Below are 47203 nucleotides of genomic sequence, written 5' to 3' on the forward strand. Positions count from 1 at the left end.
GCGGATCGGGGTCGTCGGCGGGACGGCGGGTCTGCGCGTCGGGGCCGTCCGCGGGACGGCGGGCCGTCGGCGGGCGGGTCCCCGCGGCTCATCGTCGGTGGTACTGGGCGATCACCGAGAAGCGGGTCAGGGCCGCCTCCTCGGCGTAGATGTTCCGGCCGTGGATCTGGGGGCGGCCGCGGTCGTCGTAGGTCGTGGTCTGGGTCGCGAGGCGGGGGGACCCGTCGGCCAGGCCGAGGAGGCGGGCGTCGTCGCCGATGGCGCGCTTGACGGAGACCGCGACCTCGTTGCGGGCCGGCACGAGGCCGTGGCGGGTCGAGAGGTAGGCGTAGAGCGACTGCTCGGAGAAGTCCTGCTCGAGCAGGTCGGCGTAGCGGGCGGCGTCGAACCACTCGCGGGTCAGGTGGTCCACCGAGCCGTCGACCGAGCGGAGCCGGTCCAGCCGGACGACGCGGGCGCGGTCGGGCAGGCCCAGGGCCGCGGCGATGTCGAAGGGCGCGGCGACGACGCCGAGCACGAGCACCCGGCTGCTCACCCGGTGCCCCTCGGCGGTCTTCTGGCGGTGGAACCCGGTCAGGTCGATGCTCTCGGCGAGTCCCGGCAGCGGCTCGCCGCCGGCCACGAAGGTCCCGCGGCCGTGGTGCCGGGCCAGGACCTGCTCGCCGATGAGGTCCTCGACGGCGCGGCGGACGGTGATGCGGCTGACGCGGTGGATCTCGCACAGCTCGGCCTCGGAGGGGACCAGGGTGCCGGCCGGTGCGGTGGAGAACTCCTGGCGCAGGGCCTCGCGGACCCGCTCGTACTTGGGAACGCGGTGGCCGCGGCTCGCGCCGGGATCGACCGGCGGGGTTGTGTCCAGCGCACCCACGAGCGACCTCCTTTGGTCATCTAGTACAACTCATCATAATGAGTCATCCCATGCGTGTCACTACCCCTCGACGGGCAACGGGCGATCGGCCGGCGGGCCGACGGGCCGACGGGCCGACGGCTCAGCCTCGCCGCAGGCACGCCCCGAGGGAGGCCCCCGCGACGAACCCGGCCCAGGCCAGCGCCGCCCAGGGACCGATGATCCCCAGCGCGGCCAGGATCGCCGGCAGCGCGCCGAGCGCTCCCAGCACGAGCCCGCGCGCCAGCGCGAGGATGCTCTTGACCGGCACCAGCCCGCCCGGCGTCGGGAGGTACACGTCCGCACCCCACTCGGGCGGATCGGCGTCGGCGGAGCCACGCCCGCCGCGCCCAGCCCGACGCCCGAAACCACGGCCGCCGCGGCGGCCAGCGGGTGCCCGCTCGCCAGGCCCAGCCCTCCGCCGAGCAGCAGCATCCACCCTCCGGCCAGCCCGGCCGGCACCGCTAGCTGCGCGAGGCGCTCCGCCCGCCGCCCGAGGGGCCACATCGCGTGCCGCTGGGGGCTGCCCTGGGAGTGGGCGACGCCGGCGCTCGCGACCCTGCCGACCACCAGGCACACCCCGACCAGGGCCACCACGAGCAGGGCCGGCGCCAGCCGCAGCGGCGAGACCGCGAGCAGCGCGGCGACCGCCCACGCCAGGACGAGCCCGGGCACGACGCCGCGGCAGCGCCGCCACTGCCTCCACTCGGTCAGGACCATCAGCAGCGCCGGGCGGCCGGCCGCGATGCGCGGGAGGGCGGACGACGTCGTCCGCGCCGCCCTCCGACGAGCGGCGGCCGCGCGGGCCCCGGCCGCCCGACGGCACCCGCCCGGCGACCAGGACCCGCACGAGCGCCCCGGCGTCGAGCGCGAAGAGCGAGTACTCGAGCAGCTGGCCGGCGCCGGCCGCGGCGTCCAGCTCGGGGCGGCGCAGATCCTCGATGCGCGCGCCGCCCAGCACCGGATGCCGGCCGGTGAGCGGGCGCCGGCCGGTGAGCGGACGCCGACGGGCGACCGGCCCGGCGGCCCGTCCCGAGCGCGCGGCCTGGCCCCTCAGGGCGGCGGCGAGCGCGAGGAAGCTGAGCGCCACGGCCAGTGCCACGCACCCTACGGCCCAGACCCAGGGCGAGGTCCAGCCCCAGGTCGAGTCCCAGCCTCCCGCCTGGTTCACCGTCCGCGCCCCCTCGCCTGCCCCCACGACCAGCGGCACGACCGCGAGCGCCCCGCCGAGCAGCCCCCACGCCGCCGACAGACCCCGCAGCACCGCGACCCGCCGCCGCAGGTACGGCCCGCGATCCACCGGCGCCTGGAACAGCCACGTCAGCAGCTCCCGCGAGACCGAGAGGGGGCCGACGGCCCGCAGCGCCCAGTACCAGAGCGCCGGGACCAGCAGCGCGAGGGCGGCCGTCGTCCAGCGCCCGTCGGCCGGCGCGAGGGCCGCGAGCCGCTCCTCGGTCAGCACCGGCAGCGTCCCGGCCCGCCCGCCGCGGCCGCCTGGTGCACGAAGCGCCCCGCGATCGCCGCGGCCGCCGCGAGCACCAGCAGCGCCGCGTAGGCGTCCCCGGGCGCAGCGTCCGGCGGACCCGCCCTTCTCCCGCGCCTTCCGCGCCATGAAGTCCCGGACCTCCGCGGCCGGGACGGACGACCGGCGCGTCCGGCGCCTCGGCGGGGCGCCCTCGCGGGCTCGGACCGCGGGTCATCGGCCTCCCCGCGCAGGAGCTCGAGCCCCTCCGCCGGGGTGCCCGGGCGGGGCGGGCGAGGTCGTCGAGAATCATGCACCGGTCGGCGAGGGCCGCGAGGAAGGCGGCGTCGTGGGTCGCCACCACCAGGGCCAGCCCGTCGGCGACCCGCGCGGCCAGCTCGTGCGCGAGCGCGCGGCGGGTCGCGGCGTCGAGCCGCTGCTCGGGCTCGTCCAGGAGCATCAGCTCCGCCGGGCGCAGCAGGGCCGCGGCCAGGAGGAAGCGGCGCCGCTGGCCCGAGGAGAGCCGTTGCGGGTCCCCGGCGTGGTGGGCCCCCACGCCCCAGCGGTCCAGCGCGGCGCGCGCCCGGGCGTGCGGGTCGTCCAGCCGGTGCGCCAACGCCACGGCCTCCAGGTGCTCGCCCACCGTCAGGTGCGGGAGGAAATACTCGTCGTCCAGGAGCACGCAGGCCCGGCTGCGCCACGCGAGCGACCCCTCGTCCTGCGGCAGCCCGCGGAAGCGCACCTCCCCCTCGACCGGGTGCTCCCGCCCCGTGAGGCCGCGCAGCAGCGTGGACTTCCCCGCGCCGTTGGGACCCACCAGCGCCACGCACTCGCCGGGCCCGACGCCGAGGTCCACCGGCCCGCAGATGGGCTCGCCGGCGTACCCGGCGACCAGCCCGCTGGTCTCGAGGAGGGCGCGCGGCACGGGGGCGTGGGTCGGGGAGGAGGCCATGGGCTCACCGTATCGGGGCCGCGCGACGCAGCGGGAATGTTGCCCGCCCGGCGGCCTCAGCCCCGGCCCGGCGCTCGGCGACCTTATCCCCGGCCCGGCGCCCCGCGGCGTCGCCCGGCCCCGGCCGCGCGGGAGGTCCCGCCAGGTACGCGCGCACCAGGGCGTCGCCCGCGGCCGCCGGCAGCAGGCGCAGCGCCGAGTGGGCCAGCCGCACGCCCCGGCCCACGAAGTAGCGGTCCCGGGGCCGCGGCGAGGTCGCGGCGGCGAGGACGGCCCGGGCGACCCGCTCCGGCGTCGAGGACGCGCTCCCCCGCTCCAGGGCCCGGGCGGCCACCCGGTCCGCGACGCCGGAGTACCCGCCGCCCGCGCTGACCCACCGCACGGCCTCCGCCTCGCGCTCCTGCCAGCCGGTGCTCACCGGCCCCGGCCTGACGTCGACGACCCTGACCCCGTAGGGCCGCGCCTCCTGGCGCAGGCTGTCGGTGAGCGCCCCGAGCGCGGCCTTGCTGGCGCCGTACCAGCCGCCGAGCGGCAGGTGCAGGTCGGCCACCACGGAGGTGACGTTGACGATCCGGCCCCGCCCGCGCTCGCGCATGCCGGGGAGGACCAGCTGGGCCAGCCGGGCGGCCCCCAGCACGTTGACCTCCAGCTGGCGCCGCGCCGCGGCGGCCGGGACGTCCTCGACGGCCCCCTGCTCCCCGTACCCGGCGTTGTTGACCAGCACGTCGATCCGGCTGGCCTCCGCCAGGACGCGGCGGACGGCCACCTCGAGCGAGCGCTCGTCCCCCAGGTCCACCACGATCCCCCGCGCGCCGCGCGAGGTCGCCGCCTCGAGCCGGGCCGCGCTCCGCGCCACGGCGTACACGGTCCACCCGCGCTCAAGCAGGAGGCGGACGACGACGGCGCCGATTCCCGCCGAGGCGCCGGTGACGAGGGCTACGGGGGTCATACCGGGCAGTCTACCGAGCGGCCCCGGCCGGGCCGGACGCGCGGCGTCACGGAGGGCGCGGCTCACTGCACCCGCACGTGCTCCCTCCGCCGGCTCTGCCGCGTCACGGCGACCTCGACGCCGACGTCCGCCAACGGAGCCCCCAGCGCTCGCACCGCGCGGGGCAGCACCCACCCGGTGATCGCCTCCAGGACCTCCTGGGCGTCCCCGCGCTCATGCAGGACGACGCGCAGGGTCAGCTCCGGGGCGCTCCGGCCGCCGCGCAGCACGGCGCGGGCCGAGGTGACGTGCTCCAGCTCCTCGACGTCGCGGGCCACGGCCTCGGAGATCACGGAGGCGTCCATGAGGGTCACCCCCTCCCGGGCGTCGCGGTGGAACTGCAGGGTCGGCGCCTGCCGGCGCCGCGGAACCTGCCGGCCCAGCCACGCCAGCGCCAGGAGCGCCAGCAGGGCGGCCGCGGCGATCAGCACCGCCGGGAGCCACTCCAGGCCCAGCCCGTCCTCGACCCCGCCCAGCGGCGTCGCCCCCGGGTCGAGCCGCGCGTCGAGCGGCGCAAGCACCCCGGCCGCCGCGAGCAGCCAGGCGGCCCCCGCGACCAGGAGCACCAGCCCGATGATGGTCAGCCACGTGCGATTCAACGCACCCGCCAGGATCCTCATGACATCTCCTTCGTCCGGGCCCGCACCCTGATCCGGGGGGCGGGCCGCACTCCGCACTCCTCCATGCGCCGCTCGATCGCGGACCGGGCCTCCTCGACCAGCGAGCCCGTCTCCCGCAGCGGGGTCGTGAGGGCGACGAGGACGGTGCGCGCCGTCGCGGAGCTGCTGACCCCGCTCACGCCGTCGACGCGGGAGGCGGCCGAGGAGGCCAGCGTCGCCAGTCCCCCGGTCGTCACGATCGCCTCGAGGCGCCCGCGCACGACGTCGTCGTCGGGCTCCGGCGTCCGCAGCCGCGCGCCGTTGAATCCGCCGGGCAGCACCGCGCACAGGATCAGGACCAGGCCCGCCAGCGCCACGATCCCGGCCGCCGTGACGGCCACGGGCGCGGACCAGGCGAGGCCCCCCGCGGTCCGGGTCCCCTCCTCGAGCCCCGGCCACCAGCTGCCCTCGCTCAGCCGGACGACGGCGGCCCACAGGACCGCCCCCGCGGCGGCGAGCACGACGACGCTGACCACCACGGCCGGCACCACGCGCGCCGGACGGCGCCTCAATGCACTCATCGCAGTGTCCTCTCCTCCGCCGAGGCCCCCTGGTGCAGGTAGCCGACGCGGATGTCGATCTGGCGCACCTCGACGCCGGTGAGACCGGCGACCCGGTGCCGCAGCTCCTCCCGCAGGCGCTGCGTGGTCTCCTCGATGGACGCGGGATAGCGGACGCCGAGCTCGAGGCTCAGGCTGGCGACCCCGCCGGTCAGCTCCGCCGTCACGCGGGGCCGCGAGCTCGGGTCGCCCTGGCGGCCCAGCCCGAGGAACCCGCGGGATCGGCCGCCGACGTCGGCGATCTCCGAGGCGCACTGCGCCGCGACCTTCTCCACCACGCGCTCGGCTAGGACCAGCCGGCCGCGCGCGGCCGGATCGGCCGACGTCGTGCGTCCGCGGTCGCGCCCGGGGGGCGGGACGGACGTCTCCTCGATCACGGCCCTACCTCCGATCGGAGGCGCGGCCGAACAGCCCCCTGAGATCGAGCCGCCCCTCCAGGGCCAGCCCGACCACGAGGCCCACGGCCCCGAAGAAGGCGGTGATGACGAACGGCACGAAGCCGCCGAAGGCGGCGACGATGCCCAGGACCAGTCCGACGACGAGCCCCCACTTCGATGCACTCATGATGATTCCTTTGCCTCGGTCTCCACGGGACGGGACCGGGGCCGCGACCGGTCGATCGCGGCCCCGGGCTCCGCGCTACTTCAGGTCGCGGTCCTCCCGGCCCTCGTCCTGGTCCTCCTCGTCGGGCAGGTGGACGTCGGTGACGTTGATGTTGACCTCGAGAACCTCGAGGCCGGTCGCCTGCTCGACGGTCTTGATGACGTTGCGGCGGATCCCCTCCGCGACGTCGACGACCGAGCTGCCGTACTCGACGATGATCGTCAGGTCGATGGCGGCCTGCTGGTCGCCCTTCTCCACGGAGACCCCGCCGGAGACGTTGGTCTGGGAGCCGGGGATGCGCTCCGAGATCGAGTCGAACGCGCGGCGGGCGGCGCCGCCCATCGAGTGCACGCCGGGGACCTGGCGCGCGGCGATGCCGGCCAGCTTCTGGACCACGGTGTCGTTAATCGTGGTGTTGCCCTGCGGGGTCTGCAACGGGCCGTTGGACGTGACGACGTCCTGCCTCGTGATGCGACGCTCCTCGGTCGCCCCGCTGACCTGACGGCCGGTGCTCTGCTCTGCCATGGTGATCACTCCTCGTGACTCGTGATGGACGGTGTACCAGTACAGACGCGCCCGTCGGTTCATCCTCACGCGGAATCTGAGATTTTTTTCACGAGGTGCCCCGCGCCGGCCCGGATGCTCCTCCTAGGATGGGATCAGGTCCGGCCAGCCAGTGGCTTGGCCGGGCGACCCGACCCGTCGGCCGGGGCCGAAGGACGAGCGAGGGCGGGTGGGCCGTGGAGGAGACCGAGCTGGTGACGCTGGTGTCCCGCGCGCAGGACGGGGACCTGGCCTGCTTCGAGCGCCTCGTCGAGCGGTTCGAGGACCGGGTGTTCCGCCTCGCGTATCGGATGGTCGGCAACCGGCACGACGCCGAGGACATCGTGCAGGAGACCTTCGTCGGGGCCTGGGAGAAGCTCGAGGGCCTGCGCCACCCCGAGGCCTTCCCGACCTGGCTGTACCGCCTCTCCGCCAACCGCTGCCGGGACGCCCTGCGCCGGCGCTCGGCGTGCGCGGCGGACTCGATGGACGGGGAGCTGATGGACGAGATGATCGCCCTCCCCGCCCCGCCCGGGGCCGATCCCGAGCGCCGGGCGGAGGGCGCGGCGAGCATGGACGCCCTGGCCCGCCTGCTGCAGTCCCTGCCCGCGGAGCAGCGGCTGTGCTGGGTCCTGCGCGAGATGCAGGGACTGGGGTACCGGGACATCGCCGAGGCGGCGGGGACCTCGGAGACCGTGGTGCGCGGGCGCCTCGCCCGGGCCCGCAGGACACTGGCGCAGGGGATGGAGGGATGGCGATGAACGACGACGACCGGCTCGAGTGCGGGCGCACGATCGACTCGGTGTGGTCGAGCCTCGACGCGGAGCCCGACGAGCACCAGCGCGGCTGCGCCTTCTGCCGGGAGGCCCGCGCGCGGCTGCGCCGCCTGCGGGACCTGACCCGCGAGGCCGAGGCCGACGACGCCCGGCTGACGACCCGTCCGGGAGTGCGCCGGCGGATCATGGACTTCGCGCGCACCCACGTGCGCCGCGGGGAGCAGATCCCCGTGCAGGTCTCGCCCGGGTCCAGCGTCGGGATCAGCGAGCGCGCCATCGCGGCCGCGGTGCGCGAGGCCGCCGACGCCCACCCGGGGGTGACGGCCCGCCGCTGCACCGTGTGGGGCGGCGAGCCGTCACCCGACGGCTCGGTGCCGCTCGGCATCCGGGTCGGCCTGGTGCTGCGCGCGACCGCGGACTTCGGGCCCCTGTCCCAGCGTCGCCTCCGGGAGCGGGTGGCGCGCCTGCTGACGAGCCGCCTCGGGGTGGCCGTCGCGACCGTCGATCTCAGAGTGGAGGACGTGACCCATGGCTGATGCGCAGGAGAGGCCCGCGGCCGGGCCGCGGGGGCTCGGGCGGATCCCTCGCGACGCCGCCGGGCAGAGGGGGCTCGGGGAGATCCCGCGCGACGCCACCGGGCCGGCGTCGTCGTGGCGCCCCCGGTTGATGCGGGCCGTGGCCGAGGCGGTCGACGCGGTCCCCGGCGTCGTGCGCCGCGAGTCGAGCGTCGCCGACTTCGTCCGGAGCCTGCGGGTCGCGGGGCGCCGCGGCGCGGCGGAGGCAGTCGCGGCGGAGGGCGTGCGCGTCCGGGCCAGCGGCTCGCCGCGGACGTGACCGTGTGGATCAGCGTGGACGGCAGCCGCCCCGCGCGGATCACGGGCGAGGCGGTGCGCGACGCCGTCGAGCGGGCCGTGGGCGCCGAGGGCTGGTCGCCCGTCCGCGTGGAGGTCGCGATCCTCGACGTCGTCTGAGCCCGCCCCGCCCTGTCCCCGGGCCTCACCGAGGAGTACCCTTGAATCACTTCTGGTGATATGCGTCACAACCTGACGGCGAGGGCAGGGCCATGAGCGAGCGGGACACCGGGGAGCGGGACATCAGCGGATTCGGGCCTCCCACGGGGAGCCAGCCCGCCCTGAAGCGGGCGATCGGCCCCAAGCTGCTCCTGCTGTTCATCGTCGGGGACATCCTCGGCACCGGCGTCTACGCCCTGACCGGCGAGGTCGCCGCGGAGGTGGGCGGCGCCGCCTGGGTCCCGTTCCTCGTCGCCTTCGTCGTGGCCACGCTGACGGCCTTCTCCTACCTGGAGCTGGTCACCAAGTACCCCTATGCGGCGGGCGCGGCGCTCTACACCCACAAGGCCTTCGGCATCCACTTCTTCACGTTCATGGTCACCTTCGTGGTCATGTGCTCCGGGCTGACCTCGGCGGCGACCGCCTCGCGGGCCTTCGCCGCGAACTTCTCCGCCGCCTTCGGCCTCTCCTCCGGGGCGGGGTTCGTCACCACGGTCGCCGTGATCTTCCTGGTCGTGCTGGCCGCGGTGAACCTGCGCGGGGTCGGTGAGAGCGTCAAGCTCAACGTGGTGCTCACGCTCGTGGAGCTCTCCGGCCTGCTCCTGGTGATCGTGCTGGGCTTCTACGCGATCTTCGGCGGCAACGCCTCGCACCTGGACCAGATCGTGATGTTCGAGTCGCCCAGCGGCAAGAACGCGTTCCTCGCCGTCTCGGCGGCGACGGCGCTGGCGTTCTTCGCGATGGTCGGCTTCGAGGACTCGGTCAACATGGCCGAGGAGACCCACGACCCGGTCCGCGTCTTCCCCCGCACGATGCTCACCGGGCTGGGCATCACCGGGCTGATCTACCTCCTCATCTCGCTCTGTGCGGTGGCCCTGGTGCCGGTGGGATCGCTCGCCGGCGGCGACGACCCGCCCCTGGTCCAGGTGGTCGCGGCCGCCGCCCCGGACCTCCCCTTCGACCGGCTGCTGCCCTGGATCTCCATGTTCGCGGTCGCCAACTCGGCCCTGATCAACATGCTCATGGCCAGCCGGCTGCTCTACGGCATGGCGCGGCAGAGCGTGCTGCCGCCCGTCCTGGGGAAGGTGTCCCACCGGCGTCGGGCGCCGTACACCGCGATCCTCTTCACCACGCTGCTGGGCGCGGCGGTGAGCATCGTGGTCGGGACCATCGACTCCAACGCGGTCTCCACGCTGGGCGGCACGACGTCGCTGCTCCTGCTGGCCGTGTTCGCCGTGGTGAACTCCGCGGTGCTGGTTCTGCGCCGGGAGAAGGTCGAGAAGGACCACTTCGTCGCGCCCACGGTCATCCCCGTGCTCGGCGCGGTCACGTGCGCGTGGTTCGTGCTGCCCTTCTCCGGCCGCGGCGCCGAGCAGTACGCGGTCGCGGGGGCGCTGCTCCTGGTCGGCGTCGTGCTGTGGCTGGTCACCTGGCTCGTGAACCGGCGCACGACGCCGCGGCGGCGGACGTTCAGCCGGGTGCGGGACTAGGCGGCCGCGGCGAAGGGGCGGGGATCCGGTGGATCCCCGCCCCTTCCCTCACTTCTGCCGCGCCTTGAGCCGCGGGTTCTTCTTGTTGATGACGAAGACCTTGCCCCGGCGCTTGATGACCTGCGCCCCGGGCTGGTTCTTCAGCGAGCGGATCGATGCCCTGACCTTCACGGCGTCCTCCTGATGTAGATGAGAATCATGTGCATTTAAAGGTACAGTACGGAGTGCCCCGTTGCCGACCGTGAAGGAGGGGGATCCGTGGATCCAGTCGATGTGGTGGCCGTGGTGGGAGCCTGCGCGCCGGAGCGGCGTCGTCATGCCGCCGAGGCCGCTCGCGCCGCCGGGAGGGACCTCTTCCCGGCCGCGCGCCTGAGCATGGCGGCGGACCCGGTCGAGGAGGCGCTCGCCCTCGCCCCCTGGGCCGGCCCGCGCGGCGCGGTGGTCGAGTACCCGCTGCGGGCGCCGGTCGACGAGGTGATCGGCTCGCTGCTGGACCCGGAGGGGCAGTGCCGGCTGACCGACGTCGTGTGCCTGGTCGACGCCGCGCACCTGGTCGCGGACCTGGACGACGACGCCCCCGTGCGGCACGTCGCGACCGCCGGCGGCCGCCGCTTCTGGGACGAGACGCCGCGCGGCCTGCTGGTCGCGGAGCAGGTCGAGCTCGCCTCGACCGTGGTCCTCGCCGACTGGGAGCGCCTGGCCACCGCCGACCTCTCCACCGTCATGGCCCTGGTCAGCCACCTGAACCCCGCAGCCCGCCTGCGCCTGGACCGCCCGGGGCTCGACGCCGCGGCCCCCGGCGGCGACCCCGCCCCCGGGCGGGAGTACGCGGCACGGCAGACGGGCGTTGGCTGGATCGCGCTGCTGAACGGGACGCACTCCCCCGCGATGCGCGACCCGCGGGTCTCCTCCCTGCGGTACGAGCAGGTGCGGCCCTTCCACCCGGGTCGGCTGGCCGCGCTGCTGGACGGCCCCCTCGAGGCGGGCGAGTTCGGGACGGTCCTGCGCTCCTGCGGCTTCTGCCGGCTGGCGACCCGCCCCGGCGTCACGGCCCGGTGGAGCCACGCGGGGCGCGCGATCTCCCTGGAGCCGGTGGCGCGCGACGTCGCCCCGGGGCTCGGCGACGAGGACGCGGAGGTCCTCGCGGTGGGCCAGGAGCTGGGGATCACCGGCCTGGACCTGGACGCGGCGGGGCTGGTCGCGGCGCTCGACGCCGCCGCCCTCACCGACGCCGAGCTCCTCGCCGGCGGCGCGGCGTGGGCGGCGCTGCCCGACCCCTTCCCGGCGTGGGCCGGGGTGGGCGACCGGGCGGACTGACGGGGCGGCATGGCCGGCCGGCGTGGCTCGTCAAAAAGGGGCGGCCTGGCCGGCCGGCGCGAGTCGTCACAGTAGGCAGCCCACCCAGCCAGTGCGACTCGTCAGGCGGCACGGCCGGCACGTCCGCGCGTCACATCCAGACGTTTTCCAGCCGACGGTCAACCGCCCCCGAGCCGGCGGTGAGAGAGTCGAGGGGATGAGCAGAGATCGCCGAGAGGCCGCCCCACGCCCCACCCTCCGCCGCGCGGCCCTGGGCGGGGCGCTGTGCTGCGGCGCGCTGCTCCTCGCCTCCTGCACCTCGCTGGAGGGGACGCCCGAGCGCGAGCCCCGGACCGGCCGCCCCTCGGCGCCCGCGCAGGCGATGCCCCCGTCCCGCGACGCCCCGGGCGCCGAGGCCTCCGACGCGACGGACCTCGACGCCGCGTCCGAGCCCGCCGGCCCCGTCGCCCCGAGCCGCGCCGAGACCCCCATCGCCGACCTCCCGGACCTCGCCTGGGCGGAGCAGGCGGCCGAGTCCACCGGCATCCCGCTGCGGGCCGTCCGTGCGTACGCCGGCGCGGCCCTCGCCGTCGAGGAGAGCCACCCGCAGTGCGGCCTGGGCTGGAACGCCCTGGCCGGGATCGGCCGGATCGAGTCCCGGCACGGGACGCTGGGCGGGAGCGAGGTCGGGGAGGACGGCGTCGTGAGCCCGCGGATCATCGGCGTGCCCCTGGACGGCGGCGAGGGCGTCATGGCCATCCCGGACACGGACGGCGGCGAGCTCGACGGCGACGACGAGTGGGACCGCGCCGTCGGCCCGATGCAGTTCATCCCCGAGACCTGGGCGGCCACGGCCCGCGACGGCGACCGCGACGGCCGGACGGACCCGCACCAGATCGACGACGCCGCCCTCACCGCCGCCGCCTACCTCTGCGAACGCGGCGGCATGGCCGCGGACGACGACGGCTGGGCCGGCATGGTCTTCGGCTACAACCGCTCGAGCGACTACCTGTGGGATGTGACCGAGGCCGCGGAGGACTACGCGGCGCGGACGGAGACCCCCGCGCCCTAGCCCACCGTCACGGCCTCCCGCTCCGCGGCCAGGTTCTCGCCGGTCTCCGGGTCGAAGAAGTGGCAGTGGCCGCGCGGGGCGAGCCACAGCCGGTCGAAGCGGCGGATGGGGCTGCGGCCCTCGATGCGCATGATGACCTGCGCGGGCCGCTCGTTGCTGGTCATCTGCAGCCGCACCGGGGAGTTCTTGGGCAGCGAGGCGTAGACGTAGGCGTCCGCGCCGAGCTCCTCGACCAGCTCCACATGGACCTCCATGCCCTCACCCTCGCCGACCACGGCCAGGTCCTCCGGGCGGATGCCGACGCTGGCCTCGGTCCCGTTCAGCCGGGCGCGGTGGCCCTCGGGCAGCGGCACCACGGCCCCGCCCAGGCGGGCGCCCTCCGCGCCGATCTCGCAGTGGAAGATGTTCATGGACGGCGAGCCGATGAACCCGGCGACGAACTCGTTGGCCGGGCAGTCGTAGAGCCTGCCCGGGGTGTCGACCTGCTGCAGGATCCCGTCCTTGAGGACCGCGACCCGGTCGCCCATGGTCATGGCCTCGGTCTGGTCGTGCGTCACGTAGACCGTGGTGACGCCCAGCTGGCGGGTCAGCTCGGAGATCTGGGTGCGGGTCTGCACGCGCAGCTTCGCGTCCAGGTTGGACAGCGGCTCGTCCATGAGGAAGGCCCGGGGCTGGCGCACGATCGCCCGGCCCATCGCCACGCGCTGCCGCTGGCCGCCGGAGAGCGCCTTGGGCTTGCGGTCAAGGTACTCGGTGAGGTCCAGCAGCTTGGCGGCCTCCTCGATGCGCCGGTTGCGCTTCTCCGCCGGGTACTTGGCGATCTTCAGCGAGAAGCCGATGTTGTCGCGGACCGACATGTGCGGGTAGAGCGCGTAGTTCTGGAAGACCATGGCGATGTCCCGGTCCTTGGGCGCCGTGTGGGTCACGTCCTGGTCGCCGATGCTGATGGAGCCCTCGGTGACCTCCTCGAGGCCGGCGAGCATCCGCAGGGTCGTGGACTTCCCGCAGCCGGAGGGGCCCACGAGGACGAGGAACTCGCCGTCGGCGATCTCCAGGTCCAGGTGATCCACGGAGGCGCGGGTGGCGCCCTCGTAGCGGCAGGTGACGTCGTTGAAGGAGATTCCAGCCACGATCAGGTCCTTTCGATGAGGATCCGCGGCGCCCCGCCGGGCCGTCGTCGTCGAGGCTCGGGGTGTGATCGGCGTCGCTATTTGATTTAGGTTAACAATAAAGGGAGATGGGCCGATTGTGTAGCGCACGTCATACTTCCGCCCGTTCGTGACGGAGGCGGACGCGGCCGTCACGCCCGGGCCCGGGACGGCCGCCACCGCGGACGTCCCGCCCGGCCCGCTACCCCTCCCCGGTCTCGAAGAGCACGTCGATCGCGCGGTTGGTCCGGTCCAGGGTCGAGGCGGGGGCCCGGTTGGCGTAGATGTCCTCCAGGGCCGGGATCGCGAGCGCCCGGACGTCGGCCCCGTGGTCGGTCACGGGGAAGTAGAAGACCTCGTCCTCCTCGACCGGGGCCGTGAACGGCTCCGGGTCCAGGCCCATCTGGGCGAATGCCTCGGCGGCGAGCGGCGTCGAGTCCTGCCGGGACGGGAAGACGACGCCGTCCCGCGCCACCGCCTGCTGGCACTCGGGCGAGGCCATGAAGGCGACCCACTGGGCGGCCGCCTCCGGGTCGTCGGCGTCCCGGGAGATCGAGTCCGCGAGGCCGTTCATCATGCTGGCGGCCTGGCCGTCGGGGCCCGTGGGGTAGCGGGCCGTGCCCAGGTCCAGGTCCGAGCGGGCGTAGCTCCGCAGGCTCCACGAGCCGTCGAAGGCGATCGCCGCCGAGCCCGAGGCGATCTGGGGCGCGACGCCGTCGGCCTGGTTGAACTGCCCGTAGGCCGGCATGTAGCCCTTGTCCACCAGTCCGAAGTACCAGTCCAGCGCTTCCTGGGCCCGGGGGTCGTCGAAGTTGTAGGAGGTGTCCCAGAAGGGCTCGTCGGTCGCGCGCCAGCCGGTGGCCGCCGCGAACCCGGACCACTGCGCCTGGCCGAAGCTGGAGCCGCCGGCCTCGTTCAGGCCCAGCCCGTAGACCTCGACCTTGGACTTGTCGAAGCCCGGCTCGTCCCCGCGCACCCCGTTCTCGTCCACGGTCAGGCGGGCAATGACGTCCTCGAAGCCGCCCCCGTCCCGCGGGTTCCAGTCCCAGGTCGCGAGGTCCTCCTCGGTGAGGCCCGCCTCCCGGACCATGTCCTTGTTGTAGAAGGCCGCCACGGTGTCCCAGTCCTTGGGCATGCCGTACATCCTGCCGCCCTCGCCCGTCCAGAGCTCGCTCAGCCCCTCCTGGAACTCGCCCTCGTCCACCGCGGCGGTGGCCTCCAGCTCGTCGAGCGGCTGCACGGTCTCCAGGCTCACGTACTGCGGGTACTGGGAGACGTGGTTGGTGAAGACGTCGGGGCCCCGCTCGGCGATGAAGCCGGCGGTCAGCAGCTGCCAGTAGTCGTCCCAGCCGTACTGCGTGATGTTGACCGAGAGCCCGGGGTGGGACTCCTCGAACAGGTCGGCGCAGCGCTGGTAGGCGGGCAGCTGGTTGGTGTCCCACAGCCAGTAGTCGATGGTCTTCGAGGAGCTGCTGACCCCCTCCCCGCCTTCGGAGGCGCAGCCGGTGAGCCCCAGGGCGGCGGCGGCGAGCCCGGCGAGGGCCCCGCGCAGGCGGCGGGAGCGTCGGTGCGAAGCGTTCATGACGGGTCCTTACTTGAGTCCGTTGAAGCCGATGGAGTTGACGATGCGCTTGGCGAACAGCGCGAAGAGCACGACCATGGGCAGCGCCGCCACGAGCGTGGCCGCCATGAGCCCCGCCCAGTCCGTGCCGGTCTGGGGCGACTGCGCGCGGAAGACGCCCAGCGCCACGGTCAGCACCCGCGAGTCGTCCGTGTAGGAGACCATGAGCGGCCAGAAGTAGTCGTTCCAGGCGGTCATGTAGGTGAGGATGCCCAGCGTCGCCATCGGCGCCGCGGCCATCGGCAGGACGACCTTGAAGAAGATGCCCACCCGCGAGACCCCGTCGAGCAGCGCGGCCTCCTCGATCTCCCGGGGGATGTTGAGGAAGAACTGGCGCAGGAAGAAGATCGCGAACGGCGTCATGAACATGGTCGGCAGGGCGATGCCCAGGACGTTGTCGATGAGCCCCAGCTCCTTGATGAGCACGAAGTTGGGCAGCAGCGTGAAGATCGTGGGCACCATGAGCCCGGCCAGGAAGATCCCGAAGACGAGGTCCCGGCCGGGCCAGCGCAGCCGCGCGAAGGCGTAGGCGGCCATCGCGCAGAACAGCAGCTGCCCCACGGTGACCAGCGTGGCCACGATCAGGGAGTTGACGATGTAGCGCCAGAAGACCAGGGAGGTCGCGGCGCCGCCCTCGGCCAGCGCCTCCTCCTGGCTCTGCGCCCCGAAGACCCGGGCGAAGCCGCCGGTGGAGAACTCGGGCGGCAGCACCGCGGCCGGGTCCTCGTACAGCGAGGCGTTGGTGGACAGGGCGGTGCGCAGCATCCAGTAGAACGGGAAGAGCGTGACCAGCACGATCAGGGCCATCGCGACCCAGGCGAGGACCTTGCCCGGCGTGGGCCGGGGCCGGCGCGGGCGGGCGGCAGCGGCCGGGGCGGGCGTGGGGGTAGGGGCGGGCGTCGCGGGATCGACGGTGGGAATGGTGCTCACGGTGGTCCCTCCCTCAGTCCAGGTCCGTCTTGTTGGCCCGGGTGAGCTTGAATTGGATGAAGGTGATGATGCCCAGCACGATCAGCAGGGCCACCGACATCGCGGCGGCGTAGCCGAACTGGAACCGGCCGAAGGCCATGTCGTAGATGTAGAGCTGCAGCACGTTGGTGGAGTTGGCGGGACCGCCCGACGTCGTGACCGCGACCGTGTCGAAGACCTGGAAGGACCCGATGATGGTCATGATCAGCACGAGCGCCAGGATGGGGCGCAGCAGCGGCATCGTGATCGAGAAGAAGATCCGCGTCTCCCCCGCGCCGTCGATCCGCGCGGCCTCGTAGACCGTGTCCGGCAGGGTCTGCAGCCCGGCGAAGATCAGCAGCGCCGTGTACCCCATGTGCCGCCACACGTTGATCGCGGCGATCGTGGGGATGGACCAGAACTCGTCGGTCAGGAACCCGATGCTGCCGACCCCCAGCCACTCCAGGACCTGGTTGGCCACGCCGAACTGGGTGTCCAGGATCCACAGCCACACCAGCGCGGCCACCACGTTGGAGACCATGAACGGGGAGAGCACGACGCCGCGCAGGAACGTCGAGCGCGTCAGCTGGTGCATCATCAGCGCGATGATCAGCGCCAGCACGGTCTGCAGCCCGATGTTGAGCACCACGTACCAGACGGTGATGCCCAGCGAGTCCCAGAACAGCGGGTCCTGGACCAGCCGGCGGTAGTTGTCCAGCCCCACGAACTCGGCGGGCGTCAGCAGGTTGAAGCTCGTAAAGCTCAGCCAGATGCCCCGCACCGTGGGCCACAGGTAGAAGACCAGGTACCCCAGCCCCGCGGGAGCCAGGAACGCCAGGGGCAGCAGCAGCCCCCGGCGGCGCGCGGACCGCCGGGTGACCGGCCCGCGCTCCCTCGCCCGACGGTTCCGGGCGGCGTCCGGGTCGAGGACGATCTGGCGCGTCGTCGTGCTCATCGCGGCTCCCCTATCCCTCGAGGACGGTCAGGTGCAGCAGCCGGGAGGACTCCGGGAACTGGCCGGGCAGGTGCAGGCCCGGGTCCATCAGGAGCCGCCCGGGGACCTCGACCGGGCCGTCGGCCGGCCACCACGGGGCCGGGCGGTAGCCGTCGGGAACGGGGCCCGGGGTCACGTCGCGCACCGCGTAGCGGCGCTCGGGGTCCAGGCCGCGCAGGCGGAAGCGGCCGACCGGGTCGACGTCGGAGGAGCCGAGCGAGGTCACCCCGAACAGGGCCTCGCCCCGGTCCGCGGCGACGACGCCGTGCACCGAGACCGTGGGGTCGAAGGCGTCCATGCGGACCAGCTCCCCGCCGTGCAGCAGCTCGCGGTGCCGCCGGTGCAGGGCGATCCACTCCCCGAGCTCGGCGAGCTCGGCCTCGGTGGCCCGCGCCAGGTCCCACTCCACGCCCAGGTGCCCCCACACGGCCGTGGCCGCGCGGAAGTGCAGCGTGTGGATGCGGCCCGTGGTGTGCGAGACCCCGGAGGCCACGTGCGCGCCCATCAGCTCGGCGGGCAGGATCTGCTGGGTCCAGCGGTGCATCTGCTGACGCTCCAGCGGGTCGATGCAGTCCGAGGTCCAGACGCGGTCGGTGCGCTGCAGGACCTCGAGGTCCACGCGCGCCCCGCCCGAGGAGCAGGACTCGATCTCCAGCGCGGGGAACCGCTCCCGCAGCTCGTCCATGAGCCGGTAGGCGGCCAGGGTCTGCTCGTGCACGCCCGGGCGCCCGGTGGGGGCGGTGCCGGCCTCCAGCAGGTCGCGGTTGTGGTCCCACTTCAGGTAGGCGATGCCGGGGTGCTCCTCGAGGATCGCGACCAGCTGGTCCCGCACGTGCGCGTAGGCCTCGGGGATGCCCAGGTTCAGCACCTGCTGGTGCCGGGACTCGTTGGGCAGGCGGCCGGCGGGGGCCATCGTCCACTCGGGGTGGGCGCGGGCGACGTCGGAGTCGGGGTTGACCATCTCGGGCTCGACCCACAGGCCGAACTCCATGCCGAGGGCGGACACGTGGTCGACGAGCGGGGCGAGGCCGTCCGGCCAGGCGTCCGGGGAGACGACCCAGTCGCCGAGGCCCGCGGTGTCGTCACGGCGGGCGCCGAACCAGCCGTCGTCGAGCACGTAGCGCTCGATGCCGAGGTCCGCCGCGCGGTCGGCGAGGTCGGTGAGGCGGGCGAGGTCGTGGTCGAAGTAGACGGCCTCCCAGACGTTCAGGGTCACGGGGCGCTCCCGGCGCGGGTGGCCCGGGCGCGCGCGCAGCCAGCGGTGGATGCGCCGCGCCTGCTCGTCCTGGCCGACCCCCCACGCGGCGTAGGCCCACGCCCCGGCGTAGCTCTCCCCCTCGCCCAGGACGACCTCCCCGGGCAGCAGCAGCTCGGAGCCGCCCAGCACGCGGTGGCCGCTGTAGAGGCGCTCGGCCCAGGTGCGGTGGTTGCCGGAGAAGGCGGTGTGCAGGCCCCAGACCTCGCCCTCGCCGAAGCCGAAGCCGGGGGTGCCCGCGGTCAGCAGGAGGGCGGCGTCGGCCCCGGTGCGGCCCTTGCGGCCCTCCCGCAGGTGCGTCCCGACGCCGAAGGGCCGGCGCTGCGGCACGCGCTCCTTGCCCCAGTGGCCGGCGAGGTCGAACAGCTCGCCGGCCTGGGCGGGGACGGGGAGGACGACGCCGAGCTCGCGCACCTCGTACTCGCCGGGGCCGGCGTTGGTCAGGGTCGCGCGGGCCCGGACCAGGCCGCTTTCCAGCAGCTCGACGGCGAGGCTCACGCGCAGGCCCTCGCGCTCGTCGGCGGCGTGGAAGACGACGGCGGCCGGGCCGGGGGCGAGGAGGCCGCCGGGCTCGGCGGCGGCGTCGGGCGCGGCCGCGTCCCCTCCGGACCCGGCCGCGGCGGCGTCGGGCCCGGCCGCATCCCCGGCGGCGCCCCGCACCTCGAGCCCCGTCAGCAGGAAGCGCGGGGTCCAACCCGAGCCGTCGCGGCGCGAGCCGTCCAGCCCGGGGCGCCCCTGATACCCCTCGTGCTGGCTCCCGAGCATGTCCAGCCGCTGCGGCATGTCCTGGTCGTTGAAGGTGCGGTTGGGCAGCTGGCCCCGGGCCAGCAGGGCGGCGTCCTCCGCGCTCAGGTCCCCGAGGTCGGCGCCCCAGTGCACGACGCCGGGCAGCCGGCCGTCCGCGACGTCGAGCAGGAGCGAGACGCCGCCCGCCCGCAGGTGCAGCCGGGCCGGCGCGTCCTCGGCGGAGATCCGGAGCGGCTCCCGTCCGGCGGCGGTCCCGGCGGGCGCGTCCGCGGCGGTCGTGGGGGTGGGGGCTGAGACCATGGGTGTCCTCCTGGTTCCCGTTCCGCCGGCGTCGGCCGCCGTGCGAAAACTGTTTGTAAATGTTTGTTTGAACAGAGTGTACAGAGTCGGAGCCGGAGAGACAGGGGTCACACCACATTGTGGGAAATGTGTCGCTCGGAACGATCGAACGCGGAAGAATGCGGTACCGCTGGACCCGGACAGCCCGCGCCGCGAACCGTCGTCGAGGATGAATCCGCATGTCGACCGGGTTCATCTGTTCGTTTTTGTGCCATAATCTGTAGCGTGGCGCGGTGGACGCCGCCACGGGCCGTTCGGCAGAAGGGGACCAGACATGCTGGCGCAACAGCGACATTCGCGCATCCTGCACGAGGTGCAGGCCCGGGGCACGGTGCACGTGCACGACCTCGCCGAGCTGCTCGACGTCTCGGCCATGACCGTGCGCCGGGACCTCGCCGAGCTGGACGAGCAGGGGCTGCTCAACCGGGTGCACGGCGGCGCCGAGTCCGCGGCCTCGACCCTGGAGCCCGACTACGCCGAGAAGATGTCGCTGCACGCGGAGGGCAAGGCCGCGATCGCGCGGCGCGCCGCCCGCCTCCTGCACCCCGGGCACTCGGTGGCCTTCTCGGCCGGGACCACCTGCACCCGGATCGCCCAGGAGGTCACCGGGCCGCACCGCGTCGGCGACCTGACCGTGGTGACCAACTCCCTCCCCGTGGCGGACGAGTTCTTCCGCTCCCGGAACCGGCACCGGCACGGCGGGGCCGCGGAGCCGCGCGTGCTGCTCACGGGCGGCGAGCGCACGCCGTCGGACGCCCTGGTGGGGCCCCTGGCCGACGCCGCCCTGGCCGACCTGCACGTGGACCTGCTGTTCATCGGCGCGCACGGGGCGGGCGAGTCGGGGCTGACCACCCCCAACCTCAACGAGGCGCGCACCAACCGGGCGCTGGTGCGCGCGGCGCGGCAGGTCGTGGCGGTCTTCGACCACAGCAAGTGGGGCGTCACCGGGCTCTCCGGCTTCGCCCGCTGGTCCGAGGTGGACACCGTGATCACGGAGCCGGGCCTGCCTCCCGAGGCGCTCGCGCTGCTGCGGGAGTCGGTCGCGGAGGTGATCGTCGCATCATGAGCACCGAGACCCACGCCGCGACCGCGGTCCGCGTGACCCGCGGCCGGCTGGCCGACGGCCGCGAGATCATCTTCTTCGACGACACCGAGCCCTACGTCTCCGGCCGGGCGACCCGGACCATCCGCGACCCCCGGCCGCTCGCGCCGCGGGAGCTGCCGCCGCACGCCTCGGCGAGCATCCGCGTGGACCCGCTGACCGGGGATCCGGTCGCGCTCGCCGCGCACCGGATGAACCGGACCTTCCTGCCCCCGGCCGACGAGGACCCGCTCGCGCCCGCCGGGCAGGGCAGCGTGCCGGGCGAGATCCCGGAGGAGGCCTACGACGTCGTCGTCTTCGAGAACCGCTTCCCCTCGCTGCAGGGCCCGCTGGAGGTCCTGCGGGACCGGCCGCCCTTCGTGGAGACGACGCCGGCGGGCCGCTGCGAGGTCGTCAGCTTCACCTCAGACCGGCGGGGCTCCTTCGCCGGGCTCGGACACCGGCGCGCGCGCACGGTGATCGAGGCGTGGACCCACCGCACCCGCGAGCTCAACGCGCTGGAGGGCGTGGTCCAGGTGGTCCCGTTCGAGAACCGGGGCGAGGAGATCGGGGTGACGCTGCACCACCCGCACGGGCAGATCTACGCCTACCCGTACCTGCCGCCGCAGACGGCCGCCGTGCAGCGGCGGGCGCGCGAGCGGGCCCGGGAGGGCGGGGACCTGCTGGGCGAGGTGCTCGAGGCCGAGCTGACCGAGGGCACGCGCGTCGTCGAGGAGACGCGGCACTGGGTGGCCTACGTGCCGTTCGCGGCCAAGTGGCCCGTGGAGCTCATGGTGATGCCCCGGCGCGCGGCCGCGGACTTCACCGAGCTGACCGAGGCCGAGAAGGACGAGCTCGCGGACCTGTACCTGGATCTGCTCGGGCGGTTGGACCGGTTCTTCGACGGCGTGGACCGGCTGCCCTACATCGCGGTGTGGCACCAGGTGCCCGCCCGCGGGGGCGAGGGGATCTCCCGGATGCGGCTGCACGTGTTCTCGCTGCTGCGCGCGCCCGGGAAGCTGAAGTACCTGGCGGGCTCGGAGTCGGGCGTGGGGGCGTGGGTCAGCGACACCACGCCGGAGCGCATCGCGGCCCGGTTCCGCGAGGTGGCGCCGTGAGGCGCCGGGCCGGGGCGGGTCCGGCGGATGGGACGGTCCCGGCGGAGGCGGCGGTCGGAGCGGCCCCGGTGCGGGCCGCGGACGGAACGACGTCGCGCGCTTCCGGGGAGGGCGTGGCCTGGCGCCCCGCTCCCCCGGCCGGTGAGCAGGCGGAGCGGGCGGCCGGGGCCTTCCGCGCCGCCTACGGGCGCGAGCCCTGGGGGATCTTCTCGGCCCCGGGCCGGGTGAACCTGCTGGGCGAGCACATCGACTACAGCGGCGGCACCGTGCTGCCGCTGGCGCTGCCGCACCGGACCGTCGTGGCCGTCGCGCCGCGCGAGGACGGGCTGGTCCGCGCGGTCTCGGCGCAGGAGGACGGCGGGATCCGCGCCGTGCCGCTCGACGACGTCGCGCCGGGCGCGGTGGAGGGGTGGCTGGCCTACGTGGCCGGCGTGCCGTGGGCGATGGCGCGGGAGGGCCTGGGCGAGTACCCGGGCGCGGACCTCGCCGTGGACTCGGCGGTGCCCCTGGGCGCGGGGCTCTCCTCCTCGGCGGCGCTCGAGTGCGCGGTCGCCCTGGCCTTCGACGCTCTCGCCGCGGAGGGGGCCGCAGCCGGTGCGTCAGACGGTGCCTCGGACCCGGACCCGGACCCCGCCCCTGCCGCGAGGCGCTCGGACCGTTCCCCCTGGTCCGCGACCGACGCCGGCCGGGCCCGCCTGGCCGCCGCATGCATCCTCGCCGAGAACGAGATCGCGGGCGCGAGCACCGGCGGCATGGACCAGTCGATCTCCCTGCGGGCCCGCGAGGGCTCGGTGCTCGCGATCGACTGCCGCGACTTCTCCTCCGCGCCGGTGGACGTCGATCTCGACGCCGCGGGCCTGGCCCTGCTGGTCATCGACACCCGCGCCCCGCACCGTCTCGTGGACGGCCAGTACGCCCGGCGCCGGAAGGGGTGCGACGACGCCGCGCGCGCCCTGGGCCTGGGCACCCTCCGCGATGCCCTGGGGGAGCACCCCGACGCCGGGGCCGCGGACCGGGCGCTCGAGCGCTGGGACGCGCTGGACCCGGCGTCGGCTGCCCCGAAGGCAGAAGTGCCGAACGGGAAGGGGCCGAAGAGGGAGGATCCGAACGGGGACGGACCGGACGGAGAGGGACTGGACGGGAATGGACCGGACCGAGAAGGACGGGACGGGGACGGACCCGACAGGAAGCGGCCCGAGAGCCGGGACGGCGCACCACCGGTGCGCGCGCTCCTCCGGCACGCCTGGACCGAGATGGCCCGGGTGCAGCGCTGCGCGGACCTCTTCCGCGAGTTCCGCGAGCCCGAAGCCCGGCCGGGGCCGTGGGCCGAGCTGGGCGGTCTGCTCGCGGCCTCGCACGCCTCGCTGCGCGACGACTACGCGGTCTCCTGCGCCGAGCTCGACCTCGCCGTCGACGCCGCGCACCGGGCGGGCGCGCTGGGGGCCCGGATGACGGGCGGCGGCTTCGGCGGCTCGGCGATCGCGCTGGTCGGCCGGGACGACGCCGAGCCGGTGGCCCGCGCCGTCGCCCGCGCCTTCGCGCGCGAGGGGTTCGCCCCGCCCGAGTTCATGCTGGCCTCCCCCTCGGCCGCGGCCCGCAGGGAGCGGTGAGCGCGGGCCCCGGTGACCCGTCGGCGCGGGAGCGGTGCGCTGCAAGCGTCTCGGAGCCTCGGTTGAGGTCAGAGCGTCGGTTCAGAAATGACGCGCTGCGGGTTTCCGGTTCCCCTCGGGCCGGGCACGCCGATCAGGCCGGCGCGTCCCGGTCCTCGCTCGCGTCCCCGCCGAGGGACCGGGCGCGCCGCGAGCGGATCCGCCCCACCAGCCACCACGCCACCAGGACCACGACCACCGCGATCACGATCTTCTGGAAGATCCCGACGTATCCCTCGACGACGTGCCAGTTCTCCCCGAGGTAGAACCCGGCCAGGACGAAGATCGTGTTCCAGATGGCGCTGCCCAGGGCCGTGAGGGCCGTGAAGGGCAGCAGCGGCATCTTCTCCACGCCGGCGGGGATCGAGATGAGGCTGCGGAAGATCGGGATCATGCGCCCGAAGAAGATGGCCTTGTACCCGTGGCGGTGGAACCAGGCCATGGTCTTGTCGACGTCCGCGACGTCGACCAGCGGCATCCGCCGCGCGATCCCGCGGATCCGCTCCAGCCCGACGGCCCTCCCCACCCCGTAGAGCGCGAGCGCCCCGACCACGGAGCCGAGGGTCGTGAAGATGAGCGCGGCGGCGAGGCTGAGCTCGCCGCGGCTCGCGGTGAACCCGGCCAGCGGCAGGATCGCCTCGGAGGGCAGCGGCGGGAACAGGTTCTCGAGCGCGATCAGCAGCCCGGCGCCCACCGCCCCGAGGGCCTCCATCACCTGCACGACCCAGCCCGCGATGCCGGTCAGCTCCTGCGGCTCGTGGGCGGGAGCCTGCGCGGAGCCGCCGGCGGTGAGTCGGGCGGGTCCGGATGCCGCCGCGAGGGCGAGGGAAGTCATCTGCATGCTAAGAGCCTAGCCGCACGACCCGCACCAGGGCCCCGTGAAGGCCGACGTCGTCGGGATTCGCCCCGATCCGGGGCGAAACCCAAGGCTACTGGGGGCCTCCACGCAGTGGATCCCAAGGGTACGCCCAGGGTCGGCTCCTACGGTGGGAACTACCTCATAGGTGCGAGTGATTGATGTGAATGACCCCCGCGGGACCGACCGTCCCGGCGGGGGTCATTCGCGTCCGGCGGACGATCGCAGCCCGGGTGCGGGGACTCGCCGCCGGGAACGACTACCGTGAGTCGAGAGACGCCCGCTCCCGCACGCCGGGACCGGGCCACCCACCGCACGGAAGCGAGCCCGCATGTCCACCTACCCCGGCTACGTCGCCACCCCCGAGATCCGCTGGTCCGACCAGGACCTCATGGGCCACGTCAACAACGCCCGCATCCTGACCCTCACCGAGGACGCCCGGATCCAGTGGATGCTGTCGCTGACCGAGCTCGCCGAGTCGATCCGCCCCACGCTGGTGGCCCGCACCGAGATCAACTACCGCGCCCCGGTCCACTACGGCGCGGAGGCGCTGCGGATCGAGCTGGGGATCGGGCGGGTCGGCACGACGTCGTTCACCATCACCTTCCGCGGCGTGCAGGGCGGGGCGGTGGCCTTCGACGGGCAGAACGTCATGGTCCTCATCGACGAGGCGGCCGGCGGCACCCGGCGGCTCACCGCGGCCCAGCGCGAGGTCCTCGAGGGCTTCGGCACCTACGACCCCGAGCGCCCGACGACGCTGACCCCCGCGGACTAGGCGGGCCGCCGGTCCGGGCGCCTCAGCGACCCTCCCCGTCGTCGGGGTCAGGCTCCCAGCCGGTGGCCTCCCGAAGTCGTTGGGAGGCCTCACGCACCGGTCGCAGGGCCTCCGCGCCCTGCCGGACGCGCCGCGCGTCCCGGTCCAGCAGTCGTTGGCGCACCTCGCCTTGGCGGGCCAGCAGGGCGCGGAGGCGCGCGGTGTGCGCGGAGTCGATGAGGTGGTGGGGCCACAGCACGGCGTCCTGGAGGGTCAGCTCGAGGCCGACGTGCCGCGCCACCCTCACCACCGTGCCGAGGGCCACCGTGCCCCTGCCCCGCTCGATGGCTCGGACGGTCCGGTCGCTGACCCCCGCGATCCCGGCCAGCTCCTCCTGGGTCAGGCCGTAGGCCTTCCTCGCGGACCGGACCGCGAATCCGAGCTGCCCCGGGAACGTCAGATGCATGTCAGGTCCCGCGAGCCGAGGGAAAGCGCGGAGCCGACGACGGAGGTAGCGACGTCGGCGCCGGCGGTAGAGGTGGCAGTAGCAGTGGCGACATCGGCGATAGCGGTGGCGGCGGCAGCGGGGGCGGGGGCGACGACAGCGACAGCGCTGGCGAAGACAGCGGCGGCAGCGGAGGCGATGGTGGCCCGCGAGGCGGCCGGGATGCCGACCGCGGTTTTCCCCGCGGGGTCACAGTATGTCGTGCTCTGTGCTCGGCTTTTTCGGAGCTTTCGTTCCGGAGATCGCCGGCCGCGGCGCCTCTGCGTCCGATAGCGGGGAGGCATTCCTCCGCTCCATGTCATGCCCGACTTCGACTCGGCGTCGTCCCCGGCCCCCATGTCGGCCCATGCTCCGGTTTCGGACCGGGTCTCGGATTCGGACTTAGACCTGGCTCCGGTCTCGGTCTCGGTCTCGGTCTCGGTCTCGGTCTCGGTCTCGGTCTCGGTCTCGGTCTCGGTCTTCGGAACGATACCTCCGAAAATCGCTACTACACGGCTCATCATGCTCTCCTCGCGCGGCTGCGTGCGGTGACGGCGGCCCGCTCGGCCACCGCCCGTCGAGGAACCAGCATGACCCGGTCATGTCCCCGCGGGGGCCGTCCGGGACCAGTTGGGGACGCCCGCTCGGCCGTCGTGCTCCGGCCGCTGACTCGTTCGCCGAACCCCCGCACGCCGCATCGCGGGTCCAGCTCCGCGGACCGGCTCACCGGACCCCCGCACGCCGGACAACCCCCGCGCACCGACCCGCCGCGTCGGCCGGTCGCGCACCGCTCCCCGCAGCCCGCGGCGGCCGGCCCGCGCACCGCTCCCCCGCGGCGCGGGCCGGGCGCCTACCGCCGGCGGAGCAGGTCGTAGACCACCGAGTCGTCCTTCAGCCCCAGGCCCTCGCGGCGTCCGCGCAGGTAGAGCTGCTCGGCCGAGGCCGCGAGCGGCACCGGCTGCTCGACCTGACGCGCGGCGTCGGTGACCAGGCCCATGTCCTTGACGAAGATGTTCAGGGCCGAGCGCGCCTCGTCGAACTCCTCGGCGACCATGCGCTGGCCGCGGTCGTTGAACATGAACGACGCCGCCGCGCCGGTGTTCATGACCTCGTGGCACTGCGCGACGTCGAGCCCCATGGAGTCTGCAAGCGCGAGCGCCTCCCCCGCCGCGGCGATGTGCACGCCGCACAGCAGCTGGTTGACGACCTTGAAGCGCTGCCCGTCGCCGGGCCGGCCGCCCACCACGGGGGCGTTGCCGGCCATCGCGTCCAGGAGGGGGCGGGCCGAGGCGACGTCGTCCTCGGTCCCGGAGACCATGACCAGCAGGTCGCCGGTCCGGGCCCGCGCCACGCCGCCCGAGACCGGCGCGTCCACCACGTGCGAGGTGGTCGGCAGCAGGCGGGCGGTCGCCTCGTCCATCGCCCGCGGGCCTACCGTGGACATGACCATCACGGTCGTCTCCGGCGAGAGGACCTCGGCGATCCCGGCCTCGCCGAACAGCACGGCCTCGAGCTGCGGCCCGGTGGCGACCATGATGACGACGACGTCGGCCCCCTCCGCGGCGGCGCGGGCGGACTCGGCGGAGGCGACGTCGGGGGCGACGGCCTCGAGGGCCTGCGGGGACATGTCGTAGGCGGTCACGCGGTGGCCCGCGCGGGCGGTGACGAGGGACATGGGGGTGCCCATGGCGCCCAGGCCGATCCAGCCGACGGAGAGGGTGGTGTTCATGTGTTCATCCTTGGGGTAGTGGGAAAGCGGGGAAACGGTCGGGAGGGAGAATCGGTCGGACGTGGAAGGAGAGGCCGGGGGCGGCAGGATCCGGAGGGACGGACCCCTCAGGCCTCGGCCTCGCGCAGGCGGTCCACGACGTCGGCCAGGGCCTGCTCGCCGCCCACGTTGCCGGGGAAGACCACGTAGGGGCAGCCGAGGGTCTCGGCGGGGGCCTCCTCGGGGCGGAACAGGGAGATCTGGCCGGGGAAGAACTGCCCGGCCACGGTCGCGAGCCGGATGCCGAGGCCGCGGTGGGCGACCTCGTGGGAGGTGATGCCGCCCTTGGCGACCACCCAGGCGGGCAGCGCGCCGCGGACCTCCTCGACCACGCGCACCACGGCGTCGGAGACGCTGCGGGCGATCGCCAGCGACTCGTCGGGATCCTCGGTGCTCACGCGCTCCCGGCTGGTGTAGACGACGCAGTCGTTGCGGCCGAGCTCCGCGCGGATCGCCGCGACGGTCTCCTCGAGGTGGCGCTCCCGCTGGGCCCCGTCGAGGAGGCGGGCGACGTCGAGCTCGAACTCGGTCAGCGTGCCCCGCTCCTGGACCGCGCGCAGCTGGCGGGTGGTCAGGCCGACGTGGGACCCGACGACGACGAGGCCGTGCCGGGCGCGGGACGGGGCGGCTCCGTCCACGCGGGCGGTGACGGACGAGTCGGCAGCTTCGCCGTCCGGGCCGGCGGCGGCGGACGGTTCGACGGCGTCGTCGGACGGCCCAGCGGCGCGCCCGCCCGAGCCGGCCGCGCGGATATCCTCCGCGTCGAGGACCCGGGCGCCCTCCTGGCCCGCGAGGGGGCGGACGAACGAGGGACCACAGCGGGAGACGAACACGCGGCCGCGGGCCTCGAGCTCGGTCACGGCGTCGGCGACGACCTCCATGTCGGAGTACTCGGTCGCGTTGACCACGACCCAGCGGCGCCCCGCGGCCTCGGCGAGGATCTCGACGACGCGCCCGACCCCGCCCTCGCGGATGTCGCCCAGGCCGATGCTCAGGACCTCGGCGGCGGGCACCGCGCCGCCGGACTTCTCCTCGAGGAACTCGCGCAGGTCGGAGTGGGCGTAGCCGAAGGTGGCGTCCTGGGCGAAGTCGGTGTCCTCGACGCGCCGGGCCTCGCCCTGGACCATCGCGTAGTGGACGTCGTCCTCGGTGTAGCGGCCCGCCTCGATCATCGCGGGGCAGAAGAGGAAGGCGTCGACGGGGCGGCCGGCGGCCTCGAGTGCGTCGGCGATGGCGTTCGGCTCGGCGATCACGTGACCGCGCAGCGTCGAGTCCGAGCGGGAGACGACGTGCAGGCCCGCCGGGGCGTCTCCGGGCGCCGCTCCCCCGGCGTCGGACGCGGGCGCGGGCTCGTCGGAGGTGGAGTCGGTGCCATCGGCCGCGGGCGCGGCGCCGGCCGTCGCCAGGACGCCCTCGACGATGCGCCGGTTGGCCGCCACGGCGTCGGCCTCACCGAGCGCGCGGGTGTTGGTCAGGACGAAGCAGGTGCTGCCCGGCTCCGCCAGGGTCTGGCGGATGGGGCCGGGCTCCTCGTCGAACGCCACGGAGACGCCGTGGACGCACTGGGAGCCGGTGGGGTCGTCGTCGAGGACGAGGAGGCGGCGGGGTGAGGTGAGCATGGGGAGACCTTTCGGGGCGCGCCGGAGACGCGGGGAAGCGGAGTGGGCGGTCGTCGAGGAGCTGGCGGATCGGCCTGGCTGCCGAGCGAACGGCCGGACGGACCCTCGGGCGGGCGGACGGGCGGACGGGCGGACGGGCGGACGGCCAGACGGCCAGACGGCCGGACTAGCGCTCGGACGTGCGGACGGCCGGGCTGCCGGACGTGCGGACGGGTGTGCGGACGGCGCCGGTGTCAGGCCACGGCCGCGACCAGCGGCCACAGGGCGCACACGACGCCGAACCCGACCAGCGAGGTGCTGGTCGTGAGGACGGTGTAGGACTTCAGCGCCGTGGCGGTGGAGACCTGGAAGTACCGGCTCCAGACCCAGAACAGGGAGTCGTTGACGTGCGAGAGCGCCATGGAGCCGACGCCGATGGTGATGGTCACCAGCGCGATCTGCAGCGGGGCCAGCTCCAGCTGGGCGGCGAGCGGGGCGATGAGCGGCGAGGCCGTCAGCACCGCGACGGTCGCGGACCCCTGGGCCGCCCGGATCAGCGCGGCCATGAGATAGGCCAGGACCACGATCGGCAGCCCGGACCCGGCCAGAACCTCCGCGACGGCGCCCGCGACGCCGGTCTCCGACAGGACGTGGCCGAAGGTGCCGCCCGCGCCGGTGATCAGGATGACCGCGGCGATCGGCGGGAGCGAGGAGTTGATGATGTCCTCGGCCTGCCCCAGACCCCAGCCGCGGCGGTAGCCCAGCAGGACGATCGCGAGCAGCACGCCGATGAGCAGCGCCATCGGCGAGGCGCCGACGAGGGCGAAGAAGCTGCGCAGGCCGTTGCCCTCCGGGAGCACCAGCGCGGTCACGGTCTGGGCCATGATCAGCACCAGCGGCGTCACGATCATCGCCAGGACCAGGCCCACGCCCGGCGGGTTCGCCACGACCGGCGAGGAGTGGGTCGCGGCGTCGGCCTCCTCGTCGGCGGCGGGGCCCCCGGCGGATCCCGACGCCGTCCCGGCGCCACCGCCCGCGGTTCCCGACGACGCCGGGCTCCCGCCCACCGCCGCCGCCTGCAGCGCCGGCACCGGGGAGGAGACGCGCTTCTGCACGAACCCGCTGGCCACCTGGGAGAAGAACCACATGATGAGGGCGGGGACGAGGCCCAGGAGCAGGACCATCCCGACGTCGGCCCCCATGATCTCCGCGCCGCCCACGATCCCGGGGTGCGGCGGCAGGATCACGTGCACGGTCAGCAGCGCCATGACGGTGGGCAGGGCGTAGGTGAGCATGTTGCCCCCGAGCCGGCGCCCCACGGACAGCACGATCGGGATCAGCACGATCAGCGCGACGTCGACGAAGACGGGGATGCCGAACAGGAAGCTCGCGGCGCCCAGCGCCCACGGCGCCCGCTCGGGCCCGAAGACGGCGAGCATCTTCTTCGCCAGGACGTCGGCGCCGCCGGAGACCTCCACGATCCGCCCCAGCATGGCACCCAGGGTGACGATGAGGGCGACGGAGCCGAGCGTGCCGCCCATCCCGTCGGTGAGCGTCGGGACGACCTCCGCGAGCGGGATCCCCGCGACCAGCGCGAGCGCCACCGAGACGATGAGCAGCGCGAGGAACGGGTGGGCCTTGGCCTTGATGATCAGTGCCAGGATGGCGGCCACGGAGGCCAGGCCGAGCAGCACCAGGGTGGTTGTGGTCATGGAAATCCTCGTTGATTCCGGCCGGGGAGGCGACATCGACGTCGCACCTGTCAGATATCTGATAAGTGTATTGGTAATCTTGGATGTGTCAACGCCCACACACCACGCGCGACGAGGCGCCCTCCCCGAGGAGTACCCCATGACGATGTCAGAGCAGGTCACCCGCCGAATCCTCGAGGACATCGGAAGCGGGCGGTACCGCATCGGCGAGGAGATGCCGGCCGAGGCGGCCCTCGCCCAGGCCTACGACGTCTCTCGCCTGACGATCCGCGAGGCTGTCAAGGACCTCAGCGCCCGCGGCGTCATCGAGGTCCGGCAGGGGCGGCGCAACCGCGTCCGGCCCCCGTCCGGCTGGTCGGCCCTGGACCCGGACGTCATGACCCTGCGCGGGAGCCTGGGCGGCGACGCCGAGGAGCTGACCCGCTCCCTCATGGAGTCCCGCCGGGTGATCGAGGTGGGCACCGCGTCCCTGGCCGCCACCCGGATCCGCTCCGCGGAGCTGCGGCACCTGCGCGAGCTCCTGGAGCAGATGCGCGAGGGCCTCGACGACGCCGACGCCACGCGCTCCGCCGAGGCCGACCTCAACTTCCACCGCGCGATCATCGCCGCCGCCCGCAACGAGTTCCTGGCCGCCGCCTACGAGCCGCTCGAGCAGGTCCTCCGGGCCGTCAGGCTGCGCACCTCCTCGCACCTCAGCGTGCGGGTGGACGCGGTCCGCTGGCACGCCGAGATCCTCTCCGCCCTGGAGCGGCACGACGCCGAGGGGGCGGCCGCCGCCATGGCGGGCCACATGGAGCAGAGCGAGCGCGCCGCGCGCGAGTTCCCCGCCGAGGCGCCGGCCGCCGCGCCCGCGTCGTAGCGGCGTCCCCACCCGTCCACCCACCCACAGCGGGCCATCCACCCCTAGCGTCCATCCACCCATAGGAGGAGCATCCATGAAGATCATCGTCACCGGCGGAGCCGGGTTCCTGGGCAGCCGCGTCGTCGAGCTGCTGCTGCAGCGGCTCGACGCGGGGGACCCGCCCGTCCCCTTCGAGGAGATCGTGTCCCTGGACCTCGCCGAGTGCCCGGTCGCGGACCGCCGGGTGCGCTCCGTGGTGGGCGACGTCGCGTCCCCGGAGCTGCTCGAGGAGGAGGTGACGGACGACGTCGTCGGGATCTACCACCTGGCCGCGGTGCTCTCCGGGGGCTCGGAGGAGAACTTCGACCTCGCGATGCGGGTCAACGTGGACGGCACGCGCGCCCTGCTCGAGGCCGCCCGCCGGACCGGGGCGCGGCCCCGGGTGGTCTTCACCAGCTCGCTCGCGGTCTTCGGCGGGGACCCGCCCGAGGTGGTCCCGGAGGAGTGGGCCGAGCAGCCCGACTCGACCTACGGGGCCCTGAAGGCCGTGGGAGAGCTCCTGGTCAACGAGTACTCGCGGCGCGGGTACGTCGACGGCCGGATCTGCCGCCTGCCCACCATCTCGGTGCGGCCCGGGCGGCCGAACTCCGCGGCGTCGTCCTTCGCCAGCGGGATCGTCCGGGAGCCGCTGAACGGGGAGGCGGCGCCCTGCCCCGTGCCGCACGAGACCCGCATGTGGCTGTCCTCCCCGCGGGCCGCCGTCGCCAACCTGGTGCGTGCGCTGGAGGTCGAGGGCGAGCTGATCGGGGCGTGGCGCGGGATGAACGTGCCCGGCATCAGCGTGACCGTGGGCGAGATGCTCGAGGCGCTGGAGCGGATCGGCGGCGCCGAGGCCCGCGCCCTGGTCCACGACGCCCCGGACCAGGCCGTCATGGACATCGTCTGCTCGTGGCCCGGCGAGTTCGAGGTCCAGCGGATGCTGGAGCTCGGCTTCGTCCGGGACCGCAACGTGGACCGGCTGATCCGGCAGTACGTGGAGGACTTCGCGCCGGGGGCGGGACGCCCTGCGGAGGAGCACGACGACGCCGCCCCGGCCGCGCGCGAGGCCTGACCCTCGCCGCCCCGGCCGCGCGCCGGGGCCCGACGGTCCAGCCCGGCTCGGCCATGCACCGGGGCCCGACGGTCCTGCCCGGCCGCGCGAGGCCCCTCCCGGACCACCCCGGACACGGCGAACGCCCCCGGCGCACCGCGCGGTGCACCGGGGGCGTTCGTGGTGGCGGGCCCTAGACCGCCGCCGTCCGGGAGTCGTCCCGGATCTGGCCGACCAGCTCCTCGAGCATGTCCTCCAGCGTCACCAGGCCCACGGTCTCGCCCGAGGCGGCGTCGCGGACCAGCGCCAGGTGGGCGCCGTCCTTCTGCATCCGCCGCAGGGCGGGGCCCACCGACTCGTCGGGGGCGAAGGACGGCAGCTCGCGGACCTTCGCCCGCTCCAGCGGGAGGTCCCGCTGCGGCTCCGGCGTCGCGATGACGTCCTTGATGTGGACGTAGCCGGTCAGCTCCCCGGCCTCGGAGCGCAGCGGGTAGCGGGAGAAGCCCTCCACCGCGGCGTCCTCGACCTGGGCCGGGGTCACCGACTCCGGCAGGATGGTCACCTTCCCGATGGGGATGACCACCGAGCTGACGTCCCGGCTCTCGAAGGTCAGCGCGCCCAGCAGCAGCCGCTCGTCCTGGCGGTCCAGCAGACCGCCCTCGCGCGACTCCTCGACCAGCCCGGCGACCTCGTCCCGGGTGAACGTGCTGGCCACCTCGTTCTTGGGCTCGACCTTGAACATCCGCAGGATCCCGTTGCCGATCGCGTTCATGAGCCACAGCACCGGCTGCAGCACGCGCACGACGACGACCAGGATCGGCCCCAGCACGAGCGCCATCCGCTCCGGCCCGGCCAGCGCGATGTTCTTGGGCACCATCTCGCCCAGCACGACGTGCAGGTAGGTGACCACCGCCAGCGCGATCGCGTAGGAGATCACGCTGATCAGGGTCGCGGGCACGCCCCAGGACTCCAGCGGGCCCTCGATCGCGTACTGGACCATGGGCTTGGTGACCCAGCCCAGTGCGAGCGAGCAGACCGTGATGCCCAGCTGCGCGCCGGCCATCATGAGCGAGACGTTCTCGATGGCCCACAGGGTCATCCGAGCGGGGCGGCCGCCCTCCAGGGCCTTGGGCTCGACGATGCTGCGCCGCGCCGCGATCAGGGAGAACTCGGCTCCGACGAAGAAGAAGTTGGCCACCAGCAGCACCACGGTGGCGACGATTCCGAACAGGTCCATCAGCGTGCGCCCTCCTCGAGCTGGGCCGGGGAGGTCGCGGCGATCACCGAGGCGATGCGGGCCCCGTCCATCGTCTCGACCCTCAGGGTCAGCCGCGCGGCGGGCAGGCCGTTGCGCGGTTCGGTCTCGACCGAGATCTCGTCGCCCTCCTCGGCGATCCGGCCGAGGTGCAGCGTGAGGAAGCCGGCGAGCGTCTCGTACTCCGGGCTCTCCGGGACGTGGCACTCGAGGACCTCGGTCACCTCGTCGGGCCGGAGGGCGCCGTCGAGCCGCCAGTCCCCGGCGGGGAGCCGCTCGACCGAGGGGTCCTGCGGGTCGTGCTCGTCCACGACGTCGCCCACGATCTCCTCCACGAGGTCCTCGAGCGTGAGCATGCCGGCGACGTCGCCGGTCTCGTCGATGAGGACGGCCATCTGCAGCCCGCCCTCGCGGAGGGTGTCCATGAGGTCGTCCAGCTCGGCGGTGTCGGGCACCACCGTGGCGGGCTCCATGATCTCCTCCGCGCGCACCTCGGCGCGCTGGGCGTAGGGGACCGCGAGGGCCCGGCGGATGTGCACGACGCCGAGGACCTCGTGGCCCTCGTGGTCCAGCACGGGGAAGCGCGAGTGGCCGGTCTGCGCGGCCAGCTCGAGGGCCTCGGCGATGGAGTCCTCGGGCTCGACGCCGACCATCCGCGAGCGCGGCGTCATGGCGTCGTGCCCGCGACGGTTGCCGAAGGCCACCGAGCGCTGCAGCAGGTCCGCGACGTCCTCGGAGAGCACGCCCTCCTTGGCGGAGTGGCGCACCAGCGTCACGAGCTCCTCGGGCGAGCGCGCCGAGGCGAGCTCCTCCTTGGGCTCGATCCCGAGGGAGCGCACGATCCGGTTGGCCGTTCCGTTGAAGAACGCCAGCAGGGGCATGGTCACGAGGCTGAACCCGCGCTGGAAGCCGGTCACGGCGCGCGCGGTGCCCATGGGCTTGGCGATGGCCAGGTTCTTGGGCACCAGCTCGCCGAAGATCATGGTGAGGAACGTGGCCAGCACGAGGGCGATGACCACCGAGACGCTGCGGGCCGCGAGCCCCGAGAGGCCGGCCGACTCCAGCGGGCCGTCGATCAGGGTGGCGATCGCGGGCTCGGCGAGGAAGCCGATGCCCAGGTTGGTCAGCGTGATGCCGAGCTGCGCGCCGGAGAGCTGCGTGGAGAGGGTGTTCATCCCCTTCAGCACACCCTGCGCGCGGCGGTCACCGGACTCGGCGGCGTCCTTGACGTCGTTGCGGTTGACCGTGATGAGCGAGAACTCGGCGGCGACGAACAGACCGCAGGCCGCGATGAGCACGGCGGCGATCAGGAGCGAGATCAATTCCAAGGCGTCCACCCCCTACCGCTGCGCTGATCTCTCACGCGTTGAGTCGGCAGAGGGTATGTACTGTGCTCGGGACTGTCCCCGGGTTTATCCATCATTCCTTTCTAGGCCGCGAGATTCCTACCGTTCGCGGCCGGTCCCCATATTGTGCGGGGCGGCGGGCGTGCTCGGCAACAGACGCCGCCCGCGCGCGTCATCTTCACGGCAACTTCCCAGGCTCGAGCCCGGGGGGCGCCGCGATCCCGTGGGCCGCTTCCCCCGGGATCGCGGCGCGGGCGGCTCAGCGGCGCCGGGACTCGCGGGAGTCCGGGTCCTGCTCCGGCGCGCTCTGGGCGGCCTCCGGGCGCTCGGCCTGGCGGCTGCCGGTGCGCACCGTGGGCATGGGCCCGGACGGGTGGGTCACCAGGCCGAACTCCTCGCCCTCGTGCCGGTGCACGCCGGCGGCGACGGACTGCTTCAGCATCTCCCGGGCGACCCGGTCCTGCAGGATCAGCGGGTCGCGGCTGAGGTCCTTCCAGATCGCCACGCACAGCACGAGCATCACGATCACGAAGGGCAGGGCCGAGACGATCGTGATGTTCTTCAGCCCGTTGAGCGCCGCGGAGGGGTCGTCGCCGCCCGCCAGCAGCATCACCGCCGCGACCGCCCCGGTCGCCAGGCCCCAGAAGATCACGGACTTCTTGGTCGGCTCCTCGGCGCCGTGCTCGCTCAGCGCGCCCATGACGATCGAGGCGGAGTCGGCGCCGGTGACGAAGAAGATGGCGATGAGGATGACCGTGACCACCATCAGGACCCCGACGACCCAGCCGGGCACGGGCATGTGGTTGAGCATGTCGAACAGGACCAGGTCGAAGTTGATGTCCGGCGCGCCGTCGACGATGTTGGCCAGCGCGTTGCCCATGTCGCCCGAGCGCTCCGCGCGCTCCTGCAGGCCGATCGCCCCGCCGCCGAAGATCGAGAACCACAGCAGCGTCACGCCCGAGGGGACGAGCAGGACGCCGGTGACGAACTGGCGAATGGTGCGGCCGCGGGAGATGCGGGCGATGAACAGCCCGACGAAGGGCGTCCAGGAGACCCACCAGGCCCAGTAGAAGACGGTCCAGGTGGCCATCCAGTCGGCCAGCGTCTCGTCGCCGGCGGCGGCGGTCCGGGAGGCCATCTGCGGCAGGTCCCCGATGAAGGAGCCGACCGCGTTGGGGATGACGTTGAGGATGAACAGCGTGGGCCCGCCGATGAAGACGATGACCGCCAGGATCACCGCGAGGACCATGTTGATGTTGGACAGCCACTGGATGCCGCGCTCGATCCCCGAGACCGCGGAGGCGACGAACATGGCCGTCAGGATGGCGATGATGAGCACCAGGATGCCGGAGTTCACCTGCCCGGTGATGCCGGTGGACTGCAGGCCGCCGCCGATCTGGAGGGCGCCCAGGCCCAGCGAGCAGGCCGAGCCGAACAGCGTCGCGAGGATCGCGAGGATGTTGATGACCCGCCCGCCCCAGCCGTTGACGACCCGCTCGCCGAAGAGCGAGGTGAACATCGAGGAGAACAGCTGCGAGCGGCCGAGCCGGTAGGTCCCGTAGGCCATGCCCAGGCCGACGATCGCGTACATGGCCCACGGGAACAGCGTCCAGTGGAACAGGGTCGTGCCCATCGCGGTGCTCACGGCGGCGTCGGACTGCCCCTCCACGGTCCCCGGCGGCGGGGACATGTAGAAGAACAGGGGCTCGCCGACCCCGTAGAAGACCAGCCCGATGCCCATCCCGGTCGCGAACATCATCGAGATCCACGACGGCGTGCTGAACTTGGGCCGCTCGCCGTCCTGGCCCAGGGGGATGCGGCCGAAGCGGCTGACGGCGACCGTCAGCGCGAAGACCGCGAACACGGTCGCGGCGATGATGAACAGCCAGCCGGTGTTGGTGATGACCCAGCTCAGGGCCGAGTCGGCGACGCCGCCCAACCCGGTCGGCGAGGCGAAGCCCCACACGATGAAGGCGACGGCGATGACCCCGGCCAGCCCGAACACCCAGTAGTCGGTCCCGGTGCGCCGGTGCGGCGTCGGGCGGTGCGCAAGGGAGGTTCTCAGCTCCCCCACCATGTCTTTGATCGACTTCTCGTGATTGCTCATCGTCTACGTCCTGGTCCTGCTCGCGGGGAGCGGCCGGGGCTGCCCACCGGAGCATCAGCCGGTGTGGGTGATGTGCCAATCTTAGCCACCCGAATGAATCACGTCACAGGCCGAGGCGATCATCGGGTGCCCGCGCGTCGTCCGTGGGCTATCGTGGAGCCACGTCCGACCCCGATCCCCCGGAGCGATCTTCGTGCCCTTCAAGGACCGATCCGCCGTCCTCCTGGTGCTGCTGTGCGTCTTCGTGGCGACCTTCGGCGCGCAGGTGCTGCTCAACTACTACGGGCCCGGCGTCAGCCCCTGGGTCATCGTGGCCGTCGCGGTGGCGTCGGTGCCGGTCTCGATCGCGCTCGTCGCCTGGAAGCGCCGCCGGGACCGCGACGAGTGAGCGGCGTCACAGCCGCCATCGACTACTTAAGGTATCTTTGACCTGAACTCGCGGGAGGCGACCGCCTCCCCTCGGTGAAAGGTCGATCCCGTGCCCCTGCGAACGCGCCACGAGCGCCTCGACGAGCTGCCCGTCACCCGGAAGCACCTGCGCCTCCTCACCGGCTCCGGGGTCGGCTGGGCCCTCGACGCCATGGACGTCGGCCTCATCTCCTTCATCATGGCCGCCCTCACCGCGCACTGGGGGCTCAGCGCCACCGAGGTCTCGTGGCTGGGGTCCATCGGCTTCGTCGGGATGGCCCTGGGCGCGACGCTGGGCGGGCTGCTCGCCGACCGCATCGGCCGCCGCCAGGTCTTCGCCCTGACCCTGCTGGTCTACGGGATCGCGACGGGCGCGTCCGCCCTCGCGATGGGCCTGGGCGCGCTCATGGTCCTGCGCTTCGTCGTCGGGCTGGGGCTGGGCGCGGAGCTGCCGGTCGCCTCGACCCTGGTCTCCGAGTTCTCGCCGCGGCGCATCCGCGGCCGCATGGTGGTCCTCCTGGAGGCGTTCTGGGCCGTGGGCTGGGTCGCGGCGGCCGCGATCGGCGCCTTCGTGGTCTCCGCCTCCGACGACGGGTGGCGCTGGGCCCTGGCCCTGGGCTGCATCCCGGCCGCCTACGCCCTGGTGATCCGCCTGGGCCTGCCCGAGTCGGTGCGCTACCTCGAGTCCCGGGGGCGCGAGGCCGAGGCGGAGCGCGTGGTGCGCTCGTTCGAGGAGGCGGCGGCCGAGGAGCGGGCGGCTTCGGGCGCGGGGCGGACTCCCTCGGGCACCGCCGGTGGGCCGGACGCAGGCGGCGGGCCGGAGGGTGGACCCGACGCCGCGCGCGGTGACGCGGGAGCCGGCCGGGAGCGCGGGCCGGACGCGGCGTCGTCGGCCCCCAAGCCCTCGATCTGGTCCGAGGCGCTTCGCCGCCGGACGCTCGCGCTGTGGATCGTCTGGTTCTGCGTCAACCTGGCCTACTACGGCGCGTTCATCTGGATCCCCTCGCTGCTCCACGCGCAGGGCTTCACGCTGGTCAGGTCCTTCACCTTCACGCTGATCATCACGCTGGCGCAGCTGCCGGGATACGCGGTCTCCGCCTATCTGATCGAGCGGTGGGGGCGCCGCCCGACCCTCGCGACGTTCCTGGTCGGCTCAGCGATGGCGGCGGTCCTGTTCGGGCTCGCCTCCGCGGAGTGGGCGATCATCGCAGCCGGCTGCGCGCTCTCGTTCTTCAACCTCGGCGCGTGGGGCGCCCTGTACGCGATCGGACCCGAGCTCTACCCCACCAGCGTGCGGGGCACCGGGACGGGGGCCGCCGCGGGGTTCGGGCGCATCGCCTCGATCATCGCCCCGCTCATGGTCCCGCCGGTGCTCGGCGTCGGCGGGCCCGTGCTGCTGTTCTCGATCTTCGCCCTGGCCTTCGCCGTGGCGGCCTGCGCCGCGCTCACCCTCCCCGAGCTGCGCGGCGAGCCGCTGACGAGCGCGCCGCCGCTGGTGGGGGCCGGGCGGAGCTGATCCGGGGCCGAGGCGGCGCCGGCCCCGGGCGCGAGGGCTCAGCAGATCGCGTCCAGGTCCACCGCCGCGGCCATCGCCGCGTACCCCCGGTCGTTGGGGTGCAGGTGGTCCCCGGGGTCGAAGTCGGGGAGGAGCCGCTCCGGGGCCGCCGGGTCGCGAAGCACCGCGTCGAAGTCGACGACGGCGTCGAACTCCCCCGAGTCCCGGATCCAGGCGTTGACCTCCTGCCGGGTCTCCTCGCCCGCCTCGGTGGCGTAACCGGCGCCGGCGTAGGGGGTCAGGGTCGCGCCGACGACCCGCAGGCCGCGGTCGCGCGCGCGGTCCGCGAGCTGCTCGTAGGCCGCGATCAGGTAGCCCGCGGGCACCGCCCCCGAGCTGCGGCCGATGTCGTTGATGCCCTCCAGCAGCACCACGGTCTCGACGCCCTCGCGGTCCAGGACGTCGGCCTCGAACCGGGTGAGGGCCGACTCGCCCTGGGTGCCGGCGTCGAGCAGGAGCCGGTTGCCGCTGATGCCCGCGTTGACGACGCCGCACCGCTCGGGGCCGGGGCGGGCCAGGAGCCGCTCGGCCACCCGGTCCGGGTAGCGCAGGTCGGCATCGAGGGTCGAGGAGTGGCCGTCGGTGATGGAGTCGCCGAAGAAGACCACGGAGCCCCGAGCCGCGGAGGCGACGTCGACGCCGGACAGGAAGTAGCGCGCCTGGTCGAGCGCCGAGAACTCCGCGGTGCCGGCGGACGTGCGGTCGCCGCCGGCGAGGTAGGAGGTGGAGCGGCCCAGCGGGTGGGACGTGGCCGGGCCGGTGGGGCCGGGCAGGTGCATGCTGACCACGAGGTCGGAGTCCGCGGCGACGGGCAGCGGCACCGGGTCGGAGATCCGCTCCGCACCGGCCGGGATCGTCGTGGAGGCCGAGCCGCCGAAGGTGACCGCCGTGACGGCGTCGGCGTTGATCTCGGGGCTCTCGGCGCCCGGCGCGACGGTGACCGCCCCGACCCTCAGGGGCCCGACGCCGTAGGCGTTGCTGAGCCTCAGCCGCACCCGGTCCCCGCCGAGGGAGAGGTGCGCCGACTGCCGCAGCGTCGCGTCGGTGAAGCCGTCGCCGGAGATGGTCCCCGGCTCGCCGGGCGGCGCCATCGCGGCACCCCAGGTGGCCAGCCACGGCGTCGAGCCGGAGCCACCGTCCGGGACGACCCCTTGGTCCGGTGCGGCGGGAGACGCGGGGGCGGGGTCGGCCGGGGAGGACGCGGGGGCGGGCCCCGCCGCCGAGGGGTGGGGTGCGTACCCCGCGGAGGACGACGGCGCGGACCCCAGCGGGAAGGACGCGCGGGGGGAGTGCGGGGCGGAGAAGGTGGCCGGGGCCAGCGCGGTCACCGCGAACAGGAGGACGAGCAGCAGGGCGAGCCGGGCTCTGGACCTCCTCATCGACGGCCTCCTTCCCGACTTCCGCCCGGCGCCTCGCCGCGGCCCGCGGCGGCTCCCGCGCGGGCGGGGAGGGGCGCGCCGGCTCCCCGGGGGCTCCCCCGTCGAGCGAGACATTACCCGAGGCCGCGCACGTCCCGCATCACGGGCCGGCCGCTCCGACCACTGGACGCCGGGGCGGCCGCGGCGGCGCCACCGCGTCGGAGCCGCCGCGCCGACCACTCGACGCCGGAGCGGCCGCGTCGGCGCCACCCCGTCCGGGCGGTCCGGCCTCAGCCGTCGACGGCGCGGGCCAGGGCCTCGAGGGACTCGTCGAAGAGCGAGGGGTCGAACGGGGGCATCCGGCCGCCGAACTCCTCGCGGGTCCGCTGCGGCACGCGGCTCCAGTCGTAGGTGAGGGCCACGACCGTGCCGCCCTCGACCGGGGCGAGCTCGTAGCGCCAGAGCCACCCGCCGAGGTCCAGCCGGCCGTCGTCGTCGAGCTGGCCCGGCTGCCACGCGATCACCCGGTCCGGCTCGATCTCCGCGACGCGATTGTGCATCACGTAGGGACCGCCCGCCTGCTCCAGGTACATGTTCATGCCGAAGACCTGGCCGACCTCGGTCAGCGGCGCCGGGTCGATGGCCTCGCGCACCCAGTGGCCGGGCTCGGTCTCCGGGTGCCGCTCGGGATCCCGGAGCACCTCGAAGATCGCCGCGGGAGAGGCCTCGATCAGCCGCGTCGTGCGGATGAACTCCTCGGATCCGGTCATGGTCGCTCCTCCTCGGGCGCGATGCTCCGGTAGCGCAGGGCGACCGCCCCGCTGGCGAACCTCCGGTGGTCGATCAGCTCCAGGCCGAGCCGCAGGTCCGCGGGGTACACGGCCAGCCCGTCCCCGATGACGATGGGGAACAGCACCTGGTGCACCTCGTCCACGATCCCGGCGCGCAGGGCGTGGGCCGCCAGCGTCGGGCCGTCGATGGTCGCGTCGCCCTCCGAGCGCTCGGCGATCTCGCGGACCCGGGCCGGGTCGAAGCTGCGCTCCAGGGTCGTGCGGCGGGTCAGCGGGGCCTCCAGCGTGGTCGAGAAGACCACCTTGTCAGCGTCCTGCCAGATCCGCGCGAACTCGGCGGCCGGGCCCGAGGACGCCGCGACCTCGGGGTCGGTCTCCCACGGGACCATGAGCTCGTACATGCGCCGGCCGTAGAGGTGCGTGGAGACCCCGTCCAGCTCGGCGTTGGCGTAGCGGTGGACCTCCTCGTCGGGCATGGCCCAGTCGAAGTTGCCCCGGCGGTCGGCGATGTAGCCGTCCAGCGAGGAGATCACGGAGTAGATCAGCCGGCCCACGGCGCACCTCCTGCCCGGCCCGCCCGGTCCCCGCTCACGGCCGGCGCTCCGGCTCGTAGGCGGCGTAGGTGACGCCGGCGAGGAACGACGTCGCCCGCAGCAGCCCCAGCGGCGGCACCTCGTAGTCGTCGGGGAAGAAGCCCCGTCCCCTCCCCTGCCAGACGGGGTAGGTGAAGATGCGGTACTCGTCCACCAGGTCCGCCTCGATCAACGCGTGGGCCAGGGTGATGCTGCCGGTCACGACGACGTCGTCGCCCGGCTCCTCCCGCAGCCCCCGCACGACCTCCAGCGGGTCCTCCGCGAGCACCGTGGTGTTCTCCCACTCGGGATCCCCCAGGGTCCGGGAGATCACCCGCTTGTCGATGCGGTTGAGGTGCTCGGCGACGCCGGTCGGGTCGTCGGTCTGGAGCGGCCAGTAGCTCCGGAAGTCGGTGAAGGTCTGCCGGCCGAGCAGCAGGACCGCCTCGCGGGCGCTCTGCTCGCGGATCTCCTCGGCGAGGTCCTCGTCCTTGCGGGACGGGTCGAACCAGCCGGTGAGCATCTCGATCCGCCCGTCGAGGGTCATGTTCTGGGTGATGACGATGCGCATGCGGGGGCTCCTCGGTCCGGCGTCGAGACGCGGCCGTGGGGCTCGGACCGAGCACCGGTGACCTACGTCACTCTATGCGTCACCCTCACTGTACTCGGCGGCATTCAGCGCGTGTCAAGGTCTGCCCCGTGCGCCCGCCGCGCGGCGCGATTGGCGGCCCGGACGGCGACGACGACGCCGGCCACCAGGAGCGCGTACGAAGCCAGCAGGACCACGAACACCGGCAGGTCGCCGGCCTCGCTGGTGGTGGGCAGCAGGATCGCGGTGGCCATGACGAGGGCGGCACAGAGCAGCGCGATCCACACGGCGAGCTTCAGCCACCGGGCGGCGGCCCGGTGCCCGGCGTACCACGCGGCGTCGGAGGCCCTGGTCGCGCGGGTCCGCAGGCCGATGGTGCCGTTGGGCGGAAGCGTCCCGTGGCGCGACATCCCGGCCACCATGCCGAGTACCAGCGCGACGATCAGCAGGCCCGCGACCCCGGTGACGGCGGTGATCACGCGGCGGCCCCGGCGTCGGAGTCCCGGCGGCGCGGGACCGCGGACGGGCGAGCGGTGGGGCGGGCGCCCGGGGCCGGGCGGGGCGCGCCCAGGGCGCCTGCGGACGGGCGGGCCGTGCGGCGGGCGTCCGGGGCGGGGCGGCGTCCGGGGCGGGGCGGGCGTCCGGGGCGGGGCGGGCCGCGCGGAGGTCACCGACGGACGGGAGGGTCGCGTGGAGGGAGGCCATGCCGTCCACTCTAGGCCAGGATGTGAGGCGCGTCGGAATGAGCCGGCCTCCCCCGGACTCACCCTCCTCACCCAGCTGCTGAACCCGGCCGCGGGCCCGCATCCCCCGGATCCCGCGGTTGCCGCGCCGGATCCGACGGACTCGGGAGTACACGCCGCCGTCATGAAGGCCCGCGGAGGGCCCGCTGTGGCAAAATCTGGTGCCATATCCAACGGCGGCCCCGGAGCGCTCCCGCGGGTTCGCACCGTCTCCGAGACCCGAAAGGCCGCCCGCCCGTGCATCGCGAAGACCCGCCCCGCCGGCCCCGGCGCCGCACGATCGTCGTCGCGCTCGGCGTCGTCCTGCTGCTCGCCGCCGGCGCGTGGTGGTTGCTGAGCCGCGAGGAGGTCGTGGTCCGGGGCGGGATCGCCGACTACTACGAGTCCGCCGGCGTCCGGGACCAGCTGGGCGAGCCCGAGGCCAACGAACGCTGCGGCCTGGCCGGGGGCGGGTGCCTCCAGGAGTTCGAGCACGGGACCGTCTACTGGGCGCCGGGGCTGGAGACCGTCCACGTCGCGGCCGGGGACATCCTGGACCACTACACCGACGCCGCGGGCCCCGACGGGGACTACGGCTACCCCGTCACCCCGGTGATCCACGACGACCCCACGGCCGACTTCGAGTACCTCCGCACCCATAACCCCCGGTCCGGCGAGTGGTTCTGGCTCATCTCGGCCGGAGGGGAGGACGTCGTGCCCGTCGACGCCTCGGACGCCATCGGCGCGCGCTGGGAGGCGGATCGCGAGGAGCTGGGCGCTCCGACCCCGGAGACCGCCGAGGGCGAGCGGTGCACCGGGGAGGACCTCTGCCGCCAGAGCTTCCGCGACGCGGACCTGATCTGGAGCCCCGCCACCGGGACCCACGCGATCTCCGGCGCCTTCCGCGCCCGGTACGAGGACTCGATGGGTGCACCGCTCGGGGAGGAGCGCGTGAACGCCGACGGCGTGACGGTCCAGGAGTTCTCCCGCCCCGCCGAGGGGACCTACGAGGTCATGACCTGGACCGCCCGGGACGGCGCGGCCTCCCACACCGTCCGGGGCGGCCTCGCGACCCTCTACGCGGCGAGCGGCCGCTCCGGGGGCGAGCTGGGCGTGCCCGTGAGCGGGGAGTCCTCCGGGCTGCGAGACGGCGGGGTCCGGCAGCGCTTCGCGCACGGCGACGCGTACTGGACGCCCCGGACGGGCTCCGCGGCCGTCACGAGCCCCACCGCGCTGCGGGCGTGGCGCGCCCAGGACTCCGAGGACGGGATCTGGGGCTACCCCACCTCCAGCAAGCGGCCCCTCGACGGCGGATGGGCGCAGGACTTCGAGGGCGGCACCATCGAGGTCTCCGGGGACGGGTACTCCCGCTTCGTGCCCGACGCGGAGCTGGCCGAAGATCCCGGGGCCGTCCTGGACGGCGTCGCGGCGCAGTACGACCTCGGCCCGGCCCGCGGCGGCGTCGAGCAGCTCACGGGCGGGGTGCGGTACCGGGAGTTCGAGGGCGGCGTCGCGGTGCTGGGATCCTCCGAGGGCGCCCTGGCGATGAGCGACGCCGTCTTCGAGACCTGGCGGACGAAGTCCGACGTGACCGGGGCCCCGCGCATGGCCAAGGACGACGACGGCCGCCTGAGCACCCGGTTCGCTAAGGGCACCCTCGCCCACTTCCCCGAGCGCGGGGACATGGTCCTGCGGGTCAGCTCCCGGCTGGGCGCCGGGGACGCCCTGGTCATCGGCGACTCCCAGCTGGGCGAGGGCGACCACCAGGGCAGCTGGGTCGCCCAGGCCATCCGGGACAACGGCTACACGCCCTACTACGAGGCCCACGGCGGGATCGGCGTCGCGACCGACGGCTCCCGCATCGGGTTCGGCTCGTACTACCAGGGCGTGGTGGACCGGAAGTGGATCCTGCCCAGCGGGGACCCGGAGCTGATCTACATCCAGGGCTCGGGCAACGACAGCTACGGCACCTCGTCCCGGGAGATCGAGGACAAGCTGACCCAGACGATCCGGACGCTCAAGGAGACCTACCCGCAGTCGAGGATCGTGGTGACGGGGCTGATCTCCAAGCAGGACGCGTCCAGCCGGAACAAGGTGAGCGACGTCCTGGAGAAGGTCGCCCAGGACCAGGGGGTCACCTTCGTGCCGCTGGAGGGGAAGATCACCGAGTGGAACTCGGGCTCGTACCTCAAGGACGGGCTGCACTTCCGTGCGCCGGACGGGCACGACTACATGGCGGGCAAGTACGCGCCCTACCTGGAGCGGTTCCTCAGGCGGTGAGGCGGCGCGGGCTCCCCGCGCCCCACCGACAGCGGCGCGAGCGCGTGGGCGGTCAGGGCCGCCGCGATCGCCGACGCCGTCATGATCCCGGCCAGCACGACGATCTGGAACCGCCCCGCCTCGAGCGGAGCGATCCCCCCGAAGATCGCCCCCACGAAGGCGCCGGGGAGGGTCACCAGCCCGGTCGTCTTGGTCTGGTCGGTCGAGGGCACCAGAGCCTCGGCCACGGCGTAGCGGGCGATCTCCACCGTGGCGCGGCGCGGCGTCGCCCCCAGGGAGAGCCACGCCTCGACCTCCGGCCAGCGGTCCCGGGTCGCCTGCACGAGCCGGCGGCCGGTCAGCGTCGCCGAGGACATCGCCCCGCCGATGACGATGCCGCCGATCGCCAGGACGTAGCGGGGCGAGAACTCGATCGCGCCGGTCAGGAACACGACCGCGAGCACGGTCCCGACGCCCAGCCCCATCCCCGCGGCCACGAGCCAGAGCCGGCGCCAGCTCCACTCGACCCGGCGCGTGCTGGTCACCACCGCGACCGAGAACATCACGAGCAGCGCCACCCCCACCCAGAACGGGCTGGTGATGACGCCGGTGAGGATCAGACTGATGGCCGCGAGCTGCACGACGCCGCGCAGCACCGCGACGGCGGGCGCCCACCGGGGGCGCACCCGCGCCAGGCTAAGCACCAGCGTGGTGACCGCGACGAGCACGAGGACGCCGAAGAGGCTCGGCAGCGTCTCCGCGATCCGGTCCATGCCCACCCGCCCCTCGTCCCCTCCAGGCTACCGGGCGCCACCGGGCGGACGGGTGTAGCGCACCCCACCGACTGAGGTTATGCTTACCTTGTTTTTCCGCCGGCCGGTCCGCATCCCGCGCCCCGCTCCCGACGGACCGCACTCAACGGGGTCCGCATGTTCATCGCCAATCTGCTGATAGCGCTCCGCGAGGGGTTCGAGGCATCGCTCATCGTGGGAATACTCATCGCTTTCGTGGTGAAATCCGGGCGCCGGGACGTCCTGCCCCAGCTGTGGGCCGGCATCGGGCTCGCGGCCCTGCTCTCGCTGGGGCTGGGGGCCGTGCTCACCTGGGGCCCGAGGACGCTGACGTTCCAGGCCCAGGAGATCATCGGCGGGGTGCTCTCGCTCGTGGCCGTGGCGCTGGTGACCTGGATGATCTTCTGGATGGGCCGGAACGCCCGCAGCCTCAAGGGGCGGCTGGAGTCCTCGCTCGAGGGGTCGCTGGGCCGCCACGGCTCCGGGTGGGGCCTGGTCTGGCTCGCGGCGCTCGCCGTGGGGCGCGAGGGCATGGAGACGGCCCTGTTCATCTGGGCCACGGTGCGCTCCTCGATCGAGAACAGCGTCGCGCTGACCACCGCGGGCGTCGTGACCGGGCTGGCGCTCGCCGTCGTGCTGGGGTGGGTCGTCTACCGCGGCGCCCGCCGGATCGACATGCGCCGGTTCTTCGCCCTCACCGGGTACTTCCTGATCCTGGTGACCGCGGGGATCGCCGCCTACGGCGTCGGGGACCTGCAGGAGGCCGGGGTCCTGCCCGGCGCCTTCGTCCACGCTTGGGACCTCAGCGCGGCCCTGCCCGCGGCCGGCTCGCCCGTCTACTGGGCCTACGTCCTGGCCCAGGCCGTGTTCCAGTTCAGCGTCCAGCCGACCGTGCTGCAGGTCATCGCGTGGTGGGCCTACCTGGTGCCGGTGCTCGCGCTGTTCGCCCGGCAGGTGCACTCCTCCGGGCCGCCGCGCGCCGCCGCCAAGACGCGCGGGGCCGCGGCGAGGACGCGCCGCACCGCGACCGGCACCCCGGCGGACCGGTGAGGACCCCGCCGCGGGCGGCCAGCCCTCCCCGCTGACCCAGGTCGACCCGCCGCCGGGCCGGGAGGCCCTCTTGGCCCGCCCCCCTCCCGGTTCAGACCCC

The 47203-nt window shown here is 74.1% G+C and carries 46 protein-coding genes and 1 pseudogene; 18 read left to right on the forward strand and 29 right to left on the reverse strand.

Features of this window, described 5'->3' with window-relative positions; translation table 11 throughout:
• Positions 1 to 88: 88 nt before the first annotated feature.
• The 9 genes and pseudogenes from NBM05_RS04895 to NBM05_RS04930 all read right to left on the reverse strand — a co-directional run bounded on the left by NBM05_RS04895 (position 89) and on the right by NBM05_RS04930 (position 6635).
• Positions 89 to 868 carry a GntR family transcriptional regulator gene (locus NBM05_RS04895; RefSeq protein ID WP_254165531.1) on the reverse strand — a complete coding sequence of 260 codons (780 nt, stop codon included), beginning with the start codon at positions 866 to 868 and terminating at the stop codon, positions 89 to 91.
• A gap of 121 nt (positions 869 to 989) precedes the next feature.
• Positions 990 to 2348, reverse strand: coding sequence for a hypothetical protein (locus NBM05_RS04900; RefSeq protein ID WP_254165533.1), 1359 nt, complete (start codon positions 2346 to 2348; stop codon positions 990 to 992).
• A gap of 346 nt (positions 2349 to 2694) precedes the next feature.
• A pseudogene (locus NBM05_RS15835) lies at positions 2695 to 3300 on the reverse strand (ABC transporter ATP-binding protein); the annotation flags it as partial.
• 4 nt (positions 3301 to 3304) lie between these two features.
• Positions 3305 to 4249 carry an SDR family NAD(P)-dependent oxidoreductase gene (locus tag NBM05_RS04905; RefSeq protein WP_254165535.1) on the reverse strand — a complete coding sequence of 315 codons (945 nt, stop codon included), beginning with the start codon at positions 4247 to 4249 and terminating at the stop codon, positions 3305 to 3307.
• Between the two features lie 62 nt (positions 4250 to 4311).
• Positions 4312 to 4908 (reverse strand): alkaline shock response membrane anchor protein AmaP, encoded by a 597-nt coding sequence (locus tag NBM05_RS04910; protein WP_254165537.1) that lies wholly within the window; start codon positions 4906 to 4908, stop codon positions 4312 to 4314.
• The gene (locus NBM05_RS04915) at positions 4905 to 5468 is read right to left on the reverse strand and encodes a DUF6286 domain-containing protein (protein ID WP_254165539.1); all 564 of its coding nucleotides are present in this window, start codon (positions 5466 to 5468) and stop codon (positions 4905 to 4907) included. Before NBM05_RS04915 ends, NBM05_RS04910 begins: the two co-directional genes overlap by 4 nt.
• Positions 5465 to 5884: an Asp23/Gls24 family envelope stress response protein gene (locus NBM05_RS04920; RefSeq protein ID WP_254165541.1), complete on the reverse strand. Its 420-nt coding sequence runs from the start codon at positions 5882 to 5884 to the stop codon at positions 5465 to 5467. Before NBM05_RS04920 ends, NBM05_RS04915 begins: the two co-directional genes overlap by 4 nt.
• Before the next feature lie 4 nt (positions 5885 to 5888).
• On the reverse strand, positions 5889 to 6071 hold the full coding sequence (locus NBM05_RS04925) for a hypothetical protein (RefSeq protein ID WP_254165543.1): 183 nt from the start codon (positions 6069 to 6071) through the stop codon (positions 5889 to 5891).
• A 75-nt stretch (positions 6072 to 6146) separates the two neighbouring features.
• The gene (locus tag NBM05_RS04930; protein WP_254165545.1) at positions 6147 to 6635 is read right to left on the reverse strand and encodes an Asp23/Gls24 family envelope stress response protein; all 489 of its coding nucleotides are present in this window, start codon (positions 6633 to 6635) and stop codon (positions 6147 to 6149) included.
• Positions 6636 to 6850: 215 nt separating this feature from the next.
• Between NBM05_RS04930 and NBM05_RS04935 the strand changes: the two genes are divergently transcribed.
• The 5 genes from NBM05_RS04935 to NBM05_RS04955 all read left to right on the forward strand — a co-directional run bounded on the left by NBM05_RS04935 (position 6851) and on the right by NBM05_RS04955 (position 9929).
• The gene (locus NBM05_RS04935; RefSeq protein ID WP_254165547.1) at positions 6851 to 7414 is read left to right on the forward strand and encodes an RNA polymerase sigma factor; all 564 of its coding nucleotides are present in this window, start codon (positions 6851 to 6853) and stop codon (positions 7412 to 7414) included.
• Entirely contained in the window at positions 7411 to 7965 is a 555-nt protein-coding gene (locus tag NBM05_RS04940) for a hypothetical protein (protein ID WP_254165549.1), read from the forward strand. The genes NBM05_RS04935 and NBM05_RS04940 overlap by 4 nt, the downstream gene beginning before the upstream one ends.
• Positions 7958 to 8263, forward strand: coding sequence for a hypothetical protein (locus tag NBM05_RS04945; RefSeq protein ID WP_254165551.1), 306 nt, complete (start codon positions 7958 to 7960; stop codon positions 8261 to 8263). Before NBM05_RS04940 ends, NBM05_RS04945 begins: the two co-directional genes overlap by 8 nt.
• A complete protein-coding gene (locus NBM05_RS04950) occupies positions 8260 to 8400 on the forward strand; it encodes a hypothetical protein (RefSeq protein ID WP_254165553.1) in 141 nt (46 codons plus the stop codon). The genes NBM05_RS04945 and NBM05_RS04950 overlap by 4 nt, the downstream gene beginning before the upstream one ends.
• A 92-nt stretch (positions 8401 to 8492) precedes the next feature.
• Positions 8493 to 9929 carry an APC family permease gene (locus NBM05_RS04955; protein WP_254165555.1) on the forward strand — a complete coding sequence of 479 codons (1437 nt, stop codon included), beginning with the start codon at positions 8493 to 8495 and terminating at the stop codon, positions 9927 to 9929.
• A 48-nt stretch (positions 9930 to 9977) separates the two neighbouring features.
• On the opposite strand, the gene ykgO is transcribed toward NBM05_RS04955, so the two are convergent.
• Positions 9978 to 10100, reverse strand: coding sequence for a type B 50S ribosomal protein L36 (ykgO, locus tag NBM05_RS04960; RefSeq protein WP_254165557.1), 123 nt, complete (start codon positions 10098 to 10100; stop codon positions 9978 to 9980).
• Between the two features lie 87 nt (positions 10101 to 10187).
• Between ykgO and NBM05_RS15585 the strand changes: the two genes are divergently transcribed.
• Together NBM05_RS15585 and NBM05_RS04970 are read left to right on the forward strand one after the other, a co-directional pair.
• A complete protein-coding gene (locus NBM05_RS15585) occupies positions 10188 to 11246 on the forward strand; it encodes a GTP-binding protein (RefSeq protein ID WP_254165558.1) in 1059 nt (352 codons plus the stop codon).
• Between the two features lie 196 nt (positions 11247 to 11442).
• Entirely contained in the window at positions 11443 to 12297 is an 855-nt protein-coding gene (locus tag NBM05_RS04970) for a lytic transglycosylase domain-containing protein (protein ID WP_254165559.1), read from the forward strand.
• Here NBM05_RS04970 and NBM05_RS04975 read toward each other — a convergent pair.
• From NBM05_RS04975 to NBM05_RS04995, 5 genes are all read right to left on the reverse strand, one after another.
• Positions 12294 to 13427, reverse strand: a complete 1134-nt coding sequence (locus NBM05_RS04975; protein WP_254165560.1) for an ABC transporter ATP-binding protein — start codon at positions 13425 to 13427, stop codon at positions 12294 to 12296. The genes NBM05_RS04970 and NBM05_RS04975 overlap by 4 nt on opposite strands.
• A 220-nt stretch (positions 13428 to 13647) precedes the next feature.
• Entirely contained in the window at positions 13648 to 15027 is a 1380-nt protein-coding gene (locus tag NBM05_RS04980; protein WP_254165561.1) for an ABC transporter substrate-binding protein, read from the reverse strand.
• Between the two features lie 9 nt (positions 15028 to 15036).
• A complete protein-coding gene (locus tag NBM05_RS04985) occupies positions 15037 to 15987 on the reverse strand; it encodes a carbohydrate ABC transporter permease (RefSeq protein ID WP_254165616.1) in 951 nt (316 codons plus the stop codon).
• 22 nt (positions 15988 to 16009) lie between these two features.
• Positions 16010 to 16969 (reverse strand): carbohydrate ABC transporter permease, encoded by a 960-nt coding sequence (locus NBM05_RS04990; protein ID WP_254165562.1) that lies wholly within the window; start codon positions 16967 to 16969, stop codon positions 16010 to 16012.
• 10 nt (positions 16970 to 16979) lie between these two features.
• The gene (locus tag NBM05_RS04995; protein ID WP_254165563.1) at positions 16980 to 19310 is read right to left on the reverse strand and encodes an alpha-galactosidase; all 2331 of its coding nucleotides are present in this window, start codon (positions 19308 to 19310) and stop codon (positions 16980 to 16982) included.
• 313 nt (positions 19311 to 19623) lie between these two features.
• On the opposite strand from NBM05_RS04995, the gene NBM05_RS05000 reads away from it, so the two are divergent.
• The 3 genes from NBM05_RS05000 to NBM05_RS05010 all read left to right on the forward strand — a co-directional run bounded on the left by NBM05_RS05000 (position 19624) and on the right by NBM05_RS05010 (position 23158).
• A complete protein-coding gene (locus NBM05_RS05000; RefSeq protein ID WP_254165565.1) occupies positions 19624 to 20415 on the forward strand; it encodes a DeoR/GlpR family DNA-binding transcription regulator in 792 nt (263 codons plus the stop codon).
• Entirely contained in the window at positions 20412 to 21548 is a 1137-nt protein-coding gene (gene galT, locus NBM05_RS05005; protein WP_254165567.1) for a galactose-1-phosphate uridylyltransferase, read from the forward strand. The genes NBM05_RS05000 and galT overlap by 4 nt, the downstream gene beginning before the upstream one ends.
• A 113-nt stretch (positions 21549 to 21661) precedes the next feature.
• On the forward strand, positions 21662 to 23158 hold the full coding sequence (locus NBM05_RS05010; protein ID WP_254165569.1) for a galactokinase: 1497 nt from the start codon (positions 21662 to 21664) through the stop codon (positions 23156 to 23158).
• Positions 23159 to 23291: 133 nt separating this feature from the next.
• On the opposite strand, the gene NBM05_RS05015 is transcribed toward NBM05_RS05010, so the two are convergent.
• Positions 23292 to 24032 (reverse strand): DedA family protein, encoded by a 741-nt coding sequence (locus NBM05_RS05015; RefSeq protein ID WP_254165617.1) that lies wholly within the window; start codon positions 24030 to 24032, stop codon positions 23292 to 23294.
• Between the two features lie 352 nt (positions 24033 to 24384).
• On the opposite strand from NBM05_RS05015, the gene NBM05_RS05020 reads away from it, so the two are divergent.
• Positions 24385 to 24828, forward strand: coding sequence for an acyl-CoA thioesterase (locus NBM05_RS05020; protein WP_254165571.1), 444 nt, complete (start codon positions 24385 to 24387; stop codon positions 24826 to 24828).
• A gap of 22 nt (positions 24829 to 24850) precedes the next feature.
• Here the strand turns inward: NBM05_RS05020 and NBM05_RS05025 are convergent, their stop codons facing one another.
• Positions 24851 to 25273: a helix-turn-helix domain-containing protein gene (locus NBM05_RS05025; protein ID WP_254165574.1), complete on the reverse strand. Its 423-nt coding sequence runs from the start codon at positions 25271 to 25273 to the stop codon at positions 24851 to 24853.
• A 339-nt stretch (positions 25274 to 25612) separates the two neighbouring features.
• On the opposite strand from NBM05_RS05025, the gene NBM05_RS05030 reads away from it, so the two are divergent.
• Entirely contained in the window at positions 25613 to 25843 is a 231-nt protein-coding gene (locus NBM05_RS05030) for a hypothetical protein (RefSeq protein WP_254165576.1), read from the forward strand.
• A 298-nt stretch (positions 25844 to 26141) separates the two neighbouring features.
• Here the strand turns inward: NBM05_RS05030 and NBM05_RS05035 are convergent, their stop codons facing one another.
• The 3 genes from NBM05_RS05035 to NBM05_RS05045 form a co-directional block, all read right to left on the reverse strand.
• Positions 26142 to 27020 carry an NAD(P)-dependent oxidoreductase gene (locus NBM05_RS05035; protein ID WP_254165578.1) on the reverse strand — a complete coding sequence of 293 codons (879 nt, stop codon included), beginning with the start codon at positions 27018 to 27020 and terminating at the stop codon, positions 26142 to 26144.
• 107 nt (positions 27021 to 27127) lie between these two features.
• A complete protein-coding gene (locus NBM05_RS05040) occupies positions 27128 to 28678 on the reverse strand; it encodes a four-carbon acid sugar kinase family protein (protein ID WP_254165580.1) in 1551 nt (516 codons plus the stop codon).
• 233 nt (positions 28679 to 28911) lie between these two features.
• Positions 28912 to 30369 carry a GntT/GntP/DsdX family permease gene (locus NBM05_RS05045; protein WP_254165582.1) on the reverse strand — a complete coding sequence of 486 codons (1458 nt, stop codon included), beginning with the start codon at positions 30367 to 30369 and terminating at the stop codon, positions 28912 to 28914.
• A 139-nt stretch (positions 30370 to 30508) separates the two neighbouring features.
• On the opposite strand from NBM05_RS05045, the gene NBM05_RS05050 reads away from it, so the two are divergent.
• Together NBM05_RS05050 and denD are read left to right on the forward strand one after the other, a co-directional pair.
• On the forward strand, positions 30509 to 31228 hold the full coding sequence (locus NBM05_RS05050) for a FadR/GntR family transcriptional regulator (protein ID WP_254165584.1): 720 nt from the start codon (positions 30509 to 30511) through the stop codon (positions 31226 to 31228).
• 76 nt (positions 31229 to 31304) lie between these two features.
• Positions 31305 to 32321: a D-erythronate dehydrogenase gene (gene denD / locus NBM05_RS05055; protein ID WP_254165586.1), complete on the forward strand. Its 1017-nt coding sequence runs from the start codon at positions 31305 to 31307 to the stop codon at positions 32319 to 32321.
• A 172-nt stretch (positions 32322 to 32493) separates the two neighbouring features.
• Here denD and NBM05_RS05060 read toward each other — a convergent pair whose 3' ends face one another.
• The 3 genes from NBM05_RS05060 to NBM05_RS05070 all read right to left on the reverse strand — a co-directional run bounded on the left by NBM05_RS05060 (position 32494) and on the right by NBM05_RS05070 (position 37008).
• Entirely contained in the window at positions 32494 to 33537 is a 1044-nt protein-coding gene (locus NBM05_RS05060) for a hemolysin family protein (protein ID WP_254165588.1), read from the reverse strand.
• Positions 33537 to 34883, reverse strand: coding sequence for a hemolysin family protein (locus tag NBM05_RS05065; protein ID WP_254165590.1), 1347 nt, complete (start codon positions 34881 to 34883; stop codon positions 33537 to 33539). The genes NBM05_RS05060 and NBM05_RS05065 overlap by 1 nt, the downstream gene beginning before the upstream one ends.
• Before the next feature lie 277 nt (positions 34884 to 35160).
• Positions 35161 to 37008, reverse strand: coding sequence for a BCCT family transporter (locus NBM05_RS05070; protein WP_254165592.1), 1848 nt, complete (start codon positions 37006 to 37008; stop codon positions 35161 to 35163).
• A 193-nt stretch (positions 37009 to 37201) separates the two neighbouring features.
• On the opposite strand from NBM05_RS05070, the gene NBM05_RS05075 reads away from it, so the two are divergent.
• Both NBM05_RS05075 and NBM05_RS05080 read left to right on the forward strand, forming a co-directional pair.
• A complete protein-coding gene (locus NBM05_RS05075) occupies positions 37202 to 37396 on the forward strand; it encodes a hypothetical protein (protein WP_254165593.1) in 195 nt (64 codons plus the stop codon).
• Positions 37397 to 37486: 90 nt separating this feature from the next.
• Entirely contained in the window at positions 37487 to 38932 is a 1446-nt protein-coding gene (locus NBM05_RS05080; RefSeq protein ID WP_254165595.1) for an MFS transporter, read from the forward strand.
• 38 nt (positions 38933 to 38970) lie between these two features.
• Here NBM05_RS05080 and NBM05_RS15360 read toward each other — a convergent pair whose 3' ends face one another.
• The 5 genes from NBM05_RS15360 to NBM05_RS05105 form a co-directional block, all read right to left on the reverse strand.
• Entirely contained in the window at positions 38971 to 40350 is a 1380-nt protein-coding gene (locus tag NBM05_RS15360) for an SGNH/GDSL hydrolase family protein (RefSeq protein ID WP_302183700.1), read from the reverse strand.
• A gap of 269 nt (positions 40351 to 40619) precedes the next feature.
• On the reverse strand, positions 40620 to 41099 hold the full coding sequence (locus NBM05_RS05090; RefSeq protein ID WP_254165597.1) for an SRPBCC family protein: 480 nt from the start codon (positions 41097 to 41099) through the stop codon (positions 40620 to 40622).
• Complete coding sequence (locus tag NBM05_RS05095) at positions 41096 to 41674, reverse strand: dihydrofolate reductase family protein (RefSeq protein WP_254165600.1); 579 nt, start codon at positions 41672 to 41674, stop codon at positions 41096 to 41098. Before NBM05_RS05095 ends, NBM05_RS05090 begins: the two co-directional genes overlap by 4 nt.
• Positions 41675 to 41708: 34 nt before the next feature.
• Positions 41709 to 42263: a dihydrofolate reductase family protein gene (locus tag NBM05_RS05100; protein ID WP_254165602.1), complete on the reverse strand. Its 555-nt coding sequence runs from the start codon at positions 42261 to 42263 to the stop codon at positions 41709 to 41711.
• 104 nt (positions 42264 to 42367) lie between these two features.
• Positions 42368 to 42760, reverse strand: coding sequence for an SdpI family protein (locus NBM05_RS05105; RefSeq protein ID WP_254165604.1), 393 nt, complete (start codon positions 42758 to 42760; stop codon positions 42368 to 42370).
• Positions 42761 to 43261: 501 nt separating this feature from the next.
• Here NBM05_RS05105 and NBM05_RS05110 point away from each other — a divergent pair.
• Entirely contained in the window at positions 43262 to 45283 is a 2022-nt protein-coding gene (locus NBM05_RS05110) for a GDSL-type esterase/lipase family protein (RefSeq protein ID WP_254165606.1), read from the forward strand.
• Here NBM05_RS05110 and NBM05_RS05115 read toward each other — a convergent pair.
• Positions 45256 to 46035: an ABC transporter permease gene (locus NBM05_RS05115; RefSeq protein ID WP_254165609.1), complete on the reverse strand. Its 780-nt coding sequence runs from the start codon at positions 46033 to 46035 to the stop codon at positions 45256 to 45258. The genes NBM05_RS05110 and NBM05_RS05115 overlap by 28 nt on opposite strands.
• A gap of 156 nt (positions 46036 to 46191) precedes the next feature.
• On the opposite strand from NBM05_RS05115, the gene efeU reads away from it, so the two are divergent.
• Positions 46192 to 47103 carry an iron uptake transporter permease EfeU gene (efeU, locus tag NBM05_RS05120; RefSeq protein WP_254165611.1) on the forward strand — a complete coding sequence of 304 codons (912 nt, stop codon included), beginning with the start codon at positions 46192 to 46194 and terminating at the stop codon, positions 47101 to 47103.
• The last annotated feature ends 100 nt before the right edge of the window (positions 47104 to 47203 follow it).

Origin of the sequence: Rothia santali (genome assembly GCF_024199905.1) — a bacterium.
GTDB lineage: Bacteria > Actinomycetota > Actinomycetes > Actinomycetales > Micrococcaceae > Rothia > Rothia santali.

What these genes read in the sequence shown, in the direction of transcription:
- NBM05_RS05115 (WP_254165609.1), bottom strand. Translation starts at nt 46,035, where the DNA reads ATGGACCGGATCGCGGAGACGCTGCCGAGCCTCTTCGGCGTCCTCGTG.
- NBM05_RS04970 (WP_254165559.1), top strand. Translation starts at nt 11,443, where the DNA reads ATGAGCAGAGATCGCCGAGAGGCCGCCCCACGCCCCACCCTCCGCCGC.
- NBM05_RS04990 (WP_254165562.1), bottom strand. Translation starts at nt 16,969, where the DNA reads ATGAGCACGACGACGCGCCAGATCGTCCTCGACCCGGACGCCGCCCGG.
- NBM05_RS04930 (WP_254165545.1), bottom strand. Translation starts at nt 6,635, where the DNA reads ATGGCAGAGCAGAGCACCGGCCGTCAGGTCAGCGGGGCGACCGAGGAG.
- NBM05_RS05025 (WP_254165574.1), bottom strand. Translation starts at nt 25,273, where the DNA reads ATGCATCTGACGTTCCCGGGGCAGCTCGGATTCGCGGTCCGGTCCGCG.
- NBM05_RS05000 (WP_254165565.1), top strand. Translation starts at nt 19,624, where the DNA reads ATGCTGGCGCAACAGCGACATTCGCGCATCCTGCACGAGGTGCAGGCC.
- NBM05_RS05060 (WP_254165588.1), bottom strand. Translation starts at nt 33,537, where the DNA reads ATGGACCTGTTCGGAATCGTCGCCACCGTGGTGCTGCTGGTGGCCAAC.
- NBM05_RS05035 (WP_254165578.1), bottom strand. Translation starts at nt 27,020, where the DNA reads ATGAACACCACCCTCTCCGTCGGCTGGATCGGCCTGGGCGCCATGGGC.
- NBM05_RS04955 (WP_254165555.1), top strand. Translation starts at nt 8,493, where the DNA reads ATGAGCGAGCGGGACACCGGGGAGCGGGACATCAGCGGATTCGGGCCT.
- NBM05_RS05030 (WP_254165576.1), top strand. Translation starts at nt 25,613, where the DNA reads ATGCCCGACTTCGACTCGGCGTCGTCCCCGGCCCCCATGTCGGCCCAT.
- NBM05_RS15360 (WP_302183700.1), bottom strand. Translation starts at nt 40,350, where the DNA reads ATGAGGAGGTCCAGAGCCCGGCTCGCCCTGCTGCTCGTCCTCCTGTTC.
- NBM05_RS05050 (WP_254165584.1), top strand. Translation starts at nt 30,509, where the DNA reads ATGACGATGTCAGAGCAGGTCACCCGCCGAATCCTCGAGGACATCGGA.
- denD (WP_254165586.1), top strand. Translation starts at nt 31,305, where the DNA reads ATGAAGATCATCGTCACCGGCGGAGCCGGGTTCCTGGGCAGCCGCGTC.
- NBM05_RS04940 (WP_254165549.1), top strand. Translation starts at nt 7,411, where the DNA reads ATGAACGACGACGACCGGCTCGAGTGCGGGCGCACGATCGACTCGGTG.
- NBM05_RS04905 (WP_254165535.1), bottom strand. Translation starts at nt 4,249, where the DNA reads ATGACCCCCGTAGCCCTCGTCACCGGCGCCTCGGCGGGAATCGGCGCC.
- NBM05_RS05040 (WP_254165580.1), bottom strand. Translation starts at nt 28,678, where the DNA reads ATGCTCACCTCACCCCGCCGCCTCCTCGTCCTCGACGACGACCCCACC.
- NBM05_RS04980 (WP_254165561.1), bottom strand. Translation starts at nt 15,027, where the DNA reads ATGAACGCTTCGCACCGACGCTCCCGCCGCCTGCGCGGGGCCCTCGCC.
- NBM05_RS05020 (WP_254165571.1), top strand. Translation starts at nt 24,385, where the DNA reads ATGTCCACCTACCCCGGCTACGTCGCCACCCCCGAGATCCGCTGGTCC.
- NBM05_RS05070 (WP_254165592.1), bottom strand. Translation starts at nt 37,008, where the DNA reads ATGAGCAATCACGAGAAGTCGATCAAAGACATGGTGGGGGAGCTGAGA.
- NBM05_RS05090 (WP_254165597.1), bottom strand. Translation starts at nt 41,099, where the DNA reads ATGACCGGATCCGAGGAGTTCATCCGCACGACGCGGCTGATCGAGGCC.
- NBM05_RS05100 (WP_254165602.1), bottom strand. Translation starts at nt 42,263, where the DNA reads ATGCGCATCGTCATCACCCAGAACATGACCCTCGACGGGCGGATCGAG.
- NBM05_RS04925 (WP_254165543.1), bottom strand. Translation starts at nt 6,071, where the DNA reads ATGAGTGCATCGAAGTGGGGGCTCGTCGTCGGACTGGTCCTGGGCATC.
- efeU (WP_254165611.1), top strand. Translation starts at nt 46,192, where the DNA reads ATGTTCATCGCCAATCTGCTGATAGCGCTCCGCGAGGGGTTCGAGGCA.
- NBM05_RS04995 (WP_254165563.1), bottom strand. Translation starts at nt 19,310, where the DNA reads ATGGTCTCAGCCCCCACCCCCACGACCGCCGCGGACGCGCCCGCCGGG.
- NBM05_RS05015 (WP_254165617.1), bottom strand. Translation starts at nt 24,032, where the DNA reads ATGACTTCCCTCGCCCTCGCGGCGGCATCCGGACCCGCCCGACTCACC.
- NBM05_RS04910 (WP_254165537.1), bottom strand. Translation starts at nt 4,908, where the DNA reads ATGAGGATCCTGGCGGGTGCGTTGAATCGCACGTGGCTGACCATCATC.
- NBM05_RS04915 (WP_254165539.1), bottom strand. Translation starts at nt 5,468, where the DNA reads ATGAGTGCATTGAGGCGCCGTCCGGCGCGCGTGGTGCCGGCCGTGGTG.
- NBM05_RS05045 (WP_254165582.1), bottom strand. Translation starts at nt 30,369, where the DNA reads ATGACCACAACCACCCTGGTGCTGCTCGGCCTGGCCTCCGTGGCCGCC.
- galT (WP_254165567.1), top strand. Translation starts at nt 20,412, where the DNA reads ATGAGCACCGAGACCCACGCCGCGACCGCGGTCCGCGTGACCCGCGGC.
- NBM05_RS04945 (WP_254165551.1), top strand. Translation starts at nt 7,958, where the DNA reads ATGGCTGATGCGCAGGAGAGGCCCGCGGCCGGGCCGCGGGGGCTCGGG.